At 55.6% G+C, this 56,353-nt stretch carries 55 protein-coding genes (1 of these 55 cut by a window edge); 22 read left to right on the top strand and 33 right to left on the bottom strand.

Annotated features, from left to right (window positions below; genetic code table 11):
* The 9 genes from waaA to WEB54_RS09325 form a co-directional block, all read right to left on the bottom strand.
* Nucleotides 1–168: the 5' portion of a lipid IV(A) 3-deoxy-D-manno-octulosonic acid transferase gene (gene waaA / locus WEB54_RS09365; protein WP_368054083.1), read on the bottom strand. It extends 1,155 nt beyond the left edge of the window; only the first 168 of its 1,323 coding nucleotides appear in the window; its start codon is at nt 166–168; the stop codon falls past the left edge of the window.
* Entirely contained in the window at nt 165–1,331 is a 1,167-nt protein-coding gene (hemW, locus tag WEB54_RS09360) for a radical SAM family heme chaperone HemW (RefSeq protein ID WP_368054081.1), read from the bottom strand. The genes waaA and hemW overlap by 4 nt, the downstream gene beginning before the upstream one ends.
* A complete protein-coding gene (gene rdgB, locus WEB54_RS09355; RefSeq protein ID WP_368054079.1) occupies nt 1,328–1,939 on the bottom strand; it encodes an RdgB/HAM1 family non-canonical purine NTP pyrophosphatase in 612 nt (203 codons plus the stop codon). Before rdgB ends, hemW begins: the two co-directional genes overlap by 4 nt.
* Nucleotides 1,936–2,385 carry a DUF4426 domain-containing protein gene (locus tag WEB54_RS09350; RefSeq protein ID WP_368054077.1) on the bottom strand — a complete coding sequence of 150 codons (450 nt, stop codon included), beginning with the start codon at nt 2,383–2,385 and terminating at the stop codon, nt 1,936–1,938. The genes rdgB and WEB54_RS09350 overlap by 4 nt, the downstream gene beginning before the upstream one ends.
* Nucleotides 2,386–2,389: 4 nt before the next feature.
* The gene (gene metW, locus WEB54_RS09345) at nt 2,390–2,980 is read right to left on the bottom strand and encodes a methionine biosynthesis protein MetW (RefSeq protein ID WP_368054075.1); all 591 of its coding nucleotides are present in this window, start codon (nt 2,978–2,980) and stop codon (nt 2,390–2,392) included.
* A complete protein-coding gene (locus WEB54_RS09340; RefSeq protein WP_368054073.1) occupies nt 2,980–4,128 on the bottom strand; it encodes a homoserine O-acetyltransferase in 1,149 nt (382 codons plus the stop codon). The genes metW and WEB54_RS09340 overlap by 1 nt, the downstream gene beginning before the upstream one ends.
* A 73-nt stretch (nt 4,129–4,201) precedes the next feature.
* A complete protein-coding gene (locus WEB54_RS09335; protein WP_368054071.1) occupies nt 4,202–4,804 on the bottom strand; it encodes a YggT family protein in 603 nt (200 codons plus the stop codon).
* A gap of 100 nt (nt 4,805–4,904) precedes the next feature.
* The gene (gene proC, locus WEB54_RS09330) at nt 4,905–5,729 is read right to left on the bottom strand and encodes a pyrroline-5-carboxylate reductase (protein ID WP_368054069.1); all 825 of its coding nucleotides are present in this window, start codon (nt 5,727–5,729) and stop codon (nt 4,905–4,907) included.
* Between the two features lie 47 nt (nt 5,730–5,776).
* The gene (locus WEB54_RS09325; protein ID WP_368054067.1) at nt 5,777–6,490 is read right to left on the bottom strand and encodes a YggS family pyridoxal phosphate-dependent enzyme; all 714 of its coding nucleotides are present in this window, start codon (nt 6,488–6,490) and stop codon (nt 5,777–5,779) included.
* 322 nt (nt 6,491–6,812) lie between these two features.
* Here WEB54_RS09325 and WEB54_RS09320 point away from each other — a divergent pair, with 322 nt between their 5' ends.
* Nucleotides 6,813–7,847 carry a type IV pilus twitching motility protein PilT gene (locus WEB54_RS09320; RefSeq protein WP_368054065.1) on the top strand — a complete coding sequence of 345 codons (1,035 nt, stop codon included), beginning with the start codon at nt 6,813–6,815 and terminating at the stop codon, nt 7,845–7,847.
* 32 nt (nt 7,848–7,879) lie between these two features.
* Nucleotides 7,880–9,007 (top strand): PilT/PilU family type 4a pilus ATPase, encoded by a 1,128-nt coding sequence (locus WEB54_RS09315; RefSeq protein ID WP_368054063.1) that lies wholly within the window; start codon nt 7,880–7,882, stop codon nt 9,005–9,007.
* 105 nt (nt 9,008–9,112) lie between these two features.
* Here WEB54_RS09315 and WEB54_RS09310 read toward each other — a convergent pair whose 3' ends face one another.
* The 9 genes from WEB54_RS09310 to WEB54_RS09270 form a co-directional block, all read right to left on the bottom strand.
* Nucleotides 9,113–9,616: a response regulator gene (locus WEB54_RS09310; protein WP_368055239.1), complete on the bottom strand. Its 504-nt coding sequence runs from the start codon at nt 9,614–9,616 to the stop codon at nt 9,113–9,115.
* 185 nt (nt 9,617–9,801) lie between these two features.
* Nucleotides 9,802–11,142, bottom strand: a complete 1,341-nt coding sequence (gene astB / locus WEB54_RS09305; protein ID WP_368054059.1) for an N-succinylarginine dihydrolase — start codon at nt 11,140–11,142, stop codon at nt 9,802–9,804.
* Nucleotides 11,139–12,608 (bottom strand): succinylglutamate-semialdehyde dehydrogenase, encoded by a 1,470-nt coding sequence (astD, locus tag WEB54_RS09300; RefSeq protein WP_368055237.1) that lies wholly within the window; start codon nt 12,606–12,608, stop codon nt 11,139–11,141. The genes astB and astD overlap by 4 nt, the downstream gene beginning before the upstream one ends.
* Nucleotides 12,601–13,653: an arginine N-succinyltransferase gene (astA, locus tag WEB54_RS09295; RefSeq protein WP_368055235.1), complete on the bottom strand. Its 1,053-nt coding sequence runs from the start codon at nt 13,651–13,653 to the stop codon at nt 12,601–12,603. The genes astD and astA overlap by 8 nt, the downstream gene beginning before the upstream one ends.
* A 15-nt stretch (nt 13,654–13,668) precedes the next feature.
* Nucleotides 13,669–14,682 carry an arginine N-succinyltransferase gene (locus tag WEB54_RS09290; protein ID WP_368054053.1) on the bottom strand — a complete coding sequence of 338 codons (1,014 nt, stop codon included), beginning with the start codon at nt 14,680–14,682 and terminating at the stop codon, nt 13,669–13,671.
* A 456-nt stretch (nt 14,683–15,138) separates the two neighbouring features.
* Nucleotides 15,139–16,344, bottom strand: coding sequence for an aspartate aminotransferase family protein (locus tag WEB54_RS09285; protein WP_368055233.1), 1,206 nt, complete (start codon nt 16,342–16,344; stop codon nt 15,139–15,141).
* Nucleotides 16,345–16,755: 411 nt separating this feature from the next.
* Nucleotides 16,756–17,715: a GlxA family transcriptional regulator gene (locus WEB54_RS09280; protein WP_368054675.1), complete on the bottom strand. Its 960-nt coding sequence runs from the start codon at nt 17,713–17,715 to the stop codon at nt 16,756–16,758.
* Between the two features lie 84 nt (nt 17,716–17,799).
* Nucleotides 17,800–18,972 (bottom strand): beta-aspartyl-peptidase, encoded by a 1,173-nt coding sequence (gene iadA / locus WEB54_RS09275; protein WP_368055231.1) that lies wholly within the window; start codon nt 18,970–18,972, stop codon nt 17,800–17,802.
* A 160-nt stretch (nt 18,973–19,132) separates the two neighbouring features.
* Nucleotides 19,133–19,882 carry a glycerophosphodiester phosphodiesterase family protein gene (locus WEB54_RS09270; protein WP_368055229.1) on the bottom strand — a complete coding sequence of 250 codons (750 nt, stop codon included), beginning with the start codon at nt 19,880–19,882 and terminating at the stop codon, nt 19,133–19,135.
* Between the two features lie 250 nt (nt 19,883–20,132).
* Here WEB54_RS09270 and WEB54_RS09265 point away from each other — a divergent pair, with 250 nt between their 5' ends.
* On the top strand, nt 20,133–20,768 hold the full coding sequence (locus WEB54_RS09265) for an N-acetyltransferase family protein (protein ID WP_368055227.1): 636 nt from the start codon (nt 20,133–20,135) through the stop codon (nt 20,766–20,768).
* A 303-nt stretch (nt 20,769–21,071) separates the two neighbouring features.
* Here WEB54_RS09265 and WEB54_RS09260 read toward each other — a convergent pair whose 3' ends face one another.
* From WEB54_RS09260 to WEB54_RS09250, 3 genes are all read right to left on the bottom strand, one after another.
* Nucleotides 21,072–21,350, bottom strand: coding sequence for a hypothetical protein (locus WEB54_RS09260; RefSeq protein WP_368055226.1), 279 nt, complete (start codon nt 21,348–21,350; stop codon nt 21,072–21,074).
* A gap of 5 nt (nt 21,351–21,355) precedes the next feature.
* On the bottom strand, nt 21,356–22,540 hold the full coding sequence (locus tag WEB54_RS09255) for a WD40/YVTN/BNR-like repeat-containing protein (protein ID WP_368055224.1): 1,185 nt from the start codon (nt 22,538–22,540) through the stop codon (nt 21,356–21,358).
* A 116-nt stretch (nt 22,541–22,656) separates the two neighbouring features.
* Entirely contained in the window at nt 22,657–24,618 is a 1,962-nt protein-coding gene (locus WEB54_RS09250; RefSeq protein WP_368055222.1) for a winged helix-turn-helix domain-containing protein, read from the bottom strand.
* A 184-nt stretch (nt 24,619–24,802) separates the two neighbouring features.
* On the opposite strand from WEB54_RS09250, the gene WEB54_RS09245 reads away from it, so the two are divergent.
* From WEB54_RS09245 to WEB54_RS09235, 3 genes are all read left to right on the top strand, one after another.
* Nucleotides 24,803–25,411 (top strand): DUF1326 domain-containing protein, encoded by a 609-nt coding sequence (locus WEB54_RS09245; RefSeq protein WP_368055220.1) that lies wholly within the window; start codon nt 24,803–24,805, stop codon nt 25,409–25,411.
* A gap of 86 nt (nt 25,412–25,497) precedes the next feature.
* Nucleotides 25,498–26,205 carry a DUF2182 domain-containing protein gene (locus WEB54_RS09240; protein ID WP_368055219.1) on the top strand — a complete coding sequence of 236 codons (708 nt, stop codon included), beginning with the start codon at nt 25,498–25,500 and terminating at the stop codon, nt 26,203–26,205.
* A 161-nt stretch (nt 26,206–26,366) separates the two neighbouring features.
* A complete protein-coding gene (locus WEB54_RS09235) occupies nt 26,367–26,717 on the top strand; it encodes a DUF1622 domain-containing protein (RefSeq protein WP_368055217.1) in 351 nt (116 codons plus the stop codon).
* A gap of 154 nt (nt 26,718–26,871) precedes the next feature.
* Here the strand turns inward: WEB54_RS09235 and WEB54_RS09230 are convergent, their stop codons facing one another.
* A complete protein-coding gene (locus WEB54_RS09230) occupies nt 26,872–27,411 on the bottom strand; it encodes a GNAT family N-acetyltransferase (protein WP_368055215.1) in 540 nt (179 codons plus the stop codon).
* Nucleotides 27,412–27,584: 173 nt separating this feature from the next.
* On the opposite strand from WEB54_RS09230, the gene rraA reads away from it, so the two are divergent.
* Together rraA and WEB54_RS09220 are read left to right on the top strand one after the other, a co-directional pair.
* Nucleotides 27,585–28,064, top strand: a complete 480-nt coding sequence (gene rraA / locus WEB54_RS09225) for a ribonuclease E activity regulator RraA (protein ID WP_368055213.1) — start codon at nt 27,585–27,587, stop codon at nt 28,062–28,064.
* Nucleotides 28,061–28,579 (top strand): GNAT family N-acetyltransferase, encoded by a 519-nt coding sequence (locus WEB54_RS09220; protein ID WP_368055211.1) that lies wholly within the window; start codon nt 28,061–28,063, stop codon nt 28,577–28,579. Before rraA ends, WEB54_RS09220 begins: the two co-directional genes overlap by 4 nt.
* On the opposite strand, the gene WEB54_RS09215 is transcribed toward WEB54_RS09220, so the two are convergent.
* Nucleotides 28,576–29,469, bottom strand: coding sequence for a DMT family transporter (locus WEB54_RS09215; protein WP_368054501.1), 894 nt, complete (start codon nt 29,467–29,469; stop codon nt 28,576–28,578). The two genes, WEB54_RS09220 and WEB54_RS09215, sit on opposite strands and share 4 nt — an antisense overlap.
* A gap of 252 nt (nt 29,470–29,721) precedes the next feature.
* Nucleotides 29,722–30,888, bottom strand: coding sequence for a hypothetical protein (locus WEB54_RS09210; protein ID WP_368055209.1), 1,167 nt, complete (start codon nt 30,886–30,888; stop codon nt 29,722–29,724).
* A 229-nt stretch (nt 30,889–31,117) separates the two neighbouring features.
* Between WEB54_RS09210 and WEB54_RS09205 the strand changes: the two genes are divergently transcribed.
* Nucleotides 31,118–31,276 carry a hypothetical protein gene (locus WEB54_RS09205; RefSeq protein ID WP_368055207.1) on the top strand — a complete coding sequence of 53 codons (159 nt, stop codon included), beginning with the start codon at nt 31,118–31,120 and terminating at the stop codon, nt 31,274–31,276.
* On the opposite strand, the gene WEB54_RS09200 is transcribed toward WEB54_RS09205, so the two are convergent.
* The 5 genes from WEB54_RS09200 to WEB54_RS09180 form a co-directional block, all read right to left on the bottom strand.
* A complete protein-coding gene (locus WEB54_RS09200) occupies nt 31,270–31,749 on the bottom strand; it encodes a methylated-DNA--[protein]-cysteine S-methyltransferase (RefSeq protein WP_368055205.1) in 480 nt (159 codons plus the stop codon). The two genes, WEB54_RS09205 and WEB54_RS09200, sit on opposite strands and share 7 nt — an antisense overlap.
* Nucleotides 31,746–33,131, bottom strand: coding sequence for an AlkA N-terminal domain-containing protein (locus WEB54_RS09195; RefSeq protein WP_368055203.1), 1,386 nt, complete (start codon nt 33,129–33,131; stop codon nt 31,746–31,748). Before WEB54_RS09195 ends, WEB54_RS09200 begins: the two co-directional genes overlap by 4 nt.
* Nucleotides 33,132–33,285: 154 nt before the next feature.
* Complete coding sequence (locus WEB54_RS09190; protein ID WP_368054721.1) at nt 33,286–33,582, bottom strand: 2Fe-2S iron-sulfur cluster-binding protein; 297 nt, start codon at nt 33,580–33,582, stop codon at nt 33,286–33,288.
* A gap of 141 nt (nt 33,583–33,723) precedes the next feature.
* On the bottom strand, nt 33,724–33,972 hold the full coding sequence (locus WEB54_RS09185) for a hypothetical protein (RefSeq protein ID WP_368054723.1): 249 nt from the start codon (nt 33,970–33,972) through the stop codon (nt 33,724–33,726).
* Between the two features lie 117 nt (nt 33,973–34,089).
* Nucleotides 34,090–34,950, bottom strand: coding sequence for a BadF/BadG/BcrA/BcrD ATPase family protein (locus tag WEB54_RS09180; RefSeq protein WP_368054725.1), 861 nt, complete (start codon nt 34,948–34,950; stop codon nt 34,090–34,092).
* Between the two features lie 573 nt (nt 34,951–35,523).
* On the opposite strand from WEB54_RS09180, the gene WEB54_RS09175 reads away from it, so the two are divergent.
* The 10 genes from WEB54_RS09175 (at nt 35,524) to WEB54_RS09130 (ending at nt 45,761) form a co-directional block, all read left to right on the top strand.
* Complete coding sequence (locus tag WEB54_RS09175) at nt 35,524–36,780, top strand: ABC transporter substrate-binding protein (protein WP_368055201.1); 1,257 nt, start codon at nt 35,524–35,526, stop codon at nt 36,778–36,780.
* Nucleotides 36,781–36,894: 114 nt separating this feature from the next.
* On the top strand, nt 36,895–37,863 hold the full coding sequence (locus WEB54_RS09170) for a carbohydrate ABC transporter permease (RefSeq protein WP_368054729.1): 969 nt from the start codon (nt 36,895–36,897) through the stop codon (nt 37,861–37,863).
* A gap of 11 nt (nt 37,864–37,874) precedes the next feature.
* Nucleotides 37,875–38,714: a carbohydrate ABC transporter permease gene (locus WEB54_RS09165; protein WP_368054731.1), complete on the top strand. Its 840-nt coding sequence runs from the start codon at nt 37,875–37,877 to the stop codon at nt 38,712–38,714.
* Nucleotides 38,711–39,730 carry a Gfo/Idh/MocA family protein gene (locus WEB54_RS09160; RefSeq protein WP_368054733.1) on the top strand — a complete coding sequence of 340 codons (1,020 nt, stop codon included), beginning with the start codon at nt 38,711–38,713 and terminating at the stop codon, nt 39,728–39,730. Before WEB54_RS09165 ends, WEB54_RS09160 begins: the two co-directional genes overlap by 4 nt.
* A gap of 13 nt (nt 39,731–39,743) precedes the next feature.
* Entirely contained in the window at nt 39,744–40,751 is a 1,008-nt protein-coding gene (locus WEB54_RS09155) for an ABC transporter ATP-binding protein (RefSeq protein WP_368054735.1), read from the top strand.
* A 21-nt stretch (nt 40,752–40,772) separates the two neighbouring features.
* Nucleotides 40,773–41,657: an N-acetylmuramic acid 6-phosphate etherase gene (locus WEB54_RS09150; protein ID WP_368054737.1), complete on the top strand. Its 885-nt coding sequence runs from the start codon at nt 40,773–40,775 to the stop codon at nt 41,655–41,657.
* Nucleotides 41,657–42,430 (top strand): GntR family transcriptional regulator, encoded by a 774-nt coding sequence (locus WEB54_RS09145; RefSeq protein WP_368054739.1) that lies wholly within the window; start codon nt 41,657–41,659, stop codon nt 42,428–42,430. Before WEB54_RS09150 ends, WEB54_RS09145 begins: the two co-directional genes overlap by 1 nt.
* Before the next feature lie 193 nt (nt 42,431–42,623).
* Nucleotides 42,624–43,766, top strand: coding sequence for an N-acetylglucosamine-6-phosphate deacetylase (nagA, locus tag WEB54_RS09140; protein ID WP_368054741.1), 1,143 nt, complete (start codon nt 42,624–42,626; stop codon nt 43,764–43,766).
* Between the two features lie 239 nt (nt 43,767–44,005).
* Entirely contained in the window at nt 44,006–44,788 is a 783-nt protein-coding gene (nagB, locus tag WEB54_RS09135; protein WP_368055198.1) for a glucosamine-6-phosphate deaminase, read from the top strand.
* 46 nt (nt 44,789–44,834) lie between these two features.
* On the top strand, nt 44,835–45,761 hold the full coding sequence (locus tag WEB54_RS09130; RefSeq protein WP_368054745.1) for an NAD(P)-dependent oxidoreductase: 927 nt from the start codon (nt 44,835–44,837) through the stop codon (nt 45,759–45,761).
* A gap of 114 nt (nt 45,762–45,875) precedes the next feature.
* Here WEB54_RS09130 and WEB54_RS09125 read toward each other — a convergent pair whose 3' ends face one another.
* Complete coding sequence (locus WEB54_RS09125) at nt 45,876–46,361, bottom strand: fasciclin domain-containing protein (RefSeq protein WP_368055196.1); 486 nt, start codon at nt 46,359–46,361, stop codon at nt 45,876–45,878.
* A gap of 550 nt (nt 46,362–46,911) precedes the next feature.
* Here WEB54_RS09125 and WEB54_RS09120 point away from each other — a divergent pair.
* Complete coding sequence (locus tag WEB54_RS09120; protein ID WP_368054749.1) at nt 46,912–48,693, top strand: acyl-CoA dehydrogenase C-terminal domain-containing protein; 1,782 nt, start codon at nt 46,912–46,914, stop codon at nt 48,691–48,693.
* 284 nt (nt 48,694–48,977) lie between these two features.
* Nucleotides 48,978–50,744, top strand: coding sequence for an acyl-CoA dehydrogenase C-terminal domain-containing protein (locus WEB54_RS09115; protein ID WP_368054751.1), 1,767 nt, complete (start codon nt 48,978–48,980; stop codon nt 50,742–50,744).
* A gap of 449 nt (nt 50,745–51,193) precedes the next feature.
* On the opposite strand, the gene WEB54_RS09110 is transcribed toward WEB54_RS09115, so the two are convergent.
* Nucleotides 51,194–51,979 (bottom strand): cyclic nucleotide-binding domain-containing protein, encoded by a 786-nt coding sequence (locus tag WEB54_RS09110; protein WP_368055194.1) that lies wholly within the window; start codon nt 51,977–51,979, stop codon nt 51,194–51,196.
* 43 nt (nt 51,980–52,022) lie between these two features.
* On the opposite strand from WEB54_RS09110, the gene WEB54_RS09105 reads away from it, so the two are divergent.
* A complete protein-coding gene (locus WEB54_RS09105) occupies nt 52,023–54,347 on the top strand; it encodes a DNA polymerase II (RefSeq protein ID WP_368054755.1) in 2,325 nt (774 codons plus the stop codon).
* Nucleotides 54,348–54,375: 28 nt separating this feature from the next.
* Here the strand turns inward: WEB54_RS09105 and WEB54_RS09100 are convergent, their stop codons facing one another.
* Nucleotides 54,376–54,969: a DUF4124 domain-containing protein gene (locus WEB54_RS09100; RefSeq protein WP_368054757.1), complete on the bottom strand. Its 594-nt coding sequence runs from the start codon at nt 54,967–54,969 to the stop codon at nt 54,376–54,378.
* 188 nt (nt 54,970–55,157) lie between these two features.
* Nucleotides 55,158–56,159, bottom strand: coding sequence for an adenosine kinase (locus WEB54_RS09095; RefSeq protein WP_368054759.1), 1,002 nt, complete (start codon nt 56,157–56,159; stop codon nt 55,158–55,160).
* Nucleotides 56,160–56,353: the final 194 nt, after the last annotated feature.

Raw genomic sequence — 56,353 nt, 5'->3', positions numbered from 1 at the left:
ACTGACGCTGTGCAGCCAGAGCGCGCCCTCCGGCATGGTCGGCCAATGCCCGAAACGCTCGCGCCAGCGCTGGCGGTAACCCGGCAGCTTTCGCCCGCGCAGCCACAGACGCAGCAGCAGGGCAGGCGTCAGGGTGTAGAGCAAGACGGTAAATAGCAGTCGAGTCATGTCAGCCAATGCGCCAGTAGGTCATTCAAGTATAGGAAACCCTGGTCGGTTGTGCGCAATGAGCCGTGCTCCCATTCCAGCATGCCCGTGTCACGCAATCGAACCAGGGTGGGCTCAATAGCGGACCAGGCGACACCGGTAGCCGGGCTGAATTCCTCGGCCGGGCGGCCTTCAACCAGGCGCAGGGTGTTGATGAAATAATCAAACGGCCGGTCTTCAACGGCCACTCTTTCTTCGTGGCGAATCAGTAACCGGTCGCGGTTCAAATAGTCTTTCGGTAATCGCGTTTTGCGGGTGCGAACAATGTCGAACGGGTCGGTGCGGGTGAGCTTGCCATGGGCACCGGGGCCGATGCCGAGGTAGTCGCCATAGCCCCAATAGTTCAGGTTGTGCTGGCAGCGTTTGCCGGGGCGGGCATAGGCCGAGACTTCGTATTGGGCGAAGCCGGCGGCGGCCAGCTTTGCCTGGCCAGCTTCCTGAATGGCCCAGAGGGTATCGTCTTCGGGCAGTACCGGCGGCTTTCGGTAGAACTCGGTGTTCGGTTCGATGGTCAGCTGATACCAGCTCAGGTGGCTTGGGTCCAGGGCGATGGCCTGGTCCAGATCGGCCAGGGCATCGGCTTCGGTCTGGTCGGGCAGGCCGTGCATCAGATCCAGGTTGAAATTGTCGAAGCCGGCTGCCCGGGCCCGGTCGCCCGCATGGAGGGCTTGATGGCGATCATGAATACGGCCAAGGCGTTGCAGATGGACATCGTTGAAGCTCTGGATGCCAATCGACAGGCGGTTAACCCCAGCATCCCGAAAACCGCGAAAATGCGATTCATCGACGGTGCCCGGGTTGGCCTCCAGGGTGATTTCACAGTCAGGGCCGAAGCCGATGCGGCGGTCCAGTGCAGTAAGAATCCGGCCAATGGCTGAAGGTGACAGCAGGCTGGGCGTTCCGCCACCGAAGAAAACACTGCGCAATGGCCGACCCTGGGCCAGCGGAGCATCCTGTTCCAGATCTTCAAATAAACGGGCCAGATAGTCTGCTTCGGGAATCTGGTTTGGATCCAGCGCGTGCGAGTTAAAATCGCAGTAGGGGCATTTGCGCACGCACCAGGGCACATGCACGTAGGCTGACAAGGGAGGCAGAGCGCTTAGCGGTACTTTGATTTCAGTCATTGCGCCAGCAAAGCTTGCAGCCGGGGCATAAAAGCGGCTATGGCCTGGCCGCGATGCGACAGGCGGTTTTTCAGCGTCGATTCCATTTGGGCGGCGGTGCAGTCTTGTTCTGGCAGGTAAAACACCGGGTCATAGCCGAAGCCACCGGTACCCACGCGTTCGGTAAGGATACGGCCGTCCCAGCGGCCCTCGGCAATCAGTGGTGTCGGGTCGTTGGCATGGCGAACGAAGGCCAGCAGGCAGTAATAGTGAGCACTGCGTTCAACGTCCGGCACACCCTCCAGCCGGGTTAATAAATAATCGATGTTGGCGCTGTCGCCGGATTCACCTCCGGCCCGGGCCGAGAAACGGGCACTGTAAATGCCGGGCTCACCGTTCAGGGCATCGACCACTACACCTGAATCATCGGCCAGAGCTGGCAGGCCGGTGGCCGCTGCTGCATGGCGCGCCTTGAGAATGGCATTTTCGATGAAGCTCAGACCGGTCTCATCGGCATCGCTGACGCCGAATTCTCCCTGGGGGCGAACGTTAATAGAAAGCGGTTCGAGCAGGCGGCTGAATTCAGCCAGTTTGCCGGCATTGCCGGATGCGAGGACCCACTGGCTCATGCGTCTTCCTCCCAGAGTTCCTGGCTGAAGCTGAATTCAAAATCGCGTTCGCCGGGAATGCTGACGACGATGTCGAACCAGAGCACTTCGCGGTCATCGAAGGACACCGAGCCAATAAAATACCGGGCGTTTTGTTCTTCGATCACACGCATTTCCAGCCGATTGCTTTGCCCCAGTAGGTTGCGCACCCGTACCCTAACCTCGGCATTCGGAACCGGTACTGCAACGTCGTTGCGCCGTTGTTCCAGTACCGACAGGTTCAGTAGCGCCCGCTGACCGGAGCGGACCAAGCCGTATTGCCCGGCAATTTCCGGCGTCAGCATGGTGCTGTTGAGCGCGATGTAATGCAGTTCGTAACCATTGAAGGTGACTTTCTGGTCGGCCTGGGCGGTGCTGAACAGCAGCATCAGGCCCAGTATAAAGGCGGTGCTGTATCTGACTATCATGGGGTCACCGTGTTATATGGTAGAGCGCGATTTCGCCCAGCAAGTTGGGCATGAGATTGATTTTCCAGTTGGCCTGATGGTTGCGGTCCACCACCGTGCGTTCCAGTATTTTAATGTTTCGCTCCCGACATAACACCTCGAAGTCGCGAAAGGTGAAGAAGTGAATGTTGGGTGTGTCATACCAGGTGTACGGCAGGTTTTCCGAGACCGGCATGCGCCCGCGCAACGCAAGGTAGGAGCGCACCGTCCAGTGGCCGAAGTTGGGGAAGGTGACAATGGCCTGCTTGCCGATGCGCAACATGTCTTCAACAATGCGGTCCGGCTTGTGCGTCTGCTGCAGCGACTGGGTCATGATTACGGTGTCGAAGCTCTGGTCGTCGATGTCATCCAGGCCTTCGTTCAGATCCTGATGGATCACGTCTACACCCTGGCGTACGCAGGCCAGAATGTTCTGGGTATCGATCTCCATGCCGTAACCGGTGACTTGTTTGCGCTGGCGTAGCAGGGCCAGCAGGCTGCCATCGCCGCAACCCAGGTCAAGCACGTGGCTGCCGTTGGTGACCCAGCGTTCTATGTAGTCCAGATCCGGGCGCATCAGGCGGTCCCTCCGTTGGCCAGTGAGCCGAGAAAGCCCTCAAGCAACGCTACGTATTCAGGAATCGGGAACAGGAAGGCGTCGTGGCCCTGAGGCGCGTCGATTTCCAGGTAGCTGACCTGGCGGCGGGCTCTAGTTAGGGCGCGTACCAGTTCCTCGCTGCGTTCCGGTGCGAAGCGCCAGTCGGTGCTGAACGAGGCCACTAGAAAACGGCAGTGAGCCTGGCTCAGACAGCGGGCCAGGTCACCTTCGTAGTCGCCGGCGGGGTCGAAGTAATCCAGCGACTTGGTCATCAGCAGGTAGGTGTTGGCATCGAACTGGTCCGAGAAGTTTTCGCCCTGGTGGCGCAGGTAAGACTCGACTTCGAAATCAGCATCAAAGTTGAAGTTCAGTTTGCCGGTGCGCAGGTCGCGCCCGAATTTCTCGCGCATACTGCTGTCGGATAAATAGGTGATATGCCCAAGCATCCGCGCCAGCATCAGGCCGCGTTTTGGCCGTGTATCGTGGTCGAAATAACGGCCCTGGTGGAAATCCGGGTCGCTGACAATGGCCTGGCGCGCCACTTCGTTGAAGGCGATGTTCTGGGCGCTCAGTTTCGGCGCCGCGGCAATGACGGCGCAACCTTTCAGCCGGTCCGGGTAGTCGATCGACCAGCGCAGTGCCTGCATGCCACCTAGGCTGCCGCCAATGACCGCATGCCAGCATTCTATGCCGAGGCGATTGGCCAGGCGGGCCTGGCTTTTGACCCAGTCGCGCACCGCCATGATTGGAAAGTCGGGGCCATAGGGGCGGCCGGTCTCCGGGTCCTGACTCATCGGGCCGGTGGAGCCGTGACAGCCGCCCAGGTTGTTCAGGCTGACCACAAAATAACGATTAGTATCGATCGCCTTGCCGGGCCCGATGCAGGCATCCCACCAGCCCGGCTTGCGGTCTTCAAGGCTGTGGTAACCGGCGGCATGGTGATGCCCGCTCAGCGCATGGCAGATCAGAATAGCGTTGGAGGCATCGGCGTTCAGGGTGCCGTAGGTCTCGTACACCAGGGTGTAATCCGACAGGCTGCGCCCGCTGCGCAGCGGGAGTGCTTCGTCAAAAAAGGCCGACTGCGGCTGAATCAGCCCGACGCTGTCGGCAGGTATGTCTGTTGGCATCTATGACTTCCCGGGAGACCGGCCAGAGCGGCCGGTCGGTAACTAGGCGCTTGAGTTGGTGTTGATACGTTGTTTAGAGCCCCAGAATCGGGCTAATGCCACCAATGGTGGAATAGCCGGTCTGGGGCATGATCATGCCCCCCAGAATAAAATCGCGCAGGATGATCAGCACCAGAAAGGCGATGATGTACGACAGGTCGAGCATGCCAATGTTCAGGTTCAGGCGCCGGAACGGGCCAACGAAAGGTTCTACAAGTTGGCTCAGAAAGCCGAGCAACGGGTTTTGCTGGCCCATGGAGATCCAGCTGCCGATGGCGACGATGATCATGCTCCATTGCAGCACGGTCAGCAGAATGCCGGCAACGCCGAGCAGCGACCAGACGACCAGTTGGCCACCCAGCGCCATCGGGTTCACGCCCATGGCGAGGATAATCAGTGCGCCCAGGATAAACTGGCCAATCCAGATGCACACCAGAGAGGCGATATCCAGCCCACCAATACCGGGAATGATACGACGCATGGGTTTCAGTACCGGGTCGGTGATCTGCAACACGGTCATGGCCAGCGGGTTACGGACATCGGCCCGGGCGATCTGCGCCAGAAAGCGGGCAACCAGGGCTATCAGTAAAATACCAAAGGCCGTTTTCAGAATAAGTACAATCAGCGGGCCGAGCATTCGGACACTCCTGTGATGAGTCTGTGTTAATCATACCCTGTGCGAGAGGGCGATGCCTGTTGTTCATTGCAAACTCTGAAACTTGAGTTTAGTGATTTAGCTATTTTGCCAGTTCTTTAGACAGCACCCGCGACCGGTCCATGCAGGCCTGCATGGCCCGGGCCACGATGGCGTCGATATCGTCGTGCTCGAAGCTGAAAATGGCCTGTTCGGTGGTGCCCTTGGGTGAACAGACTTTCTGGCGCAATTGTGCCGGTGTTTCACCGGTTTGCTCAACCATACGGGCGGCGCCCATGGCGGTTTGAACGATCAGTTGCTGCGCTGTAGTTGCATCCAGCCCGGCCTCTTCGGCGGCTTTTTGCATGGCTTCCATAAAGCGGAAGAAATAGGCCGGCGCGCTGCCGCTGGTGGCGGTTACGCTGTGCAGGTCGTCTTCTTCGGTGACCCAAACAGCCACCCCGATAGCGCTGAATATGGCTTCGATGGCACTGCGCTCGCTGGCTTCGACCGCCGCATTGGCAAACAGGCCGGTTGCCCCTGTCATCACCAGCGAGGGTGTGTTGGGCATGGTGCGAATGATGGCAAAGCCTCCGCCGAGCCAGCGGTCGATCGCTTCGGCGGTCACACTGGCCGCTACGCTGACCACCAGCGGTTTACTCGCCTGGAAGGCATCGCGCAGTGGTTCCAGAACCTGTTTTAGAGCCTGCGGTTTCACCGCCAGTACGACCGCTTCGCAGGTTTCGATCAGCGCATTGTTGTCATCGGTGGCCTGCAGGCCTTTGGCGGCGAAGGCATCGCGCTTGGGCGCGTTGCGATCGCATACCCAGATACGATCAGCCGGGTAACCGCTGGCCAGCATGCCGTCGATGATGGCGCCGGCCATGTTACCGGCACCAATGAATCCGATGATGGGCTGCTGTTGCATGGGTGTCTCCTTGTCGTATCCAGTTTACATATAGAAGCCGATCAACGTCAGCTTTGCGCAGAGTAGTGACGTTGCCCAAACAATGCACTGCCCACCCGCACATGCGTCGCCCCGTTTTCGATGGCCAATTCGAAATCACCGCTCATGCCCATCGACAGCGATTTGCAGTCCGGATAGGTAGTAATAAGGGTGTCGCGCAGTGTTTTCAATTCGCTGTATTGCTGGCGCAAGGTGATGTCGTCGAGATCCAGCGCCGGAATGGCCATTAAGCCGGTCACGGTCAGATTGTCGAGCCCGCTCATATCGGCCAGGAGATGCTCGACATCGGCCGGCGCCACGCCTGCCTTGGCCGGGTCGTTGCTGATATTGACCTGAATGCAGACTGACAGCGGCCCCTTTTCGGCCGGGCGCTGCTCGCTCAGGCGCCGCGCGATCTTCAGGCGGTCGACGCTGTGCACCCAGTCAAACAGCTCGGCGACCTGACGGGTCTTATTGCTTTGTAGCGGGCCGATAAAGTGCCAGATCGGTGCTGGTCCCTGCCATTGGGTAATTTTGTCGACCGCCTCCTGCACATAATTTTCACCCAGATCCCGCGCCCCGGCGGCTACCGCCGTTTCCAGGTCGGCCAGTGGCCAGGTTTTGCTGACCGCGACCAGGGTTATCTCTTTCGGGGAGCGGCCGCTCCGGTTGCAGGCGGCCGCAATGCGGGCGTTCACATCGGCAAGACGGTCACTGAAGGAGGTGGCGTTGGTGGCGGTCATGGTGTCCTCGGGCTGAATCGGGCTTTGGCGGGCACCTGCCTGCGTCCGGGCTCGCAAAAAACCGACGTTCGGTTACACTGATTACAGACCAGCCCGGCGGACGGATGTCGAGCTCGACAGCGTCATTTTGAAGGCTGAGTCTCAAAAGCCGACAGCATACCTATTTTGGCACCGTCTGAATAATGTATCTTATGGCCTGGCAAGCGCGCCCGGGCGGGTTAATGTGGCAGCATTGTCTGCCCCGATAACCGCTCGGCCTTGAATAAGTGTGCGCCCGGAGCGCCAATCCGGCCACTATGACAGACTGGCAGTGAGGAGTCTCATGGACATTACAGAATTGCTGGCGTTCAGCGCCAAGCAGAACGCATCCGATTTGCACCTGTCAGCGGGATTGCCACCGATGATCCGGGTCGATGGTGATATTCGTCGTATTAACCTGCCCTCCATGTCGCACAAAGAAGTCCATTCGCTGATTTACGATATTATGAACGACAAGCAGCGCAAGGACTATGAGGAGTTTCTGGAAACCGACTTCTCTTTCGAAATACCCGGTGTGGCTCGCTTCCGGGTTAATGCCTTTAACCAGAACCGGGGTGCCGGTGGGGTATTCCGGACCATTCCCTCCAAGGTGCTGACCATGGACGACCTGGGCATGGGCCAGGTGTTCAAGGATATTTCCATGGTCCCCCGGGGCATTTGCCTGGTGACCGGGCCGACCGGGTCGGGCAAGTCGACGACGCTGGCGGCGATGATCAATTACATCAACGAAACCAAGTACGAACACATTCTGACTATCGAAGACCCGATCGAATTCGTGCATGAATCCAAGAAATGCCTGGTCAACCAGCGCGAAGTGCACCGTGATACCCTTGGCTTTTCGGATGCCTTGCGTTCGGCGCTGCGAGAAGACCCGGATATTATTCTGGTCGGCGAGCTGCGTGACCTGGAAACCATTCGCCTGGCACTGACTGCCGCCGAAACCGGCCATCTGGTGTTCGGCACGCTGCACACCACCTCGGCCGCCAAGACCATTGACCGGGTTGTCGACGTTTTTCCGGCTGATGAGAAATCCATGGTGCGGTCGATGCTGTCTGAATCCTTGCAGGCGGTGGTATCCCAGACGCTGCTTAAAAGGAATGGCGGTGGCCGGGTGGCGGCTCATGAGATTATGATCGGTACACCCGCGATCCGGAACCTGATTCGTGAAGACAAGGTGGCGCAGATGTATTCTGCCATTCAGACCGGGGCGCAACTTGGCATGCAAACGCTGGATCAATGCCTGAAGAATTTGGTGGAGAAAGGAATGATAAGCCGTGAGATGGCGCGTGGAAAAGCCAAACAGCCGGAGAACTTTTAATTTGATGTCGCCGAACCACAACAGGATTGAGTATGGAATTTGATCGTTTATTGCGTCTGATGGTTGAAAAAGGGGCTTCTGACCTGTTCATTACCGCCGGTGTACCACCCAGCATGAAGGTGAATGGCCAGGTGGTGCATGTAACCAAGAATCCTCTCAGCCCGGAGAAAACGCGTGAACTGGTGGTGTCGGTCATGACCGATAAGCAGCGCATCGAATTTGCCGATACCCAGGAGTGCAACTTTGCCATTTCAGCACGGGGTATTGGCCGTTTCCGGGTCAGTGCCTTTCACCAGCGTAATCTGGCGGGCATGGTGCTGCGGCGCATTGAAACGCAGATTCCACGGGTCGACGATCTGGGTCTGCCGGATGTCATCAAGAAATTGGCGATGACCAAGCGGGGTCTGGTGATCTTTGTCGGTGCTACCGGTACCGGCAAGTCAACCAGCCTGGCTGCGATGATTGGCCATCGTAACCGCAACTCACGCGGGCATATCATTTCCATCGAAGACCCTATCGAATTTATTCACCATCATGAGGGTTGTATCGTGACCCAGCGCGAAGTGGGTATCGATACCGACAGTTTTGAAGTGGCCCTGAAAAATACCCTGCGCCAGGCGCCGGATGTGATCATGATCGGTGAGGTGCGTACCAGGGAAACCATGGATTACGCCCTGGCCTTTGCCGAAACCGGGCACCTCTGCCTGGCAACGTTGCACGCCAACAACGCCAACCAGGCGCTGGACCGGATCATGCACTTCTTCCCGACCGAGCGCCAACGACAGTTATGGATGGACATGTCGATGAACCTGAAAGGCATTGTTGCCCAGCAACTGATTCCAACGCCCGATGGCCATGGTCGCAAGGCGATCATCGAGGTACTGATCAACACGCCGCTGGTGTCCGATCACATTCGCAAGGGCGAGGTACATTTGCTTAAAGATCTTATGTCAAAATCGACCGAGCAGGGCATGCAAACCTTTGACCAGGCGTTGTTTAAAGCCTATTCACGCGGTGAAATCACCTATGAAGACGCCCTTGGCTACGCAGATTCAGCCAATGACCTGCGACTGATGATCAAACTGGATCAGGAATCTGATTCGGAACACCTGTCGGATCAGGCCAACAAGTTGTCAATTCAGGGCGCGGATGACTATTAGTGAGTGGGTTGGGTGTGCTTTTGTGTTAAGGGTCCGTACCCGCTGTGGTGTAGGCCTGTTATCCGGACAAGGCACAGGAAACGTTCAGTGCAACCGACGGGAAACCTAATGCGTTTTGTGTGAAGCGCTTTCCCTCATTAACTGCAAATCCCGGTAGTTGCGCAGGCCGCCGTACATCATGGTCTGGAATTTCTGGGCGGTGAGTTCGGTTTTTTCTTTGTAGTCGTTGATGTCGTAATCGCGGACCACATCGGTTTCCGGGGCGCTGCCTGGCTGGCCAGTGCGCAGCACGAGGCGGGTGAGATGGTTGCCGACTTCTTCGCGTATGGCTTTTACCAGGTCGAGACCGGCGCGGTCGGTTTCCATCACTACGTCTATGATGGCCATGGCGAGGTCTTCACCCAATTCGTGGACGATGGCGAGGGCTTCATGCGCGCTGGATGCCGTGTGGACGATGAGTGGGCGGTCTTCGAAGGTGAAGCGGCGCAATGCGAGGCGCGTGACTGCATGAACTTCGGGTTCGTCGTCTACTACAAGCACTTGCCAGCCAGCTTCCGGGGGGGTTTCACCATTCCTTGTCTTTTCATCTAGCCAATTCAGAGATGCCATTGAAGCCTCGTAGTATTACGCTCCCAAATGCTGTTTTTTAGATCGACAGTCAGTCAGGCAGGCGCAACCATCCTTAGTTATTTCTGTAAAGATAGTTCTTTTTTCAGCCAATGCAAAGGCAATTTGACGAGAATCCGGTTTATTTCCGGGAGAAATGCGGGCTCCGTAGAACCCGCATCAGGCGCTTAGCGCTGGAAGGGGTAAATGGACCCAACGCCGGTCAGGCGGGTCAGTTCGTCGAGTGCGGTACGGCTCTCGATCAGCAGTTGCGGGTCGGCCAGGTCGGCCTGGCTCAGGCGGTCGCGATAGTGCGCGTCGACCCAGTCGTTGAGCGAGTTGAACAGGGTGTCAGTAAGGATAATACCCTGATGCATGGCTTTGTACTCGATCTGCGTCAGCGCCACGCGCAGGCGCAGGCAAGCCGGGCCACCACCGTTCTGCATCGACTGTTTTAGGTCGAACACTTCCACCCGGTTGATTGGGTTGTCGGTGTCGGCCATCAGCCGGTCCAGGAAGTCAGCCACCGGGCCGGTTTCACGGCATTCGCCGGGTACCACCAGCATCATGCTATCGTCAGCCAGGCTCAGCAGCTGGCTGTTGAACAGGTAGGAACGCACGGCATCCTGAATGGACACGTCGACCGTCGGAACTTTGACGGCGATCAGTTTGACATCGCCCAGTTTGCGCTGAAGTTCGTTCAGTACCGCCTCGGTGTCAGCGAAGGCTTCCTCGTGATAGAACAGGACATTGCGGTTACCGACGGCGATGACGTCGTTGTGAAACACACCGGCATCAATGGTCTCGGGCTTTTGCAGGGCGAACACCGCTTGGTCTTCGCCCAAACCGTGCAGGCGGGCCACGGCCTGGCTGGCTTCAAGCGTTTGGCGCGCCGGAAAACGGTGCGGGCGCGGCGCGTTTTGGTTAAACGCCTCCTGGCCGTACACAAACAACTCAACACCGGCGCTGTCGTACTGGCCGCAGAACCGGGTGTGGTTGGCGGCGCCTTCGTCGCCGAAGAAGCTGACGGCGGGCAAGGCATCGTGATGCGCGAAGTAGCGTTCATCCCGGAAGATGGATTGCAGCATCCGCGTCGTGGTCGGGTGTTCGATCGAGCGGTGGAACTTGGCGTTCAGGTTGGCGGCGGTGAAATGCACCTTTCCGTCGGCCGTGTCGGCACTCGGGGAGACCGTACCGGCGTTCGCTGTCCACATGCAGGAGGCGGAACTGACCGCGCTCAAAATCGCCGGGTTTTGCTTGGCTACCTTTTCCAGTACCTGGGCGTCGGTGCCGCTAAAGCCGAGTTCACGCAAGGCCCAGATGGCGGGGCGCTCGTGTGGCAGCAAAATGCCCTGGCGCAAACCCAGATCGGCCAGCGCTTTCATCTTGCGCAGACCTTGCTTGGCGGCTTCTTGCGGGTTCGATGCCTCGCTTTCGTTACTCAGCGAGGCGATGTTGCCGTACGACAAACCGGCGTAGTTGTGCGTCGGCCCGACCAGGCCGTCGAGGTTCATTTCAAAGGCGGTCATAGGTTCATTCCCGGCGCGGTAGTTTCGGGTTTGGTCAGCGTCGGGCTTTCCATCGACGCCACCGGATAGGCGCAATAGTCCGCCGCGTAATAGGCAGAGGCGCGGTGGTTGCCGCTGGCACCCACACCGCCGAAAGGCGCACCGCTGCTGGCACCGGTGATGGGTTTGTTCCAGTTAACGATGCCCGCACGAATTTCGTCGATGAACTGGTCAAAACGGGCGCGGTTGTTCGACAGCAGGCCAGCTGACAGGCCGTAGCGAGTATTGTTGGCCCCGGCAATGGCGTCGTCGAAGCTGTCGTAGCGGTAGATGCTCAACAGCGGGCCGAAGTATTCTTCATCCGGTATGTCTTTGGCGTCGGTCAGGTCGACGATGCCCGGCGTCAGCAGGGCGGTGCCTTCCTCGAAACGAGTCATTTCCAGCAGGCTGCGGCCGCCTTTGCTGATTAGCATTTTCTGGGCTTCCAGCAAGGCATCGGCGGCGGGAAGTGACACGACGGAGCCCATGTAAGGCTGGTCGTCGGCATCCCAGTGGCCGACCTTGAGATTACGAGTCGCTTCAATCAGGCGGGTGAGAAAGGCATCGCCCTGTTCGCCTTTGGCGATGAATACACGCCGTGCACAGGTGCAGCGCTGCCCGGCGGAAATAAAGGCACTGGTAATAACATGGTGCAGGGCCGCTTCGGTGTCGATGTCGGTATCGACGATCAGCGGGTTGTTGCCGCCCATTTCCAGCGCCAGAATTTTGCCTGGTTGGCCGCCGTACTGCTTGTGCAGAATCTCGCCGACGGTTGAGGAACCGGTGAAAAACAGGCCATCGATACCCGGGTGACCTGCCAGGGCAATGCCAGTGGTTTTGGCGCCCTGAACCAGGTTCATGACACCTTTGGGCAAACCGGCTTCGTCCCAGATGCGTACGGTTTCCTCGCCCATTTTCGGCGTCATTTCGCTGGGTTTGAACACCACGGTGTTGCCGGCGAGAATGGCCGGAACGATGTGTCCGTTGGGCAGATGGCCGGGGAAATTGTAAGGGCCAAATACCGCAACAACGCCGTGTGGGCGATGGCGCAATACGGCTTCGCCGTCCGGTAGTTCGCTACGGGTGACGCCGGTGCGCTCGTTATAGGCTCTGATTGATATTTCGATCTTGCCAACCATGGCGCCTACTTCGGTGCGCGCTTCCCACAGGGGTTTTCCGGTTTCGCTGCCGATCACCCGCGCCAGTTTTTCCTGGTTTTCTTTCAGGCCTTCGGCAAACTTGCGGCAGATGGCGATACGCTCATCCAGGCTGCGGTGTTTCCAATCTGCAAAAGCAGTACGGGCTGCGTTAATGGCCTGGTCAACATCGTCGGCGTTGGCAGTATTGCCTGCCCAGACAACCGACTGGTCGATCGGGTTAATGGATTCGAGGTGGTCGCCGCGGCCAGTGTGCCACTGGCCATCAATAAAGAGTCTTGGTTCAGTCATCGGAGGGTCTCCGGGGTCTCAGCGCGACGGCGCGAACAGAATCGCCTGCAGTAACTTGCAGGTCGCTGGCCTGGGCCGTGCTTAGGTGAAGGGTGGTGCCATCGATGGCCGCGGTATTAATCAGGCTAACCCGGTAGTCTTCGAACCGGCGGTTCGATACCAGCGACAGGCCATCCTTTCGGGTCAGATCCGGTGTGGGCGTTTCGTCCTGCACGGCAACGATGTACACGTTGCTTTCTTTAACCGCACGAATATTGGCAATGCGGGCGGTCACGGTAGGGCCGCCGTCGAAAATATCGACATAGCCGTTAAAGTCGAAGCCTTCGGCTTTGAGCATCGACAACGCCGGCTCAGTATCCGGGTGTACTTTACCAATCGCTTCCTGGGCGTTTTTCGACAGCATGGGCACGTAGATTGGGAACTTGGGCATCAGTTCGGCAATAAAGGCTTTGTTGCCAAGACCCGTCAGGTAATCCGCATCGGAAAATTCCATCTGGAAGAAGTGGCGGCCCAGACTTTCCCAAACCGGTGAGTGACCCTGCTCATCACTGAAGCCACGCATCTCGGCGATGATGTCACGGTCGAATAATTCCTGAAATTCGGCCAGAAACATGTAACGGCTTTTGCTCAGTAATTGGCCGTTCTGGTTTTTGCGGAAGTCCGGCATCAGAAACAAAGTGCAGATTTCCGAGCTGCCGGTCAGGTCGTTGCTCAGGTATAACGTTTTGGTAATCTTGTGCACGCCAATGTCTTTGGAGGCATGCACGGTTTTGCCAACGTGGTAGTTGTACCAGATGTCGTCGTGCCCAATGCTGGCTTCGAGTGCGCAGATACCGGCAATTTCATCGCTGGCCGGGTCGATCATCGCGAACAAGTAGAGCCGGTCTTTTTCGGGCAGCTCTTTCTTAAACGAAGCCACGGCTTTATCGAGCTTGGCTTGCATTTTCTGGCGGTTATCCGGCAGGGTGGTCACACCCACTCCAGAGTTTTTGGCCATGGTGCACAGCGCATCGATGTCGGTTGGCGCTACTGGACGAATGTACATAGTCGTATTCCTTCCTTATAGCGGCGCGTAGGCGATGGGGTCGCCTTCTTTGACGTTGAGGGCCTCGGCGACGTTTTCGGGAATGCGAATGGTCTCGCCAATGCCGTCTACCAGGGTGCCGATGGTGCAGCGGAAGTCGCTCAGCGAACGATTGCTGATCAGGTATTTCAACCCGCCGACCACATCGCTCGGCCGCGCTTTTTTGTGACGCACCTGCTTCAGGGTGAAGAGGTTATTCAGTTCGCCAGTCAGCACCGGGCCGCCGTCGAACGGGTCGATAAACACGGTTTTGCTGAACCCTTCGCGGTAGAACAACTGGCAGGCCCGGTTGGCCGCTTCGTGGTTCTGGCCAATGTTGCCCTGGGCAACTTCCGGCAGCAGTGGTACGTAAATCGGGTGCTGTGGAATCAGTTCCGACATAAAGGTTTTGCTTTTCACACTGCAGTAATAATCGGCGGTGTTAAAGTCGATACCAAAGAAGTGTCGGCCAACCGCATCCCAGAACGGGCACTCACCCTTGTCGTCGAAAATGCCCTGAATTTCGATAATCACTTCGCGATGAAACCGCTCTGGCAAACAGGCCATAAACAACAGCCGCGCGCGTGACAACAAATCGAAGGCATCGGAATTTTTATGTTCCGGGTCGATCGAAAATGAGCGCAGCAATGTTTTACCGGTCAACTCGTGCGACAGAAACAACACAGGTACCTTGGAGCTCACATCCAGGTGGTGCGAGGCGTGTACCACGGCATCTATCCGGTAATTAAAAAACGGATAGCCGCCACCGGCTTCGGTATCGATCCCCGATGTGCCCATCAACGTTTGGTTGTCGGTGTCTTCCAGTACGAACAAAAACGACGCCGGACCCTCCTGATCAACCCCTGTTTTAAAGGCGTCGTCAGACTGGCCGATCTTTTCTGACAGCTTGTCCCTGTCTTTTGGCAGGGTTGTCACGCGGGCATCAGTGGCGTTCAGCAATCGTTCGATGCTGGTCAGGTCCACGAAGTTACTCGGGCGAACAACGAGCATGGTGAATCCTCTCTTTAAGGGCTTAAAGCTCAAATTTCGGAATTCAATTTGGCTGTTAGCTTGAACCCGCGATGGGTGACCGGGCTGCTCTTGCGGGGGCGCCGTGAATACGTCCGTGTAGGCTTAACTTCGGGATATGAATCCCATCCATGGGATTCACCCTCTGGGCTCTCTTCGATCATGCTAAAACGCTCCTGGCGTTTTAGTCCATGCCTCAGATACCCCCGCAAAAGCAACCCGGCCACCAATCGCTAGCCTATTGCGAACCCAAGTTTAGGAGTTCGCAACCAATTGAGTGTCAGGTGCCGGGTGTACCTATCCGGGGAAGTCTGCAGCAGGGATGCTGCAGTCTAGGCCCCATGGATGGGTTTGCGCCGGCCCCGGATAGGTACACCCGGTGCCTGACACGGACTCCTGGCACCAACGCATACCCGAACTCCGAACTTGAGGTTTTACTTAGCTAACCAGCTTGGCAACGGCTTTTTCGAAACACGCTAGGCCTGCGTCGATGTCGGCATCCGGAATAATCAGCGACGGTGTAAAGCGCAACACATTCGGGCCGGCTACCAGCATCATCAGACCTTCATCCAATGCCGCACCGAGGAAATCCTTGGCACGACCGGCCCAGTCTTCAGTCAGTTCTGCGCCGAGCAACAAGCCCATGCCGCGTACTTCCTTGAAGATACCGTACTGGTCATTGATCTTTTTCAGGCCATCACGGATGCGTTGTGCTTTGGTTTCAACCGCATCGAGTACGCCCGGCCTGGTGATTTCGTTGACGACCGCCAATGACACTGCACAAGCCAGAGGGTTGCCGCCGTAAGTAGAACCGTGAGTGCCGATGCCCAGGCTTTCAGCGCATTTGTCAGTGGTCAGCATGGCACCGATCGGGAAGCCACCGCCGAGTGCTTTGGCCGTTGAAAGAATGTCCGGTACGACACCGTATTTCTGATACGCGTAGAGTTCGCCGGTACGGCCAACGCCGCTTTGCACTTCATCGAAAATCAGCAGGGCATTGTGCTTATCGCACAGAGCACGTACGCCTTCGAGGTATTCTTTTTTGCCCGGCGTAACGCCGCCTTCACCCTGAATCGGCTCTATGATAACCGCGGCGGTGTTGTCGGAAATCTGGGCGGCCATGGCCTCCAGGTCATTGTAGGGCACGTGGCTGATGCCGCCCGGGGTTGGCTCGAAGCCTTCCTTGTACTTGGGCTGGCCACCAACCGATACGGTGAACAGGGTACGACCGTGGAAGGAGCCATGGGTGGAGATGATTTCGTTCTTCTCCGGGCCGTAATTCAGGAAGGCATGGCGACGGCCCAGTTTCAGTGCGGCTTCGTTGGCTTCGGCACCGCTGTTGCAGAAGAATACTTTGTCGGCAAAGGTCAGCTCGGTCAGGCGTTTAGCCAGGGCGATGGCCGGTTCGTTGGTCATCACGTTGGCCAGGTGCCAGAGGTTCTGGCCTTGGGTAGTCAGTGCTTCGACCAGAGCCGGGTGGGCGTGACCCAGGGCGTTGACGGCAATGCCACCAGCGAAGTCGATGAATTCGCGACCTTCCTGATCCCAAACGCGTGAGCCCTTGCCCTTTACAGGGATGATTTTGCCCGGAGCGTAGTTCGGGACCATGACGTCATCAAATTGTGCTCTGGTAATATCGCTCATCTCGATTTCCACTGGTTGGGGTTGGCGCCTGTGAGTTTGGCGATGCAACCCGGTTATCGGGGTCGTTCTGCCTGCCGACCGGTTTCAATCGGCGGGAACGCTATGGTGTCTATCATAGAGAAAGTCGGGGCTGAAGGGTTACGGGGGTGCGACACGCGGTTATATCGTCTGAACTGCCTATTGTGCCATGAGTCGGAAATTCCTCCGGACAATTTGATTGGCTGATTGCTATCGCGGTGTGCCAGTCGGACCACCGGGTACGCCTACTGAAGGCACGCCGTGAACCCTTCCCTGGGGGCTCGGAGATAACATCCCTGTTGTCTAACGGCCTTCAGCAGGCGCACCCGGTGGTCCTGGTTGATCTCGGGGTTGAACAGCTAGGAATTTCCTAGTGATGACTGCTTTATTAAATTACTTATCGATCGACATCTTCTGATGCAAGCTTCGGTCTTCAGACGGGGTTAGGCCGTACTGGTTGCGATAGGCGGTTGAGAAGTGAGCGCCGGAGGAGAAGCCGCAACTCAGGCCGATTTCCGCAATGCTCTCCGAGCAGGAAAGCAGCTTGTTGCGTGCTTTTTCGAGTCGGATTTGCAGGTAGTAACGGCTCGGTACGGCGTTCAGGTGTTTTTTGAACAGCCGTTCCAGCTGACGACGGCTGATTTTGACGTGAAAGGCGATGTCGTCAGTGGTCAGCGGTTCTTCGATGTTGGCATCCATCAGCTCCAGCGCTTCGGCGAGCTTGGGCTGTTCGGCGCGGGTGCGCTCGCTCAGTTGCTGCGGCACGGTATCGGAAGGGATGCCGAGGCGTTCGTTCACAAAATGGCGTGACACGGCTTCGGCGGTTTCGGCGCTGATGTTGCGGGCGATCCACATCAGCATCATATCCAGGCTGGAGCTGCCGCCCCGACAGGTTAGCCGGTCTCGGTCGATGCAGAACTGTTCTGAGGCCAGCAGTATGGATTTGTGTTCCTTCAGCAACTCGTCATAACTAAGCCAGTGCACTACGGCCCGATAGCCGTTCACCAGACCCAGCCGAGCCAGCACATAGGTGCCGGAGGCCAGCCCGCCCAACGAACTGCGGGTGGGCAGTGCCAGTAGAAAGGCATCGAGCCCCGGCGTGGCGGGGTGTCGGGCCGGTGAGGTGCCGGCGACCACCCAAACGTCCGCTTCGGGTGCGTCATTCAGGTTAAAATCGGTGTCCATGCGGTTGCCGAGGCTGGAGAAGGTCTTATTGCCGGAAAGCGCCACGGTAAAGGTGCTGAAGGCGTCTTCACCGGTCAGTTCATTGCACACCAGCAAAGGCTCCATGGCGGATACATAAGCCATGGAGGAGTATCCGGGCAGTAAGATAAAACCAATGCGTTGTGTCACCTGATACTCTCCGCGGTGGGACATTGTTGATATTTGGAAAACAGTGTTGTTATTTGGAACCAGATTCGCTGGACCAACCGTTACTTAACGATCGAAAGTGCCTTTCTTGAGGTATTTACCGTCGGCGAAGCACCAGTCGCCCTTGGCCATTACGCGTCGCAATGTCAGGCTGTCTTTATCGAGCAACAACAGGTCGGCATCGCAACCCTGGACCAGGCGGCCTTTTCTGGGCAGCTTCAATACCCTGGCCGGGTTGGCGGTGACGGCTTTGAGCGCGATGCTGTGGTTGATGCCTTCTTCCAGCACAGCATCGCGATATTCGCTCAGCATGGCATCCATGGCACCGACCTTCAGGCTCTCGAGTATACCTTCCTTATTGAACTGCGGCAGGCTGGCGTGGCCATCAGTACTAAAGGTCAGGCGGTTTTCGTCGGCACCCTGGTCCAGGGCGACTTTCAGTGCGTGGGCGCATTTGATCTCGCCAGCTTCCAGAATCTCTGGCGTGTGGCTGGCGGTAAAGTCGATGCTGCCGCCGCCTTTAATGAAGCGCAGACCATCCTGCAGCAGCTCGGGCGAGCGGTTCATGTGCGTCGGGTAGTATTGGCTGAGCGGTATGTTCGACTGGTTGGCGACTTCGAACAACAACGACAGGCCTTCACTGGCATCCCCAACATGAATACTGACGATTCCTGCTTTGCCGCTCAGCAAACCACCCACCCGGGCTTCGGCGCCAATGCGCGCCAGTTCCTGCCACGAAGGCTGGCTACCGCGATGATCCGCTATGGCCACTTCGCCGACACCGATAAACCGTTCGATCACCATGATATCCTGTTGCACGCTGCCGGTTAGGGTGCGCACCGGCACCTGGTAGGAGCCGGTATGACACACCACGCTCAGGCCCTCGGCTTCGAGCCCCGCTGCCCTGGCGAGCAGATCAGGCAGGGTTCTTGAGATCGCATCGGTTCCGAGTACACCGGTTACGGTGGTGACACCGCCACCAATGGCATCGCTGAATTCCATGGCCGGGGTGCGGGTGTGAAAGCCACCTTCGCCGCCGCCGCCAGTGATGTGCGTGAGGGTATCGACCAGACCCGGAGTCAAGTATTGGCCCCGGGCGTCGATAACCTCTACATCAACGGTGCCAGATAAGTTCAGATCAGTGCCGATGGCGATGATGGTGCCGGCGGCAATCAGCACATCCTGAATGCCCTGGTCCTCGGGTGCCAAAAGGTGCGCGCCACGGATCATTGTCAGCATATCGAGTCGGTGTCCTGTTCTGAATGGTTATTAGGGATCTACCGACCCATCATACGTGGCTGCCGTCTTCTCACCAAGGCAATGCTGAGCAAGGCCAGCGCATCGGCAACGGTGGTGAGTGTGTTGTTCATTGTGGCCGGCTTTATTCTATCCCGCTCGGTCAGCCAGCCTCTACTAAAGCCCGCATATCCGGCGCGTGGGCACGGTCTGAAAAGACCCCGTTCACGCCTTTATCCAGCAGGCGCTGAAAGGTAATAGGGTCATTCACCGTATAGCAATACAGCGGATACTTCGCCCGAATATCCGCCGCCAGCTCAGGCGTAAGCGTTTCGAAATCGGTATGAATGCTGTAAGGCGTAAAGCCAACCAGGCTCTCTGCCCACTGTTCGGTGACCCTCTCATACAAAGCCCCCAACGCCCAATCTGGCTTCTGCTGCGCAACGCGGGCCAGGGCGGTATGATCAAAGCTGGAAATCACCAACCGCTCACCCCGGTGCAGCGCATCCAACCCATCGGTGGCCATCACTGCATCAACCAGTTGCTCCACCGGTAGACCCGGGTTCACCTTGATCTCAAGATTCAACCCCAACCCCAGCGTCTTCACCAGATCCAGCGCCTGATCCAGAAACAACAAGGGCTCACCCGCGAATACCGGCGAAAACCAGGTGCCCGCGTCCACCTCCATTAGTGTTTCCCGGTCCATCCTACTGATAGGCTCCGGCAACCCGCCAAACCGCTCCAGGGTTTCATCGTGCATCATTACCAGGCTGCCGTCTCCAGCCTGGGTGACATCCAGCTCCACCCATTTAATGCCCAGCAACTTACTGCGCTTCAAACCAATGGCTGTATTCTCGGGTGCTTCACTGGCAACGCCCCGATGACCGATTAGGGCTGGCATAAGGTATGACATGGGATGGGGGCCTCGCGGCGGTGGGTTGGATGGGGCATATTTTCCTCTTCTGGGCCGATGGTGCAAGGGGCACGAAAGCAGAGGGGGCGCAAACGATACCACTGAGAGTTTTTTACTGGCCAAATTAATGATCGAGTGCCATGTTAATTGCACAATTTACTTTCTACCTTGGTGTGCTTTGTAACCGGCCGGGCGGTAGCTAACCTAAAGCGCGTTCATACCGAGTCCGTGAAAGTGGTGCAAGTTCAGAGTGCCGAAACGTATGGTAGCCGAGTCGTTAGGTAATACCTGTTCGGCGCACAGCGTTAGGCTTGGTCTCCAGTTCAAAGCCGCCCCTTTTCTTTGCTTTTATGGATATACTGGCGGTGTTGTAGCTATATGGAAAGTTCTCTTAATGATTAGAAAAGCGATAAAAAGTGATTGCCTCGACTTAGCCGCGTTGTCGCTTCAAGTCTGGCTACAGACCTACGCTACAGAAGGGATGAGAGCGCAGATTTCCCATTATGCACTTTCTACTTTTACCGAGAGTCATTTCCAGGAATTACTCAATAATTCTTTATGTGAGTTGTGGGTCTATATAATAAATGAGCATCTTGTTGGATTTATTTCAGTTGATCTTAAGTCAACCTTTAATGGTGAAGCATACGGTTATGAAGTAACAACCTTGTATGTATCAGAACATTTCCAAGGCCAAGGAATTGGAAAGAAATTGCTAAGTGAAATAGAAACTCAACTTGGTGCACCATATTGGCTATCCACTTGGGTAAATAATCACCAGGCGATCAATTTTTATCGCAATCTAGGCTTTGAAATTGTCGGTGAACTAAATTTTAATCTCGACGGTGAATTGCATAGAAATTACGTATTCTCGAACGCATCTGCATAACAAAGGCCGTCACTGTGACCTATATAAGCATCGTTCAGGGGAAAAAGCAGGGCAACGCCTATAATAACGTATCTACTGACGTCAGGCAGCGGAGCCGGTTAGCGACTTGACCGGCCCCTGCTAAAGCAAAGAGGATGAGCGCTATTCAGCCGCGACTCAAGGCCTGAAATATATAGACGGTACCATCATCCTGAACTCGGTCTGAGAGTGTCTTTCTATCGACCATCAGTGAATGATACTCGGCTTGCTTCGTCCGCGCTTTTTTGACCTGGGCGTCGGTTCATAATCTATTCCGGTCACCACTCAGCCACCGCTCAACGCCTGGAATATATAGACAGTCCCTCCATCCAGAGCATGATCTGAGAGTGTTTTTCTGTCGACCACCAGCGTGTTATTGATGGCCAGATGCACGTGCCGACGCAAACCACCCTGGTCATCGAGAACGTAGTCGGTGAAACCCGGGGCGATCTCGTTGACTGCCCGCAGGACTTCCGATACCGGACCAGCTGGTACCTTGACCGTTTGGTTCTCCAGTTGCGGAAAGTACCGGTAGAGATGCGACGTCATTTGAACGGTCGTCATAATGCTCAGCCAAATCGTACCGAATAGACTGGTGGTAGATTATTCCCCAGGCATTGCCAGGTTTCACCGCGGTCTTCCGACAGGTAAACATTGCCGGTCGTGCTGCCAAAACAGAGGCAGTCGCCCGATGCATCCAGCCCATGCCTTAAAACTATATCGTAGGCGCTTTCCTGAGGCAGGCCCTTGCGGAACGATTGCCAGGACTGGCCGCCATCGGTTGTTCGGGCGACAAACAGCCCACCGTCAATTGCCATTCGTTCTGAATCCGCTCGCGCTGGTACGACCCAGGCGGTCCGTCCATCGTTCGCATCCGCTGCTATGGGGAAGCCGAAGTGCACGCCCTTATCCGGCATGCTGACTTTGTGCCAGTTTTGGGCACCGTCGTCGCTGTAGAAAACGCCACAGTGATTCTGTTGCCAGAGGTGGTCCGGCTGCCCGGGACACTGCGTCACGAAATGCGGATCATGACCCCACTCCACGGCCGGGTCGGGCAAATAATCCATCAGCATACCGTGGCTACTCCCTGCCCAGGTCTGGCCTCCGTCGGTCGTCTCGATGACTCCCGCAGAGGACACCGCCACATACAGATGGTTGGGGTCGCGAGGGTCGACGATGATCGAATGGATTCCGGGCTCAAACACGCCATAATCGATGCTCGCCGGAGTGCCGCCCCACAGGTTTTCACTCGTGGCTTCGCCCGCGAACAGGTCACCACCCCGGGTCTCATGGTTCCACAGGGGGCGGTTGAGTTCCCAGCTGTCACCACCATCGTCACTGACGAACAAACCGCCCGGGATGGTACCAGCGTATATCCGACCAGGTTGGCTGTCATCGCCGAACGCAATATTCCAAATCTTGTACACGGAGGCATCGGCATATTTAGGCTGGCCGGTTGGCGCTTCCGGATCGAAATCGGGGGTGGGAAGGTATTGGACTATGTGGCGTGCGCCCTGGGGGTATTTAACCGAGGAGACTTCCTCCCAGGTATCGCCTTCATCGCGCGAACGAGACAGTTTCGGTCCCCAGTGACCATGGTCCAGCGAGGCCCATAGGGTGCCGTCACGCGGATCACGGGTTGCGTAACAAACAGGAATGCCCGAATGCGTGATTGGGCGGGGGCGCCAACCGGCATTGATGCGATCGAATATGACAGTTCCCTTGCGGGTGCCCAATAGAATCATGTTAGACATACTGTATCCTCCCAGCCCCAGTCTGTTGAAACCGAGGCTAATATAGACCGGCTTTTACCGGGTGGAAAGGTGTAGCTTGGGGAGCATCGAAAAGTGTCCGGCTGAGTATTGCTTAATCAGAGCCTTTTAGGTTTCAACCGATAGCCAACCCCTGTCACGGTTTCTAACTGCGCAGACTGCTTGCCAAGTTTACGTCTTAACGTGCGAACAACTGCATCCACGACGTTGCTGCCACCCTCGTACGTCGTGCCCCAAACGTCTCGTAACAAATCTCGCCGAGATACCGCCTTGCCTTGTTTCGCGTGCAGGTGATGAATCACTCCAAACTCCAGTGGCGTCAGGGACACTCGTCCACTGACCAATACCAGTTCGCGAGCGTCGACATCAATCAGGTCATCAGCGTGTTGCACCCCCAGTTCAGCGGCAGCCAGGTCACTCAGCCACCCGTCGACTGAACCAGGTCCAAAGTCCAGCATGGCAGTTGGGTAATGATGTCCATCAAGTTCGATCCCGTATTCTGGCAACAACGTGAAGCCCAGACGCTGTGCAACCGATAGGTAAGCAGCCAGATTGCACGCCGTCAGGTAGACTCGACGCAACCCGGGCCTAAGCTCCATGTACGTACGCTTTAAATCGAGCCATACAGCTGCTTGTACCTCGCTCGGTGAGTCTCCTCCGACAATGCTCAACCAGCGGCGGCAATATAAGGCAATTTCGCCCGCCGCCATGGGTTTTTGACTGAGATGGTCACACCAATTGGCAATCACGGGATCATCCTGTGCCCAGGTTGGCTCAATCGCATCCGATCGCAACTTACAGGACAGACCTACCACTGTTCTCTCTCTGTTTCGCACAACGGAAAAGGCCTGTGGCAGGCGATGCCACCACAATAGCAGGGCGGTGGCAGCTACCCGCCCATCGTGCCTGTGAATGATCTGCGTGATGGCTTCATCGTCGCTTGGTTTTGCCTGCTCTACGATGAGTGGCGGAGCGGTAGTGGGAAAGAATGCTTCCCGAACAACCGGATTCTCGATCAAATACAACATATCCGCGGTATACCGCCACAGATCGTCACTGCCGGCAGCCTCCGCTTCACTATTCAGTTGGCGCCAGGCGGCGCGCCGGTACTCAAGATAGCGACTGGGGTCATTGGCATGCAAAGAGCGAGTGATGGCTTCCCGCACGGCATCATGGATGATGAGTCCATCACTGGCGTTGTCCACGAACGGGAGTTGACTCAGCCGCTCGTAAGCATCGAGTGGCGCAAGATCCGGGAACAGTGCTCCCAGCAAAGAAACGGTTGCTCGTCGGGTAACCGAAGCACCTTCCAGAACACGTCGGGTACTCGCGTCACCCACGTCGGTCAGAAACAGGTGGGCTAGCTCTTCAAGCGCATATTGCACGGGAGTTGCGCGCAGCCAGCGACCAGACGGTTCATTCCTAAAGGCGGCAGCCACGAGCGTTAACGCAAGAGGATGTCCATGTGTGGACTGAGCAAAGAATAATGACTCTTCGTTGTTTACTCCCAGTTTAAGCAGTAATTGGTTTGCCTCTGGTTCGCTCAGGGGTTTTAAAGACAGTGATTGAAGCAGGCTCCCCCAGCCTGGTATTGCCTGCCAGGCACTGGAAGGTGGTTCCCGGCCCAGAAAGAGTACCCTGACGTTTTCTGGAAGCATCGGTACGAACACTTGCCGTAACCAGGTATCGAGCAGTCTGAATACCTCTACGGTGTCAAAGGTCAGTACAACAACGGCCCCCAACCCGCCCAGACGAACAGCAAGTGCGTCGGCATCTGGTGGCTCGCCCCCAATCGCCAACCCTAATTGCCTTAATAAGCCAGAGGCTGTTGGTTCAATCTGGCGACAGTCAAGCCGGACAACAACAGCGCCTGAGGCTCTGGCCTCGGTAGCGAACCTCGCCAGTAGCGATGTTTTACCGATTCCGGCAATGCCATGGATGTGCACCATTCGTGGCCCCTGTTGAGCCAAAAGGGACCGTAAAACCTCCAGCTCAGCATCGCGACCGACAAACGCCTGCTGTGCCTTTATCGCCAAGAGATCGGACATCCGCTGTGCCATAGGGTTCCCCTCGTGTTCCGAACAAGGATAGGCCTTTTAGGCCACACCTGCAGTTACTTTAGTTTGCAACCAGTCGATACCGAAATTCTCACAAAATTCTCATCTGTTCATCACCCCTCTTGTCCCGATTGGCGCTATACATGTATCGCTGTAAAAAATAATTCTTAAACATAAAAGGAGTGAAATGATGACCACACAATGGACCATGGCCGGAGACTACCTTGAAAGCTGCAGCTGCTCAGGCGCCTGCCCTTGCATCTATCTGGGTGCACCAACGGAGGGAGACTGTTCAGCACTGGTCGGCTGGCATATCAAGACTGGAAAATTTGGTGAGGTATCGCTCGATGACCTTAACGTCGCGGTGGCTCTGAATTCACCAGGCCCTATGGCCGAGGGCAACTGGAAAGTGGTGCTCTATCTCGATCAGCGTGCGGATGAACGCCAGTCTGAGGCACTGGGATCGATCTTTGGTGGTCAGGCAGGCGGTCACCCCGCCATGCTGGCCTCGTTGATTTCCGATGTGGCCGGCGTGGAGACACTGCCGATTCGTTTTGAGGTGGAACAAGGACGGCGGCATCTGTCAATCGGCGAGAATGCGGAAGCCGATATCGCCGCGATTGAAGGCCAGGGTGGTCAAGACGTTACCATCCAAAATCACCCTCTGGCTGTTGCACCGGGTCAAACGCTGGTCGTGGCGAATTCCCGCTCACTGCGTCACCAGGCCCACGGAATTAATGTCGAACTAAGCGAGCGCACGGCATTTTACTCGCCCTTCGCATATGCCGGGCCATAGGAACCAGAGGGAGGAGTGCCACGATGGACATGACAATGGTTCGAATGCGTTCAGTAGAGCAGGCCCTGATAGGCGCCGCCTTACTGTTGATCACCTTGCTTGCATGGATTTACCTCATGAACATGGGAGCTCACAGCACTATGAACATGGGTGCTCCGGATGATAGGGGCTTAACCCTGCTGGCGACCAGTCTCCTGATGTGGAGCGTCATGATGGTGGCGATGATGCTGCCGAGTGCCACTCCGATGATCCTGACCTATACTAAAATACGCCAACAGCAGGAATCCAAAGGCATGCTCACGGTTCCGACCGGATTCTTCATCGCCGGGTATCTGAGTATTTGGCTGGGCTTTGCAGTGGTAGCGGCCCTAATGCAGTGGGGTTTGCATCAGAGTGCTTTACTCAACGCCATGAAGGGTCAGGTCGTTCCATCGCTGGGGGGTATTTTTCTCATCATCGCGGGCCTGTTCCAGTTCAGTGGGCTGAAACAGATCTGCCTGAGCAAATGCCGTTCGCCCTTGAGTTTTCTGATGACCGAGTGGCGCGGTGGGGTGTCTGGTGCTTTCCTGATGGGCGTTCGACACGGTGCTTTCTGTACTGGGTGCTGCTGGGCATTGATGTTGCTGATGTTTGTTGGTGGTGTGATGCAACTGCTGTGGATGGCCGGATTAACCCTTTATTTTTTGAGTGAGAAGCTGTTTCCCTGGGCACAGCAGGTTAGTCGGGTGGTAGGTTCGTTTTTAGTGATAGCAGGTCTTTTTATATTGCTTCCCTTAGAACTACTGCACCTATAACCTATAACCTCAATATGATGTGACATCCACCTGAGGTAACCATTGCTATCTTGTAGTTAATATGGAGAAATCACGACAATTGAGGTGGGTGTCCAGTCTGCTTATGTCAAAGTTCACTGTTGTTAGTGTTGTTGGCATTCATAGGCACATGAGGTTTTGATATGAATGACTTTATTGCACCTGCAGCAGCTTGGTGCGCTGCAATTATTGAGGGAATTGGAATCGGCGCTATTACGCTGTATGCGATATATGCCTTGTTTAATGCAGCAATCAGGATTCTTAAGAAAGAAGAAAAAGATTCAATTTATCAGGAGGTCCGTCAATTATTGGGCCGTGGCATTTTGCTTGGACTTGAATTTCTTATCGCATCGGACATCATTTATACTGTGGCGGTTGAGCTGACCTTTGAAACAATAGGGGTTCTGGCTATCGTTGTACTTATTCGAACATTCCTGAGCCTGACCCTGGAAGTCGAAATGTCGGGTAAATGGCCATGGCAGATGAAACAGTAGAATTGTAAGTAGTGTGCTTTATGTGGAGCTCCACATAAGGTGAATACCGTTCGCGTTTTTTTACGAAACAACCGGATGCAAGCCCTCGCAATGGCCAACCGCAAGTTGATGCAGATGCTGGTGAGATTGGCATATCAGTCTCTTTGTTGATCTTTCATCGCGGCGAAAACTGGAACTCTGGGTTGGTTTTCGATGTTAAAATGTGATCCCGCCACTGGCCGTTGATATACAAATAGTCTTTGGCGAGCCCCTCCTGTTCAAACCCGAGTTTGTCCAGAATACGACCGCTGGCAGTGTTCCATGGCTGGTAGTTGGCCATTATCCGGTGCAGCCGCAGCCGGGTGAAGGCATGGTTAACCACGGTGTCGACGGCTTCAGTCATCAGGCCCTGGCCAGTGTGTGCTTCGGCGATCTTGTAACCCAGGTGGGCGCCCTGGAATACGCCGCGTACCAGGTTGCTCAGGCTCACATCCAGAATCAGCTTACCTTCAAGCAGGCCATAAAAGCGGTAGGAGCGGTCGTTATGCCACAGGGTGGTTTCCGCTTTGAGGCGTTGTCGGCAGATGCCGAGTGACTCTGGCAATGTGCCGCCTGCTTGGGCAAAATGGTCTGCGTTTTGTAGATGATAGTCGAGCAGAGCCGGGGCTTTGATGACCTCGGGGCTGACCAGAACAAGGCGCTCTGTGGTCAGCATGAGGCCGTTCTCCGGTTAGAGCCGGTCTGGCATTCGGGTATCACGGTGTCACGGAAAGTCACGATGGCACTCATTCTCCTGTTTACGTAAGCTGGGGCTGATTCACTCTTTTTGGTTAGCCTGGCTAGCACGTTTGCGATCATTCATTGCCATAGAAAGCGAGTCAATAGCCAATGTGGAACACACCCGATTTATGTGATGACAACCCCGATGATGTGCTGGTACTCGAACCGCTGTTTCAAAACTTTGGTGGCAAGCCAGCGTTTTTTGGTCAGGTGGTGACGGTTAAGTGCTTTGAAGACAATTCCCGCGTTAAAGAATTGGCCGGTACCGATGGCGATGGCAAAGTCATGGTGGTCGATGGCGGTGGGTCGCTGTCCAAGGCGCTGATTGGCGATCAGATCGCACTCGATGCGGTCAACCACGGCTGGCAGGGCGTTGTCATCAACGGCTGCGCGCGCGACATTCATGAACTGCAGCGCATGCCCATCGGTGTGCGGGCGTTGGCCAGCATTCCCGTCAGAACCGATAAAAAGGGATTGGGTGATGTTGACGTGTCGGTTACCTTCGCTGGCCAGACAATCGAGCCCGGCATGTACCTCTACGCTGATGAAACCGGTATCGTGGTTAGCAACAAGCAGCTGTTCGGATGATTGTCTGGCATCTGGAGATGCGTTCGCCCGAAGCGGTGACGGGAAAGCGGCTCGACCACCCCGATGCGGTGCTGGTCGAGGCTGAAATTCAGCAGGCGGTGTTTAACCGGTTTTTGTATCAGCTGGTCGGTGAAGACTGGGACTGGACCGAAAAGAACCGTTGGTCGCTGGAGCGCTGGCAAGCCCAGGTTGAGCGCCCCGAGGTTCGCACCTGGGTGCTGTACGTGCAAGGCAGTCCGGCAGGTTATGTCGAGGTGGTGCGCCAGCCGTTGATAGATGGTGAAGGCCATCAGATCGAGATCGAAAACTTCGGCCTGGCGCGGCCTTTTATTGGCCAGGGGCTTGGGTCTGGCTTTCTGACTGAAGCGCTGCATCTGGCTTGGGCATTTGCTGATGAACATGGCAATCTGCCAAAACGGGTTTGGTTACATACCTGCTCGGGCGATCACCCCAATGCACGTGCCAATTACGAAGCGCGGGGGTTTCAGCTATTCAAGACGGTTGAAGAAGGCTAGCGTCGCGCCTCCCGTCGAGCCATCTGCTGCTGCAACCAGAGCCCCGCGATAATCAGACCTAGCCCGCCAAAGGTCATCAGTTGCAGCGGTTCGCCGAGCACGAAGTGAATCAGGAACAGGCTGATGAAAGGCGACAGGAAGATCAGTGTGCCGATGCGGCTGGCGTTGTTGGTGTAGTGCATCGCCAATTGCCAGAACACAAAAGTAACGCCCATTTCGAACACGCCGACATAGGCCAGGGCTGCCCAGGGTTGCCAGCTGTTCAGTGCGGGCATGCCGTCGGTGACCAGCATCCAAATAAGTAGCAGCGGTAAGGCGTAGCTGAAATTCTGAAACAGGCCGATGATCGGCGGCCGCGGGTCGCGGGCGTTCAACAGCCAGTAGCCGGCCCAGAGCAGGGTTGAGAACAGAGCCAGAAATAGCCCAAAACCATCGAGTGTGCCGGAAATGTTTTTGCCTGCCAGTGAAATGAACACCACGCCGGAATAGCCAAGCAGCATGCCGATCAGATCCCAGCGGGTCAGCTTGTGGCCGAGAAAGGGTACTGAGAGTAGCGCCAGAGTGATTGCCCAGGTGTAATTAACCGGTTGGGCGACCTGGGCTGGCAGGCGGTCGTAGGCTTCGAACAAGACGGCATAGTAAAGAACCGGATTGACTAGCCCCAGCCGAAAGGCGGCGGCACGATCAGACCAGAAACGCTGCAACGCCTGGCGCAGTTCACCCCGAACGTGCAACGTAGCTGCCAGTGCGATCACGGAAAAAACCGAAGCCCCGAACATCAATTGACTGACGGTTACAAACCCCAGAGCAACTTTGAATGCTGTGGCCACGGTCGACCACAACAGTACAGCGGCAAGTGCATAGCACAGCGCCCGGGTTTCAGATGACATCACACACTCGTCAGCAAAAAAATGAGCGGGCTAGGCTAGCGATTGGTGGTGGGCGAGTAAAGCCTAAAACTCAAGTTTCGGAGTTCGAGTTGGCTGCAGTGCCATGAGCCCGCGACGGATAGCCGGGCTGCTCTTGCGGGGGCGCCGTGAATACCTCCATGTAGGCTTAACTTCGGCATCCATGCCTCAGATACCCCCGCAAGAGCAGCCCGGCCACCCGTCGCTAATCTGTAGCGAACTCCGAAACTTGAGTTAAAACTGCAGCTCGACGTACCAGCCGCCGGAGAGGCTGTCGAACTGGGTCAGGTCGTCGCGCAATTTCCAGGTCAGCATCCAGCCCAGGTTGAGGCCTTCGTTGTTGGTTTTTAGATTCACAGTGGCCTGAAAATAATCGTCTGCTTCATAGCTGCGCGGTGTACAGGCAGCGCAGTCCGGGTCCAGGTTAGTGGTTGAATAGGGTTGGGCATCAACGTAGTGCAGCATGTTTTCCAGGGTGATGGAGCGGTTGTCGAACACACGGTAGCCGACCCCCACACCGCGAATGTCGTAGCGGTCGCCGGCGTTTTGGACGTTGCCGCGCGAATCGGCAATGCCAGCTCGTTCATCGCCCCAGAAGGCTGATACACCAATGCGGTTGTCGACCCAGAGCCCGACGCCCCAGCGACGAGCGCTGAGGGCCAGGTCATCCTGGCTGGCGCTGTCGTTGCCGTCCCAGGTGTAGAATAGGGTGATGTCCAGGTTATCCATCGGGCCGGGCTCGGGCGGTGTGGTTCGGCTGAGTTCACCTCGGGTGCCTGCGGGTTCAAGGGTTTCGCTAGTACGCGTGCTCGGGGCGACCCGGATGAAATAGAAGGTACCATCCATAGTCAGTGTCAGGTCAGATTGGTCGTAATAGAACGTCTGGCTGCCTTCGAAACCGTCGGATTCCAGCGCCAGGTCGTTATTGGTCAGACCTTCGCGTTGCAACAGGCGGTTCAGTAGAGCATCTGCCGCCTCGGCTTCGATCTGTTCACGGCAGGCTTCACCGCGACGGCTGGCACGGCACTCTGCCTGATAGCGTCCGTCGATGGATTCGAGCGCACCCAGGCGCAGCGGGTCTTCGTTAATAGTCTCCAGCTCGGGTTGCTCTGCGGCCAGGGGCAGCCGTTCAATCCATAACGTTTCCACCTGGCATTCAAAGTGCCCGTCGTCAGTGGTGCCGAGCCGCTCATCGGTGCGGCTGACCAGTTCAAGGAGCACCGTGTCGTCGGTGCCCATTTGTGCCCGGGCGTCGTCTTCGGCTTGTCCAAAGGCAAGATTGCAAGCGCCGGTCTGACTGCCGGCAACGGCGGTAGTGGTCACACTGACCGGCTCGGGCTGGGTTTCACTCCAGGCCCAGGGGGCAATGGTTAGCATGAAAACAAAAGCGGTGGCGCGCATATCGGAGTCTCCTTGTCTCCCGGCTGGAACAGAAATGAAGGCCGGGTGCTGCGTCAATGCGAGCATTATCCGGCAGGCTCAGGCGCGGGGCGAGTGCAACTGGTCATCTTTTTGATTTTTCGGCCGTGGTGTTCATCTTGAGTTCATTCAATGCGCAATGGTTCGGGTTTCCAAACCGGGCTATAAGGCTGTTAAATTGACGAACTCTAACGGTAGCAGGACCCTGAACATGGCCGACCTGATTGTTGCACTGTCTGACTTACCCGCCATCCCCCCGATTGCCGAAGGGTACGAGCTGGCCCCGGCCAAAGCCTGGGACCGGGAAGTGATTGTCGACTGGGTTTTTATCAGCGTGCTGTTGGTGTGGTACCGCTGCCGGAGTCACTGACCAGCGGCTACAGCCCCCCGCTCCAAAGCCAGTAGCCAGGCTTTGCGCTGCATACCCCCGGCGTAACCAGTGAGGTGACCGCTCTTCCCGATTACCCGGTGACAGGGCACAACGATGGAGATCGGGTTGGCACCGTTGGCGGCCCCGACAGCGCGCACCGCGCTCGGGCGCTGAATGACCCGGGCCTGCTCGGCGTAGTAGCGGGTTTCGCCGTAGGGAATCTGCACCAGAGCCTGCCAGCAGGCCTGCTGGAACTCTGTGCCAGCAGGTGCCAGCGGCAAGTCGAAAGACTGACGCTTGCCATCGAAATAATCGCTCACCTGTTGTCGGGCCCTAAGGGTCACATCGTTTTCGGGAAACGCCGAAGGGTCACCCTCGTCGACGAAATCGATACGAGTAACAGCCTCGTCATTCGCCAAAATGCGCACGGTGCCAATGGGCGTGGGCAGTAAACTCTGGTAAAGGGGTTTCATAGCAGACTCCACATATAAAAGGTCAGGTAACTTTGCCAGGGGGAGGCGTCAGCCGGTTGCCATGCGCCATTCGCCTGACCCAGCGCTTTTTTCACGCCAAGATCAGACCCCAGCCAGATGTCGCTGTCGCCCAGCCCGCGCATGCGTGCGTAATTCACCGTCCAGGGGCCGATACCGCCGAGTGCCAGCCAGTGCTCCGGGTCTGCGGCCTGTTCGGGCTGAGTGTCGAAGAAACGGGCGAAATCGATCAGGCTCTGGCGTCGGCGGCCGGGTATTTTCAAGGTCATCAAATCGCTTTGGGCGAGTGTTGCCGGGGTTGGAAACAGGCGGTGCTCATGGCCTTGCCCGGGCAACAATTCGCCGTGCTCGGCTACCAATTGTCGAACCAGATTGCGCGCCGCTGCCACGCTGATTTGCTGCCCGAGAATCGCGCGAATACCCGCTTCGAAGGCATCCCAGGTGCCAGGCAAGCGCAATCCCGGCCGTTCCGGACCCAATTGGGCCTGAATCGGCGCCAGGTGCGCGTCGATGGTGCTGCTATCGGCATCGAGATCCAGCAATCGGCGCGTCGTACGCACCACTGGCAACAAGGCCACAGGCTGACTGAATTCGAGGCTGACCTCAAAGCCAAAGCGTTCGGGCCGGTGCCAGGCGGTAAAGCGACCGGAGGCGCCGTTGGTTAGACTAAAGGTGCGGCCATAGTAGTCATCGCCGCACCATTCCAGCGTTTCTATTAACCGGGTTTGCATAAAGTCGCGCAACGCCGCCCAGTCGTAAGGTGGGCGGTAGCTCAGGAACAGGCGGATACCAGGCTCTTGAGATCGGCTGCCAGCCGGGCGTCGCAACGAACGCGGCGTCATTCGAAGAACGCTGGCAAAGCAATCGTTGAAGCGACGCACGCTGTTGAATCCGGAAGCCAGGGCCACCTGGGTAATCGGCAGGTCCGTCTGCTGCAGTAAGCTTTTGGCGAACAGCACCTGTTGGTACAGGCTGTATTGTTTTGGGCTGGTGCCAACAGAGCGCTGAAACAACTGACCGAGGTACCGGCTGCTGATGCCGAGCCGGTCAGCGAGGCCGGTTACGCTGCCGTTTATCAAGGCTCCGTCATCAATCAACCGCATTGCCCGTTCCAGCGTGGTGTCGGTGCCTTTCCAGGCCCAGGAGGCCGGGGCACTGTCTGGCCTGCAGCGCAGACAAGGGCGAAAACCTGCATTGGCGGCGGCGATGGCGGTCTCGAAATAGCGGACGTTCTGTTCCTTCGGTGATGGGGCCGGACAGATCGGTCTGCAGTAGATACCCGTAGTTTTGACCGCGACAAAAAACCGGCCATCGAAGCGGTGGTCGCGTGCGAGTCGGGCTTGTTGGTAGTGGCGGTCAGTCACAATATTGTCCTCAGTTCACGAGGATCAGTGTAACCCGAAAAGAGATAAAAACTGGCCGAAAACGGAACTGAATGTAAGCTTGGTGAAGCCGTTAGTTGTTGAAACGGCGTGCACTGATTGAAATTGGACGACTGTCTGACGCGGTAACCCGGTCTCAGGCTTTATCCGAAAATCGCAAGTCCGCTAGTTTTACATGAGTTTTAGGGTAGGCGATGCAGGGAAGTATCCAGCCGTCGGCTTGCAGGCCCGGGTTTAAACCGTAGGGGTGACGGCCCCGGTAATCAATGGCGCCGGAGGTCAGGCGACAGCGGCAAATGCCACAAGCACCATTGTCGCACGCTTTGCGCAGAGTGATGCCCTGATTATCGAGGTTTTGACGGAGGGTGAGGTTGGGGTCACCCTGAATATAGCCGACGGGGGCCTGTTGCCATTGGATGGAGAGGGTCGTCATTGCTATCGCTCTGCTCCTTTTTTGGAATTAGTAACTCAAGACTCGCAGTTTGTACAATGTGAGCGGCATCACCGGTAGCTGTCGCGGGCCATGGCCACTCAACGAACCTCGAAACCTGAGTAGTCAATAATAGGAGCCGGTTTATGGCTTAGCGCCGGGCAGTACTCGCTTGAGCCCTTCAATTTGAATTTCCATAAAATGCTCCAGAATGTGAGCCTGGGATTCCGGGTTCTGGCAGGGTAATTCCTGGGGCCAGTTGCCGCAATAGATCACAGCATCGACTACGCCGGTTTTCAGCAGCAGGGTAATACCGTGAACCATCGACCAGACACTGAAGCAGGCCATTGATTTTTGATAATCGTTCAATTCGATACCGTCGACTTGAAGCATGTCGGCAACGATGTCCTGAAGCACTCTCTCGCCACAAGCGGCCGCACGGGCCAAAGCGTCGGTCAGGTATTTTTGTTCTGGGGTTCAGAAGAAAATCAGGTTGAAAATGCCTGAATGCTAAATCAGGTGGCGAGCCATCCATAAGGCTCCGTCGAGGGCCGATCCAATGGGTTTTTTTATCGGCCATCTGTCAGCAAGACGTTTCGCGAAGAACGGACCCAGCCCTCCCGTAAACGCAACTGGCATAGGAACGTCCTGTGTCTGCAGTGAATCAATAGATTGATGTACCCAGAGCGCTGCGTCAGAAATTATTGTTGTCGCTACAGTGTCGCCTGCTTCACCGGCCGCGATGATTCGAGGTGCAAAAGCTGCAAATTCTGCTGGAGCCGCCATTCGGGCAAAGGTTAACATGGTAGCCAGGTCGCCCATTTCCCGCCATATCTCTCTCGTTAAATCGGAGGACTCTATAAGTCCGTCTCGCACATGCAATGCACGCGACAGTAACGCTCGTCCCATCCAGGCACCACCACCTTCATCTCCCAATAGAAACCCGTACCCACCAACTCTTTTCATTGCGCCATTCAGCTTGGATGCATGTACCGTTCCGGTACCAATGGCTGACATGACTCCATTCTGTGATTGGAATGCGCCATTCAGGGCTGCTTCTACATCACCTACAACGTGAACAGCACCGAATCCCAGCATCTGTTTTATTCGCTCTCCTGCGTTCACTTCGACTGCTCCGGCGAGTCCTAGCACGGCGACAACTTGCGGTTTTAACGTTTCAATAGCAATGCTTGGCGCACTCGCTCTGACCGCCTGACAGGCTGTTTCGTAAATATTGCGCAGAGCCGCCTCGCCGCCTGAAAAGATGTTGGCTGGACCTCCAACCATTACGTCTGTGTAAGTGCCGTCTGGTCTCTGTGCTGCTGCGCGACAGCCGGTGCCACCGCCATCCAGTCCAAGATAGATTGTCATGTTGCTCTCCGGAGTCTTGTCACCACTATAATGCTTCTAATCCCGCCTCGGGGAGTCTGTCGGATTCAGTCAGAACTGGCTGCGCAAACGGGACGACGGACCACTTACTGGCTTCAATCACCCTAAGTTCGACAAATCTAACTATCAAGCACTGATCCTATGAATAAAACAATACCATAGTAATACCAAATAGAAAGTCGATGATCCGGGCTCGAAATCAGTTGGCGAAAGGCATTTTGCTGCTCTAATTTTCAACAAGCGCTCATTAATTAGTTCTGATTATTAACTTTATCGCCGCTATCTGCAGGTTTTTAGCAATATAAGAACATATATACACAAATATTAACCATTGATCATCGAGCGTATTGATGTTGTTGACGTGATTTCAGTGTTGGCAGCGTAGGTTCAAAAAAAGCATGGACAATTGGTATTAAATAGGCATTATACTTATACAAGGAAGTCTAGTTAGTTGCTAGATCGATTAGTGCCGATCGGATAGCTAGGGGACCTTTACGATGGATGCGATCGGGCCAATACACGAGTCCGGCACAACAAGAATAAGAGGTTGATATTATGATTAAAAAAAGCACAGCTGTTTTGTCAATGGCCGGGATGCTCATTACGGGCGGATCAGTACTGGCAGAGGATGTAACGCTGCAAATTGAAAGCTGGCGTAATGACGATATTTCAATTTGGCGTAATCAGATTATCCCCGCATTTGAATCGGAACACCCCGGAATCAAGCTGGATTTCCAGCCGATGGCGCCTACTCAGTACAATTCGGCGCTAAATTCCAAGCTGGATGCCGGCACGGCTGGCGACCTTGTGACTTGTCGTGCGTTTGACGCTTCCTTGCAATTATTTCAGAACGGCCAACTGACTGATCTGACTGACCTTGAGTCCATGTCAAATTATTCCGATGTAGCCCGTTCAGCCTGGTCAACTGATGACGGCTCCCAGACTTACTGTGTACCGATGGCTTCAGTGATTCATGGGTTTATTTACAATCAGGAAATATTTGACGAACTGGACCTGGACGAGCCGACTACAGAGGCTGAGTTCTACGCAGTTTTGGATGCCTTGCTTGAAGACGGTAGCTATATCCCGATGGCAATGGGCATTAACGACCAGTGGGAAGCCGCGACAATGGGTTATGCCAATATCGGGGTCAATTACTGGAAAGGTGAAGAGGGTCGAAAGGCACTTATAAATGGAGACGCCCGCTTAACGGATGAAGAGTGGGTGGAGCCTTTCCGGCAGCTCGAACGTTGGACAGACTATTTGGGGCGTGGTTTTGAAGCGCAAAGCTATCCGGATAGTCAGAATTTGTTCACCCTGGGTAGAGCCGCAATCTTCCCGGCCGGGTCCTGGGAGATTTCGGTGTTTCGTGATCAGGCCGATTTCGACATGGGCGCCTTTCCACCGCCAGTGCCTGCAGGTGCTGACGAATGCTACATCTCAGACCATACTGATATGGGCATGGGGTTGAACGCAAGTTCGCCGCACCAGGAGGAAGCAAAGATTTTCCTGAACTGGATGGGTTCCTCTGAATTTGCGACGCTGTTCGCCAACGCGGTCCCGGGTTTCTTCCCCTTGTCTGATGCGGATTTCAAGCTGGAAGATTCTCTGGCTCAGGAGTTTGTTAGCTGGCGCAATGAATGCAATAGCTCTATCAGGCCTTTCCACCAAATTCTGTCACGCGGCACGCCTAATCTTTCCAACGAGAGCTGGAATACGTCTGCCAACGTAATGCGTGGTACTTCCACTCCGGAGGAAGCTGCTGAAGTCATACAGACTGGTTTGTCATCCTGGTATGCACCACAGCAGTAGCTCTATCGCGCTTGTTGTTCTGGTCTATTTGGGGCTACAGCGGCAAGCGCAAGGTCAGTTAGTTCATTGATGTGCAGGCTCGGATTAGGGGCCTATCGAAGACGGAGCTTAGTAATGTCCATGTCCGAACACACCCCAGTGCTTGTATTAAGCACCAGTCGAAACTTGGAAAAGAAGAAATTTCGCTGGCATATCATCTGGTTCCTGGCGCCCGCTGTTCTTGTATACACGATCATCATGATTATTCCGCTGTTTGCTACATTGAACCTGTCTTTGTTTAATATCAACGAAGAAGGTCGGCGAGTATTTGTTGGGCTGGACAATTTTGCCCACCTGTTTGGCGATCCGTATCTTTCTACCAGTTTTTGGAATGCGGCTGCCAACAATTTCTGGTTCTTCTTTATCCATATGCTCGTTCAAAATCCAATCGGGATTGCCCTGGCCGCCGTGCTCTCGTCTCCAAGGTTACGGTTTGCTTCGTTCTACAGAACTGCCATTTTCATCCCGGCTATTTTGAGCTTTGTAATCGTTGGTTTTGTTTGGAAACTTATTTTATCGCCCCTCTGGGGTGTTGCTCCCTCAATGCTTGATTCAATAGGGTTGGGAGCCTGGTTCGAGCCCTGGCTTGGCCTGGAAAAAAGTGCACTGACGACCCTGGCCTTAATATCGGTGTGGCAATTTGTCGGCATCCCGATGATGCTGATATACGCTGCCCTCCTATCTATACCCGATGAAGTACTTGAAGCCGGAGAAATGGATGGCCTGACAGGCTTTTCTCAGTTCTGGAAGATCAAGCTTCCGCTGATACTTCCCTCGATTGGAATTATTTCCATCCTCACATTTGTCGGAAATTTTAATGCTTTCGACCTGATTTATGTGACACAGGGTGCATTGGCCGGGCCTAACTTCAGTACGGATATTCTGGGTTCGTTGCTATTTAGAACATTTTTCGGTTTCCAGCTTCAGCTTGGTGATCCGCATATGGGGGCTACTGTGGCTACCGTCATGTTCGCAATGATTCTGGCGGGTGTCTCGATCTATCTCTTTGGTATTCAGACACGGCTTCGTCGCTATCAGTTTTAAAGGCTGCAGATATGAGTAAGGCAAGTAAATCATTACCCAGAACAATCGTTGCACACAGTCTGTTGGTATCCTATGTACTGCTGGCTTTGTTTCCGGTGATTTTGATTGTCATTAATTCGTTCAAATCCCGAAGAGCTATATTCAACGATCCGATGGCGCTACCAACGCCCGATACATTCGATACCATCGGGTTCACTACCGTATTGGAGCAAGGGAACTTTCTGCTTTACTTTCAGAATAGCTTTATTGTTACCGTAGCCTCCCTGTTCTTTGTATTGTTATTTGGAGCAATGGCCGCCTTTGCACTGGCTGAATACAGGTTTAAGGGGAACCTGCTGATGGGTTTGTTTTTGGCGCTTGGTATCATGATCCCCATTCGATTGGGTACCGTTGCTATTCTCGAGATTATGGTAGCGACAGGGTTGGTGAATACGCTTACATCGTTGGTATTGGTGTATACAGCACAGGGGTTGCCACTAGCGGTATTCATCCTTACTGAATTCATGAGGCAAGTATCGGATGACCTGAAGAACGCCGGACGTATAGATGGACTGTCAGAATACCGTATATTCTTCACCCTGGCGTTGCCACTGGTTCGACCGTCGATGGCGACAGTTGGTGTCTTCACAATGATACCCATCTGGAACGATCTCTGGTTTCCACTTATTCTGGCTCCATCAGAGGCAACTAAAACCCTGACGCTGGGCAGTCAGATTTTCCTTGGACAATATGTAACTGACTGGAATGCGGTATTGGCAGCACTGACGCTGGCCATTTTACCAGTGATGGTCCTTTACCTGATATTCTCCAGGCAGTTGATCCGGGGTATTACTGCGGGGGCCGTGAAATGATCAGAACGCTCGTTGTCGGGATGGGACAGATGGGTCAAAGTCATGCAATTGCTTACCATGAACATGCAGATTTTGAGATAGCCGGCCTGGTGAATCGCAGCCAAGTTAGCCTTGAACAACCTCTTGATGGTTATGCCGTCGAAACGGATTTCAAAGCGGCACTGCAGCGGTTGCAGCCGGACCTGGTATCCATTGCCACCTACTCTGACAGTCATGCTGAACTTGCGATAGCAGCGATGAAATCCGGGGCAAATGTGTTCGTGGAAAAACCGATTGCTGCAACCACAGCTGATGCACACCGAGTGGCTGAAATCGCGGCTGAAACCGGTTGCAAACTGGTTGTGGGACACATTCTTCGCCACCACCCGACCTGGCAGGCCTTTATCGGGCGCTCACGGGCATTTGGTGGACCCTATGTATTCAGAATGAACTTGAACCAGCGATCAAAAGGGTCGGCATGGGAAGTCCATAAACGGCTGATGGATAAGACCTCGCCGATCGTCGATTGTGGTGTGCACTATGTTGATGTGATGTGTCAGATCACAGATGCCAAACCAGTGGAGGTACGTGCTATTGGTTTGCGGTTGACTGACGAGATAGCACTGGATATGTATAACTACGGACAGTTCCAGGTATTGTTCTCTGACGGATCCTGTGGTTGGTATGAGGCTGGCTGGGGTCCTATGATGTCGGAGACCGCTCATTTCGTGAAGGATGTGGTGACTCCGAATGGCTCGATCTCATTGCGCGAGCCTTTACGGCGTGCGTCTTCGGATCTTGAGGGCCACACAGCTGCGGACGTTCTCGTTGTAGCAGCAACGGGTGAAAATGAAGCGCTTTATGACTTTGATAGCCCTGACCATCAGGGTCTGTGCAACCTGCAAGCAGAGTTTGTCAGTCACGCCATTATCAATAACCTGGATTTAACCCGGCATATATCCGATGTTGTCCGGTCACTCGAGATATGCCTGGCTGCGGATGAGAGCGTGCGCACGGGAAAACCAATCAAGCTGTAATGGAGCTTCACCAATGGGGAAAATGACCCTTACGAATATCTGTAAGTCCTTCGGTTCAGATAATGTTATCCAGGATGTGAACCTGGAAGTGAACAATGGTGAGTTTTGCGTCTTTGTTGGTCCATCCGGTTGTGGTAAGTCAACGTTATTACGGATGATTGCCGGCCTTGAGGACATTACCAAAGGCGCAATCGATATTGACGGGGTTCAGGTCAACAATACACCACCGTCGAAGCGTGAGATTGCGATGGTCTTTCAATCCTATGCGCTTTATCCACACCTGACAGTGGCTTCCAATATGGGCTTGGGTCTAAAGCAGGCTAAAACACCGGCCGAGGAAGTTAAGAAAGCAGTGGCGCATGCATCCGGTATGCTGGGTCTGGATCCGCTGCTGACACGACGGCCAGCTGAATTGTCTGGCGGGCAGCGCCAGCGTGTAGCCATTGGTCGTGCGATAGTACGTACGCCAAAGCTGTTTCTGTTTGATGAGCCCCTGTCAAATCTTGATGCCGCACTTCGCGTACAAACACGCATAGAAATCGCTAAGCTGCACCGTGAGTTGGGGGCTACCATGATTTATGTGACCCATGATCAGGTGGAGGCAATGACTCTGGCGGACAGAATTGTCGTCTTGAATAGTGGACGTGTTGAGCAAGTGGGTGCACCTATGGAGCTGTATAATAATCCAACTAACCTCTTTGTTGCCGGTTTTATTGGCTCTCCGAAAATGAATTTCCTGAAAGCCAAACCTTTGGGTACGGCTGGCGATATTCTGGGCATCCGACCTGAACATCTTGAGATCAGCAAGACCTCTGGACTGGTGAAAGGGACCATCAGCCATGTCGAGCACTTGGGAGGTGAGACACTGGTTTATGTCAATACCGATGTCCATGGTCTGGTGACCGTGCGCTTGTTTGGTGAGCATGCTTATACAGTTGACGAGGTAGTGTTTGTCACACCGGATAACGCTCGAACATTCCATTTCGATACCAACGGTGAACGCATTCAATCGGGTGCATAACATTAACTGAGAGTGACGATTATGACTGAGTTCGTTGACCCACGTTACAAGCAGATTGACATATGGCCCACTAGAACCGCTCTCGCCGCATTGTGGGAGAGCCAACTGGCGGCTGTCGCTGCAATAGAACCGGCGCTTGAGTCATTGAGCAAAGCAGTAGATCTGGCCGTTGCCCGGTTGAGCAAGTCAGAAACTGGTCGCCTGGCCTACACCGGAGCAGGAACATCCATTCGCGTCGCAGTGCAGGATGGCACTGAACTCGGCCCTACCTTTGACTGGCCTGATGCTCGCACCGCTTATCTGGTAGCTGGCGGTCAACGGGCTTTAATGTACAGCATTGAAGGTGCTGAAGATGATTTTACAGATGCCATAGAACAAGTGGTGGAGAACTGCATTGGGCCCGATGACGTACTTGTAGGTGTTGCAGCCAGTGGATATACACCGTTTACGGTAGCAGCCCTGAAAAAAGCTCGGGTGGCTGGTGCGCTGACGATAGGAATAGCAAACAACCCGGGATCTCCACTTTTGGAGGAAGCCGAGGTGTCTATACTGGTTGATACCGGAGCAGAAGTAATTTCCGGTTCGACACGCATGAAAGCCGGGTCTGCACAGAAGATCGTTTTGAACATGATCTCAACTCAGGTAATGGTCGGCCTGGGTCGTGTATATGAAGGTCTGATGGTTGAAATGCGCCCGGCGAACATCAAACTACGTAAGCGCGCGGTCGCTATGGTACAGGCGATTGCTGGCGTTACAGCAGCGCAGGCAGACTCGGCATTGGAAATTGCTGACTGGAAAATTAAGAATGCCGTCCTGATTGCCAGCGGGGAAAAACCTGACGATGCATCTGAAATATTGAAACGCAGTAAGGGTAATTTGCGCACAGCATTGGACAGGATACGTTAATGCCATTTCGCGGGATCGACATGCAACGCGATGATGCAACGCCCATCTACATGCGATTGGCGAATGCAATTCGAACCCAGGTCAGGGATGGCAGCTTGCAGGTAGGAGAAGCATTACCACCTGAACGCGAGCTGGGCGAAGTGACGGGAGTGTCACGGGTCACGGTAAGAAAAGCTATTGAGCTGTTGATGCAAGAAGGGTTGCTTTCCAAAAGGCAAGGGTCAGGAACCTACATTGCGCCGCACATCGAACAACCAAGTTCTGTTTTGACTGGTTTCTCTTCAGACATGGCGAGTCGCGGCTGGCAGTCTAACTCTCAGTGGATCCAGCGCAAGACAGGCACACCCTCCCCGGAGGAGGCCCTTGCGCTGAGCCTCACCACTAATCAGCAGATACATCGGCTAGAGCGTCTTCGTACCGCCGATGGTGAGCCATTGGCAATTGAGCTGGCTGTTATTCCTGTTCTGTTCCTTCCAGACTTGTCGTTGGTCGATAAGTCACTTTACACAGCACTTGAACGCCTGGGGACAAAACCTGTCAGTGGCCTGCAACGAATTACCGCCTCGCTCGCCACGCAAAAAGAGGCCAAGCTACTTGATATGACCAAAGGGGCTGCAGTGTTACGAATTGAAAGGCGTGGTTATCTGTCTGATGGCCGGTGCGTGGAGTTTACCCGGTCAGCTTATCGGGGTGACAGGTACGACTTCCTGAGTGAGTTGAGAGTTAGTGGTTCGCCCGCCGCTGATGGCAAAGATGGGTTAAATGAGAATTAATGTTCGATTAGTACATTATCCGCATTTGTTAACGTTATCTTCAGCCGCAATAAATTTGGCCTAAAAGGTTAACAAGTGTCGCAAGCATTGATTCAACGGATGCATTTTTTGAGTCTGAATACCTTGGCTGGTTGAAAGGCGCCAAGGCTGGGCTGTTCACTAAACTGCTGATTGTCATGAGGAAGAACAACGTATGAAAACGGCCCTGATTGCCCCTGCGGTGTTTGATGGTCTTAATCTACAGGGCCCGGCCGCTCTTTTGATGGACTCGGAGACGCTGGTAGGAATTGTGGCGGTTGATGCGATTCCTTCACAGTATCAATGTGAAACACTAACCAGCGGGATGCTCGCACCGGGGTTGCTGGACCTTCAAGCCAATGGCGGCGGCGGCGCGCTGTTGAACAACGACCCGGGCCTTGTAACGCTGAAAACGATGGCTGAGGGCCATGCCCGAAAAGGGGTGGCACGCATTCTGGCGACGGTGATCTCCGATACCCGAACAGTGACCGAGCAGGCGGTCGAAGCCGCTATTGTGGCCAGTGCTGACCCTCATTCTGGCATTCTCGGCATACATGTTGAAGGCCCATTCTTCAGCAATGAACGCAACGGAGTGCACCATCAGGATCAGCTGCGCAAACTGGAAACGGCCGACTGGCAGTGGCTGGAGCGAGCAGCAACCATCCCGGGTATTGTGACGCTCGCGCCGGAACAAGTGGCGGTTGCCGATATTCAACGCATGGCATCGCTGGGCCTGCGCGTTAGTGCTGGCCACACCAATGCGGTGTTTGATGAAGTTAACGCGGCCATCAATGCTGGCTTGTCCGGCTTTACCCATCTGTTCAATGCGATGCGTCCGCAGACCGGTCGCGAACCCGGTGTCGTTGGCGCGGCCCTGGCCAGTGATGAGTCCTGGTGTGGTGTGATTGCCGATGGCATTCATGTGCACCCGGCGTCTTTGCGCCTGGCTTTAAAAGCAAAGCCCAAAGGCAAGGTGTATCTGGTCAGCGATGCGATGGCAACAATTGGTTCGGTGGATAAACAATTCAGGCTCTATGGCGAGTGGATTTCCGAAGTCGATGGCCGCCTGATCAATGCGGCGGGCCGCCTCGCTGGCAGTGCCATTTCCCTGGTCGATGCAGTGCGCTATTGCTGCGAGCACTTGCAGGTACCGGTCGATGAAGCCATTGCCATGGCCAGCCGATACCCGGCTGAATACCTGGGAATCGACGACCGCTACGGCAGCTTGCGGCCAGGCCGTATGGCTGATCTAACCTGGTTTGACGATACGCTGAACGTTAAGGGGCTTTGGCGGGCTGGTCGTCGGTTGGTGCTATGAGTATACAAGTGGATGCTTTTACTTTTGTGCTAGTCGGACTGTCGGGTGGGTTTATTGGAGGCGCGCCGTAAATACATCCATGTAGGCTCGGAGACCGCATCCCTGCGGTCTAACGGCCACCAATAGACACACCCAACACTCCTCTCTCACGGCCTGTGGTTGAATTGAACGAACTTCTAAAATGTCGCCTACCATGCAGTAAAAGTCTGGTAATTTAGACCATTAAACTGGGTTTTTTTATGCAAATCGTAATTCTGGATACACCCCAACAAGTCGCCAACTATGGTGCAGACCGGTTCGCGGATCAGTTAAAACACAAGCCGGACTCTGTACTGGGGCTCGCCACCGGTTCAACCCCAATTGCCCTATACAGCGCATTGACAGCACGGGTGCAACGCGGGGAATTGAGTTTTGCCAACGCCCGCACCTTTAACCTGGATGAATATCTGGGGTTGGCTGGCTCGCATCCGCAAAGTTATCGATACTTTATGAATGAGCATCTGTTTCAGCATTTGGATATTGCTCTGGCCAATACCGCCGTCCCTGACGGGGCTACTGACAATCCATTGGCAGCGTGCGATGCCTACGAGGCTGCGATTCAGGTCGCAGGCGGGATTGATTTGCAGTTGTTGGGTATCGGTCGCAATGGTCACATTGGTTTTAATGAACCCAGTTCCAGCCTGGCGTCACGCACCCGGGTTAAGACGCTGACGCCGGATACGGTAAAGGCCAACCAGCGTTTCTTTGCTGAAGGTGAGTTCCAGCCGCACCTGTCGATCACTATGGGCATCGGCACCATTATGGAGGCCCGGCAAATTCTGCTGCTGGCGACCGGGCAGAGCAAATCGGCGGCGGTGCGGGCGATGGTGGAGGGCCCGCTCGCGGCGCGTTGCCCGGCCTCGATTCTGCAGATGCATCCGAAAGCCACGCTGGTGCTGGATCGGGCGGCGGCCAGTCAGCTGGAAGACGTTGCCTTTTATCAGTACATCGAACAGGAGAATCAGCGCCTGCCCGGCGTTTGAACTCTGTGATAGGGTAGCGGGTTCACACCGACAACAGAGACGCAGTATGGCCATTCTGGTGGATATGACCGGCAGCGAGAGCCGGCTCGATGCTATTAAAACCGATTTCAAACGCCTGGGTGTTTCCGACCCGGTCTGGTTGCCCGGCGAAGACTACGACCCAGCCAGCATTGAGCTGGTGCTTGCCTGGAAGCCGCAACAGCGAGACTGGTCGGCCTATACCGGGGTAAGACTGGTGCAGAGCTGGGGCGCCGGTGTGGATCATCTGCTGGATGCTGGCTTTCCTGCTGATTGGACCGTGGCACGCTTTATGGGCCAGTCTCTGAAAGACCGTATGGTGCGTTATGTGTGCGCCCAGTTAAGCAACTGGCAACTGGATATGCCGCGTCTGGTTCAAGCCCAAAACGAAAAGCGCTGGGACTGGCACGATGGTCGCTGGGGTGAACAAGTTCTGATTCTTGGCCTGGGTGAGCTGGGTGAGTCGGTAGCGGAAACGCTGGTCGTGCAGGGCTATAAAGTCAGTGGCTGGAGTCAGTCGCCGAAGAAACTGAACGGGGTTGAGTCCCTGACCGGTAAAACTGGCCTGAATGCCGGTTTGGCCAAAGCCGATTATCTGATCAATTTACTACCGCTGACCTCGGCGACCCGTGGGTTGCTGGGCAGTGAACTGTGGGCGCGCTGTGAACGTCAGCCGGTGGTGATGAACGTGGGCCGGGGCGCTTCGCTGGCGGAGGATGATCTGATTCCGGCGCTGGAGGTGGGTCAGCTCAGCGGTGCCATTCTGGATGTGTTTGATACCGAGCCACTGGCTGCTGAAAGCCCGTTCTGGGCGCATCCGAACATTTGGATCACGCCGCACATTGCCTCGATCAGTGATCCATCTGATGTGATTCGACTGGCGATCGATAACTTGCGTCAGGTGAGGGCAGGCGAATCGCCCCGGTACCCGGTCGATCTGAGTCGGGAATACTGAGTCAAACCGTCGCTGGACTCGGATTGAATAGGCAGGGGGTGAATCGCAGACGAAAAAAACGGGCCGAAGCCCGTTAATGCATCACGCTGAAAGCGATGTCTGAGTAGCGTGTTTTTACTCGGTGATGACAGTGTCGATCACATGAATAACGCCATTTGACGTTTCAATGTCAGTGGCGATTACGGTGGCACCGTTGATCATGACATTGCCGCCCATAACGGAGATGTTCAGGGTTTCACCGGTGATGGTTTCGGCGCTGCTCATGCCGACGACATCTGCAGCCATCACTTTACCGGCTACGACGTGCAGGCCGAGTATGGCGCCCAGCGCCGCTGGATCTTCCAGCAGGCTGTTCAGGGTAGCGCTGGGGATTTTGTCGAAGGCGGCATCATTGGGAGCGAAGACGGTAAAAGGACCATCGCCCTGCAGCGTTTCGACCAAACCGGCTGCCTGCACGGCGGCGACCAAAGTATTGAAGTCGTCTGACTCGACGGCGGTTTCAACAATGTCCTTCTCGCTGGCCATGTGACCATCAGCGAAAGCGGTTGCCGCGAAAATTATTGAAGCCAGGGTGAGTGAGGCGCGTTTAATCAAAGTCATGATAGAACTCCTGTCGTGCGTTATCGATTCACTGGTAAAGCGGAATCCAGTGGTTTTAAAGTTGAGATCTGCACTCGACAGATCGAACTGCCCTAGTGGTCCATGCGTGAAGCTCTGGACTTGCTGGCAAAGTGAACAGTGACAGAACTTTCCGCATGGACCACTAAATACGCCCCTGTCTCACCAACCGGTTTGTTAACTGGCTATATCGCGCAAAAATATTCGCCAAACCGGTTCAAATGATCCCTCGTAAACGGCCTGACAGGCTGCTGGATGTCGTTAGAAAGTAAAGAAACAGTGCTACACAGAAGCCCAGGCTCCCTGGACAATCGCGACAGGAATGAGACGGTTTATGCCGGGAAGGAAGCAATACCCCAAGCCGGGCCCGAACCTGTGAGCACAGTGCGGATGGCGCTTGACTTGGCTTGAATGCGAACGTATGTTTCAAACGATCGTTTGAAAACAGAAGTCGGTTCTGTTCCACCCGCTTACGTTATGGTTGAACTGTGCTGACCGTTTACCGCCTTCGGGCCCTATTGAGGTGAAGACAATGCCAGCTTATAAAGCCCCCCTGCGCGATCTGCAGTTCGTTATGCACGAGATGCTCAACGCCGAAGACCACTACCAGGCGATTGGTGCCGAAGACGCCACCCGCGATATGGTCGATGCGATCATGGGCGAAGCCGCCAAGTTCTGTGAAGAGGTGCTGTCGCCCCTGAACCAGGTGGGCGATCAGGAAGGCTGCACCTGGAACGACGATGAAGTGATTACACCGACTGGCTTCAAAGCCGCCTATCGGCAGTGGGTCGATAACGGCTGGCCTTCACTGGCGCAACCGACCGAGTTTGGCGGTCAGGGCCTGCCGGATTCGATCGGCAGCGTGGTGTCTGAAATGGTGTCGACCGCTAACTGGGCCTGGGGCATGTATCCGGGGCTGTCGCACGGCGCGATGAACACCATTGAACTGCACGGCACCGATGAGCAGAAAGAGGTTTATCTGTCGAAACTGGTGTCGGGCGAGTGGACTGGCACCATGTGTCTGACTGAGCCGCATTGTGGTTCTGACCTGGGCACCTTGAAATCCAAGGCTGAAGAAAATGCCGACGGCTCTTACGCCATCAGCGGCACCAAAATCTTCATCTCGTCCGGCGAACACGACATGGCCGAGAACATCATCCACATCGTTCTGGCCCGTCTGCCCGGTGCGCCGGAAGGCACCAAGGGCATTTCGCTGTTCATCGTGCCGAAGATCCTGCCCGATGGCACGCGCAACGACGTAAAATGCGGCTCTATAGAGCACAAGATGGGCATTCACGGCAACGCCACTTGCGTGATGAACTTTGATGGTGCCAAAGGCTTTCTGATCGGCCCGCCGAACCAGGGCCTGAAGTGCATGTTCACCTTTATGAATTTTGCCCGTTTGGGTACGGCGATGCAGGGTGTCGCTTCAGCTGAACTCTCGTTTCAGGGTGCTCTGACTTATGCCCGTGATCGACTGGCCATGCGCAGCCTGACCGGCCCGAAAGCCCCGGATAAAATAGCCGATCCGATCATCGTGCATCCTGATGTTCGCCGCATGCTGCTGACCCAGAAAGCCTTCGCCGAAGGCGGCCGCATGATGATGATGCATGCGAGCCAGATGGTCGATCTGGTCAAATACAGCAAAGACGAAAATCAGAAAAAAGAAGCCGATGATCTGCTCAGCTTCCTGACCCCCATCGCCAAAGCTTTCCTTACCGAAGTGGGTACCGAGGCGGCCAACCACGGTGTGCAGGTCTACGGTGGCCATGGCTACATTCAAGAGTGGGGCATGGAGCAAATCGTTCGTGATAACCGTATTGCTCAGCTGTACGAAGGCACTACGGGCATTCAGGCACTTGATCTGCTCGGCCGCAAGGTGCTGATGACTCAGGGCGAAGCGCTGAAGAATTTCACCAGGATCGTGCACAAGTTCTGCAAGGCAAACACCGAGAACGAAGCCATTAAACCGATGGTGACTCAGCTGGCGACTCTGAACAAAGAGTGGGGCGACCTGACCATGCAGATCGGCATGAAAGCCATGCAAAACCGTGAGGAAGTCGGCGGCGCGGCGGTCGATTATCTGATGTACTCAGGCTACGCTGTGCTGGCGTACTATTGGGCGCTGATGGCTGAAAAGGCTCAGGCAACCCTGGCTGCCGGCACCGACGAAGTCGATTTCTACCAGGCCAAGCTGACCACGGCTCAGTTCTACTTCGACCGGATTTTGCCACGCACCGCCGGTCACAAAGGCTGCATTCTGGCCGGTGTCGACAGCACCATGGCACTGGATGAAGCGCACTTCGCGTTTTAATTGTCTACCTTTAAAACGGGCTCTGATGAGCCCGCTTTGTTAAGTGACACTAGCTCGGAGTCTGGGCCTACTGTGTGCCGGGAATCCGTATCAGTCACCGGGCATGGCTCTCCGGGGTCGGCGTGGACCCATCCATGGGGCCTAGATCGCAGCATCCATGCTGCGAACTTCCCCGGATAGCCATGCCCGGCACCTGATACTTGGCTTGTAGCCAACTTTGAAAATTAATGTAAGACAGAGGTTCGTTTTACTTGCTGTCCGTCTCAGAAACCAGGTAACCGATCATGGCAAATTACAAAGCACCGATTCAGGACATGCAGTTCGTACTGCACGACGTGTTCAAAGCCGACGACCTCTGGGCCAGTATGCCCACCACGTCAGAAGTGACGGCGGATCTGGTGTCGGCGATTCTTGAAGAGGGCGCGCGCGTTTGTGAAAACGAGTTGTTCCCCATTAACCGTCAGGGCGATGAGGAAGGCTGTACCTGGCAGGATGGCGACGTAACAACGCCGACCGGTTTCAAAGAGGCCTACGCGACCTACGCGGAGAGCGGCTGGCTGAGTCTGGGTGGTGATCCGGAGTTTGGCGGTCAGGGCATGCCGAAAATGCTGACCGTTATGTTCGAGGAAATGGTGTACGCCGCCAATACTTCGTTCGCGCTGTACCCGGCGCTGACCGCGGGTGCCTGTTTGTGTTTGCTGCACCATGCCAGTGATGAGCTGAAGCAAACCTATTTGCCACCGATGTACGAAGGCCGGTGGTCGGGTTCTATGTGTCTGACCGAGCCGCATTGCGGTACGGACCTGGGCATTATGAAGACCAAGGCGGTGCCCGGTGACAACGGTACCTACCAGATCTCGGGCACCAAGATTTTTATTACCGGTGGCGAGCACGATCTAACTGAAAACATCATTCATCTGGTGTTGGCCAAATTGCCGGATGCCCCGGCCGGACCGAAGGGTATTTCGCTCTTTGTGGTGCCCAAATTCAAGGTTAACGCCGATGGCTCGCTGGGCGAGCGTAATTTGCTGGCCTGTGGCTCGATTGAACACAAGATGGGCATTAAGGGCTCGGCGACCTGTGTGATGAATTTCGACGGCGCCGAAGGCTACCTGGTCGGTGAAGAACACCGCGGCCTGGCGGCCATGTTCACCATGATGAACTATGAACGTCTGTCGATTGGCTTGCAGGGTGTGGGTCTGGGCGATGTCTCTTATCAGTTGGCGCGGGACTACGCCCGTGAGCGCATTCAAAGCCGTTCACCGGCGGGCAAGGTGCAGCCGGATCAGGTTGCAGACCCGATTATTGTGCACCCGGATGTGCGCCGCATGTTGCTGACCCAGCGTGCCTATATCGAGGGTGGCCGGGCTTTTGCGGCCTATGTCGGCATGTGGTTGGATATGGCCAAGGGCCACCCGGATGAGGCCACACGCACCAGGGCTGAAGGCCTGGTGGCCTTGCTGACGCCGGTCGCCAAGGCCTATTTTACCGATCGTGGGCTCGATGCCACTGTGCTTGGCCAGCAGGTGCTGGGCGGCCATGGCTACATTCGCGAGTGGGGCCTGGAGCAGTTCGTTCGGGATGCTCGAATCGCCCAGATCTACGAGGGTACCAATGGCATTCAAGCGCTGGATTTAATGGGCCGGAAAGTAGCGGCCAACCAGGGTGCGTTTTTCCAGAGCTTCCGTCAGGAGGTGCAGGCTTTTATAGATGACAGTTTGAATCTTGCCGAGTTTACCGGGCCGCTTGCTGACGCTCTGGCCCGATTGGACGACGCTACCGAGGCTGTTCTGAATCAGGTTAAAAACGATCCGAACGCCGTAGGCGCGGCCAGTTGCGACTACCTGAATCTCTTCGGTCTGACGGCATACGCCTACATGTGGTCGATGATGGCGAAAGCTGCCCAAACTCGGGATTCCGAGTTCCATCGCACCAAGCTGGAGACTGCCCGGTTTTTCATGCAGCGCTTGTTGCCAGAGTCACTGGGTTACCATGCCAAGGTGCTGGCGGGAAGCGATACTCTGATGGCCACGCCTGCCGAGGCTTTTTAACGGCTATCTCTCCGAGAGCCTGTTCCCGGCAGGCTCTGAATGACCAGCTGCAGTTTGGCGGAATGTCGAACGAAGATTGGGTCGCGGGCAACAGGCCGGTATCCAGCTGTCGCGATAATTCGCGGCTTCGCCAGCCTGGTGGCAGAGCCGTTCCTGTCGCGGATGAAGGGTAACCGGTTAGGGAAACAGCCTACCTTGGCCGACTCAGCTGCCCACTGAGGGGTCCTTTGGGTACTACAGTTCAGGTTCATAAAACCAGGTTTCATATTCATAAAACCAGGCACAGTTCTGAAAACCAGTATGTGGTCTTGCATCCTGCACCGGGTACATCCGATGTACCCCAGCTCGTCCTGAGCAATGAAGCCATTATGCAGTGACCCGGGTGTCGGCAAAAGGCGTCATCGGTGACACCCTGTGTAGGAAATTGACTACAAAGGTCACTTTGCTCGTCACCACTGTGACTCGGTTAACTGGGTATTCAGCGATTGAATGCTGCGCGCCATGTTTTCGATGAGCGTCAGCACGGTATCGGGGTGGGATTTGATCAGGGAGATGAACTGGTCTTTAGGTACGGCGAGCACAGTGCAAGGTTCGGCGGCGATGACCGTAGCTGAACGAGGTTTGCCGGTGAACACGGCCATGGCGCCGAATATTTCGTCTTTCAGTACCTCGCCGACCGGGGCACCAGAGACGGTAACATTAGCTTTACCGGTCAGGATGGTGAAGACTTCATGGGCGGGGTCGCCCTCGGCGATGATGGTTTCACCGGCGGCAAAGTTCAGGAAACCGGTTAGCGGTTGCTGTTCATTCTCGGTCAGATACCGGCCAAAAGCATGCATGAACAGGGCGGATAGCGAAATATGATAACTGGTCCAGATCGACTGGCGCTGACGGCTTTCCAGGCAGTGTTGCAGGAGTGTATCGGCAGGGTAAGCCTCAAGCTCGACCGGTCCGTCGCTGCTGATGCGAAACGACGGCAACTGGTAGCAGTCCGAAAGGCCAATCACATCACCCGGTTCATAATAAATGCAATGCCGTTCCTGCTGGTGCCCATGTAGGGTACCACTGCGCAGAATGAACAGGGTTTCGCGAGTGTGGCTGGCGTACAGATCGGTGATCGAATCCAGAGAGAGTAACTGGCCTTCCGGTCGGTCTTCAAACAGCTTGTCGGCCAGAATTCTCAGGCGTTCCTGCAATTGATCGGTAACTGGCGACCGCTCACCCAGTAAAAGCATATACAATTCCTTTGAAGTCTTTGCCGTCAGTATAGCAATAGCCATGCCTCAGAACAGCCAGTTATCGCCATCGGCCTTCGTACTTAGTCGACACTGGTCGGAAAACGACCAGGGTATTCAGCTGCGTTACTGGTTGAAAACCGGTGATCAGGTACAGTGCTGGCAGATGGCCAACCAGCGTTCAGTTTGTTTTATCCCGGTGGTCGAACGGGCTGCCTGGGGCCGGGTCTGGTCGTCACTGGATCAAAACCCTGAGATTGGCGATTCCGAACTGAAATTGCTTAGCGGCGAGCCGGTTGTGCCGGTGTATAGCCTGCAGTTCAGTGCCCAGCGAAAATGGGTTCGGCGAGGTCGGGATCAGCAATTGCGAGTCTGGGAAGACGATATTCTGCCCTCCGACCGTTTTCTGATGGAACGGTTGATAACCGCCGGCGTGCAATTGGATGGCCAGCGCCCTCGCCCGGCCCGGGTTCGCCCCACCCTGAAGGTCCTGTCGCTGGACATCGAGACCGCCTGGTTCGTTCCGGGCAAGGTACCTGATCTGTACAGCATTGCCGCCGTCACCGACACCGACAGCGCGGTCTGGGTGGTTGACCGGGGGCAGCACAAGGCAGAGCAGACCGCGGATGATTTTTACTGGGTCTCTACACCGCGTGCCGCCCTCGACGCTTTTATCGACTTTGTACAGCTAACGGAACCGGATGTGCTGGTAGGCTGGGCCGTCGTCGATTTCGACTTGTGGGTTTTGCAACAGCACTGCGATCAGTTGGGCATACCCCTGGCAATCGGCCGTGACCGGCAACCGGCGCGCTGGCAGGGCCGGGAGTCGGGTAGACAGCGCATTGAACTGGAAGGGCGCCAGGTCGTCGATGGGCCCGGCACCCTGCGTTCGGCCGCCTGGTACCTTGAAAGCTATTCGCTGGAAGCGGTATCGCGTTCGCTGCTGGGCCGGGGCAAGGCCATTGCCGACAGTGATGATCGCGTTGGCGAAATCGAGCGGCTGTACCGCGAAGATCCGTTAGCGCTCTACACCTATAACCGCGAAGATGCCCAGCTGGTGCTCGACATCTTCAACACCGCCGATCTCTGGGGTTTTCTGGTCGAACGGGCGCACCTGACGGGTCTGACACTGGGCCGAATCGGAGCCTCAGCCGCCGCCTTCAGCTATGTGTACCTGCCGCGCTTGCATCGGGCCGGGCGGGTCGCGCCCTCGGTGGGCGACCAGAGCCTGACCGAGTTGAGCCCGGGCGGCTTTGTCATGGACAGCAAACCGGGGCTTTATGACAACGTTCTGGTGCTCGATTTCAAAAGTCTGTACCCAAGCATTATCCGCACCTTTCTAATCGACCCACTCGGGTTGCACCTCGGTCTTGAAGGCCCCGAGACAGAGTCGGTGCCGGGCTTTCTGGGCGCGCGATTTCATCGCACCGGGCATCTGTTGCCGGGCGTTATCGACCAGCTCTGGACTGCCCGGGATGAGGCCAAACAGGCCCGCAATGCGCCGCTTTCTCAGGCGATCAAGATTCTGATGAACTCTTTCTATGGAGTATTGGGCAGCAATCTCTGTCGTTTTTTTGATCCGCGCCTGGCCAGCTCTATCACCCTGCGTGGTCACCAGATACTGAACGAGAGCCGTGACTTCATTGAACAACAGGGTCATCAGGTAATTTATGGCGATACCGACTCGGTGTTCGTCTGGGTCGACCAGCATCCGGATCCGGCCGCCCTGGGCCAACAACTGGCCACCCAATTGACGGCTTGGTGGCAACAGCGATTGGGTGCAGAATTCAACCTGGAATCTCATCTGGAAATGGAATACGAGACGCATTACCACCGCTTCCTGATGCCCACGATTCGCGGCCAGGAAACAGGTTCGAAAAAGCGCTACGCGGGCATGGTGATGCAGGACGGCGAGCCTGAGCTGGTGTTCAAGGGGTTGGAGGTAGTGCGATCTGACTGGACGCCGCTGGCCAAGACCTTTCAGCGGGAACTCTACCGGCGGGTCTTTATGCATGAGGATGTCACCGGTTATGTAAAATTCGAGGTGGCGGCGTTGCTGGCTGGTCAGCGAGATGACGACCTTACCTACCGCCGAAGACTGCGCCGGTCACTGGCGTCCTACGAAAAACAGAAACCACCCCACGTTCAGGCAGCGCTGAAACGCAAGGAGCGGCAACCGCAATGGAGTGGACGCGAAATCCGCTATCGAGTGACGCTCAACGGCGTGGAACCGGAACCCTTCGTCGAGTCACCACTGGATTACGACCACTACCTCGACAAACAACTGGCACCTATAGCCGATGGCATTCTGCATTTTCTGGGGACGGATTTCGCGGCGCTGGTGGATGAGCAAATGACGTTGTTTTAGTGGCAACGGACCGCCGCTGAAAGTTGCATCAGTTGACCAAGCTGACGTTGATGTCTTCGCCCTGGCTGCGCAGGGTGAAGCTTTCCGGGCTGAATGAGGTAAAGGTGTAGCTGAGCTGCACGGGTTCTACCGAGCGTTGCAGGCCAGCCCCTCCGCTGCCTTCTTCAATGAACTCGGTTATAACGCTGAGGGTACGGTTTTCCAGTCGCCAGATGCCCTGATAGGCATAGATCGACTGATCTGAGCGGGTCTGGGTGAAGCGGATGGCGCCGTTTTCCTGAATGCGAATGCGGGTTTCGCCACCGTTGGCGCCGCGACCGAACCAGGTGCCGTTCAACTGGGCGGCATTGACTTCAATCGCCTCCTGGCGTTGACCGCGAATGCTTACTTCCTCGGCCTGGGCATCGCGTGGGGGGCGGTCACCATAGTGAACGATGCCTTCGGCATCGGTCCAGGTGTAAATCTTGCCTTCGGCCAGGGCGGAACCAGCGGTGACGGCCAGCAAAGCGGCCAGTGTTACCGACACTGCTGAGCGTGTCAGTCGAGCAGCCAGCTTTCTATATGCCAACTTTTTATAGGCCAGCTCACTATATAATACCAAGTACAGGAAACCTTGTTTCATGGGAAATCCTTAAACTTTAATCATTGGCTGCACGGTCGCCTATGCAATAACGCCTTAACGGCGTGCAACGCTTGTGAAAGCCAGTGTAACCCTGTGGCTGTCAGAAAGTGAATGTTTTGCTGTGACCCGTTCGACACTTCTCCCAACGGGCGGGTGGAAACCGGTCATCAGCCCCGTTTGGCCATGACTTAGTGGCCCAGAATGCGTTTTCGGCAGTCGAGCAGCTGCGCCTGATCGAGCCGGGCACCCGAATGCTGAACCTTCACCGCCGAGGCCAGGCTCGCCAGCGCGCCTGCCGTCTGGTAGCTGTGCCCTTGCGACAGACCATACATAAAGGCACCGGCAAAGGTATCGCCTGCACCGGTGGTATTGATCGCCTTAACCTTGTGCGCCGGGATCTCAAAGCGGGTGTGGCCGTCGAAGGCAATAGCGCCCTGATCGCCGCGGGTCATCACCCAGGTGTCGGCCAGGTCATCGAGGCTGGACAGGGCGTCTTCCAGATCCGGCTTATGGCTCCAGATTCGTGCTTCTTCTTCGTTGCAGAACAACAAATCGCATCGGTCGCTGAGCAGTTCGGTCATTTCCTCACGGCACAGGCGAACGACGGCCGGGTCGCAAAAGTTGACGGCAATTTTCTTGCCCAGTTTGCGTGCCCGGTTGCGGCAGGCGAGGGCGGCCTGGTGGCCCAGGCTGGAAATGGACAGATGCCCTTCCAGAAACAGCCAGTCGGCCGCGGCCAGGGCCTCGAAATTGACATTGTCTATGCCAATGTCGTCGGTAATGCCGATATAGGTGTTCATGGTGCGCTCGGCATCCGGAGTCACCATGATCAGGCAGACGCCGGTATGGCCATCTTTGACGCGGTCGTGCGGGTCGGTGACCACGCCAGATTCGGTCAATTGCTGAATGTAGAAATCACCGTCGGCGTCATCGCCCAAACGGCAGGAAAAATGGCATTTTGCGCCCAGTTGAGCACTGGCGGTCAGGCTGTTGGCGCCACTACCGCCGTTCATGCGCTTGAGCAGGGTGCCCTCGCGCGAAGCGGCCGCGCGTAACGTGCGGCTGCGTTCGAAATCGATAAGGGTCCGGTGAGCTTTGGCCACGCCAAGCGTGCCCAGAAAAGCTTCATCGACGCTGTATTCTTCATCTACCAGCGCCTGGCCGACGGCGTAAATATCGAGATGACTCATTCGCATAACTACCTGTTAGTCCGGTGGGCACCGGAGAAATGACGAACGGCCAGCGTCTGTCAAACAACGTCGGCGACCGGGTGGGGCGGGGCAGTGTACTGATCCTGATCATTCAGTCAAATCCCATGCAACGTTTCCCAAATAGGTTTTCTGTCAAGTTTCTGAGTTTGCCAGAATGACTAGCGCCGGGTACC

Origin of the sequence: Saccharospirillum sp. (assembly GCF_040881935.1) — a bacterium.
Taxonomy (GTDB): Bacteria; Pseudomonadota; Gammaproteobacteria; order Pseudomonadales; family Natronospirillaceae; genus Saccharospirillum.
This window is presented reverse-complemented; position numbering and strand designations above follow the sequence as displayed.

Excerpts from the sequence above, each read along its gene's own strand:
- WEB54_RS09235 (WP_368055217.1), top strand. The coding sequence starts at position 26,367 with ATGAATGACTTTATTGCACCTGCAGCAGCTTGGTGCGCTGCAATTATT.
- WEB54_RS09270 (WP_368055229.1), bottom strand. The coding sequence starts at position 19,882 with ATGTCATACCTTATGCCAGCCCTAATCGGTCATCGGGGCGTTGCCAGT.
- WEB54_RS09350 (WP_368054077.1), bottom strand. The coding sequence starts at position 2,385 with ATGATAGTCAGATACAGCACCGCCTTTATACTGGGCCTGATGCTGCTG.
- WEB54_RS09340 (WP_368054073.1), bottom strand. The coding sequence starts at position 4,128 with ATGCCAACAGACATACCTGCCGACAGCGTCGGGCTGATTCAGCCGCAG.
- WEB54_RS09175 (WP_368055201.1), top strand. The coding sequence starts at position 35,524 with ATGATTAAAAAAAGCACAGCTGTTTTGTCAATGGCCGGGATGCTCATT.
- astA (WP_368055235.1), bottom strand. The coding sequence starts at position 13,653 with ATGTACATTCGTCCAGTAGCGCCAACCGACATCGATGCGCTGTGCACC.
- nagB (WP_368055198.1), top strand. The coding sequence starts at position 44,006 with ATGCAAATCGTAATTCTGGATACACCCCAACAAGTCGCCAACTATGGT.
- WEB54_RS09230 (WP_368055215.1), bottom strand. The coding sequence starts at position 27,411 with ATGCTGACCACAGAGCGCCTTGTTCTGGTCAGCCCCGAGGTCATCAAA.
- WEB54_RS09205 (WP_368055207.1), top strand. The coding sequence starts at position 31,118 with ATGGCCGACCTGATTGTTGCACTGTCTGACTTACCCGCCATCCCCCCG.
- WEB54_RS09120 (WP_368054749.1), top strand. The coding sequence starts at position 46,912 with ATGCCAGCTTATAAAGCCCCCCTGCGCGATCTGCAGTTCGTTATGCAC.
- WEB54_RS09255 (WP_368055224.1), bottom strand. The coding sequence starts at position 22,540 with ATGTCTAACATGATTCTATTGGGCACCCGCAAGGGAACTGTCATATTC.
- WEB54_RS09155 (WP_368054735.1), top strand. The coding sequence starts at position 39,744 with ATGGGGAAAATGACCCTTACGAATATCTGTAAGTCCTTCGGTTCAGAT.
- WEB54_RS09250 (WP_368055222.1), bottom strand. The coding sequence starts at position 24,618 with ATGGCACAGCGGATGTCCGATCTCTTGGCGATAAAGGCACAGCAGGCG.
- WEB54_RS09130 (WP_368054745.1), top strand. The coding sequence starts at position 44,835 with ATGGCCATTCTGGTGGATATGACCGGCAGCGAGAGCCGGCTCGATGCT.
- astB (WP_368054059.1), bottom strand. The coding sequence starts at position 11,142 with ATGACCGCCTTTGAAATGAACCTCGACGGCCTGGTCGGGCCGACGCAC.
- hemW (WP_368054081.1), bottom strand. The coding sequence starts at position 1,331 with ATGACTGAAATCAAAGTACCGCTAAGCGCTCTGCCTCCCTTGTCAGCC.
- WEB54_RS09145 (WP_368054739.1), top strand. The coding sequence starts at position 41,657 with ATGCCATTTCGCGGGATCGACATGCAACGCGATGATGCAACGCCCATC.
- WEB54_RS09285 (WP_368055233.1), bottom strand. The coding sequence starts at position 16,344 with ATGAGCGATATTACCAGAGCACAATTTGATGACGTCATGGTCCCGAAC.
- rraA (WP_368055213.1), top strand. The coding sequence starts at position 27,585 with ATGTGGAACACACCCGATTTATGTGATGACAACCCCGATGATGTGCTG.
- WEB54_RS09200 (WP_368055205.1), bottom strand. The coding sequence starts at position 31,749 with ATGAAACCCCTTTACCAGAGTTTACTGCCCACGCCCATTGGCACCGTG.
- WEB54_RS09335 (WP_368054071.1), bottom strand. The coding sequence starts at position 4,804 with ATGCTCGGCCCGCTGATTGTACTTATTCTGAAAACGGCCTTTGGTATT.
- WEB54_RS09100 (WP_368054757.1), bottom strand. The coding sequence starts at position 54,969 with ATGAAACAAGGTTTCCTGTACTTGGTATTATATAGTGAGCTGGCCTAT.
- proC (WP_368054069.1), bottom strand. The coding sequence starts at position 5,729 with ATGCAACAGCAGCCCATCATCGGATTCATTGGTGCCGGTAACATGGCC.
- astD (WP_368055237.1), bottom strand. The coding sequence starts at position 12,608 with ATGACTGAACCAAGACTCTTTATTGATGGCCAGTGGCACACTGGCCGC.
- WEB54_RS09210 (WP_368055209.1), bottom strand. The coding sequence starts at position 30,888 with ATGCGCGCCACCGCTTTTGTTTTCATGCTAACCATTGCCCCCTGGGCC.
- WEB54_RS09170 (WP_368054729.1), top strand. The coding sequence starts at position 36,895 with ATGTCCATGTCCGAACACACCCCAGTGCTTGTATTAAGCACCAGTCGA.
- WEB54_RS09115 (WP_368054751.1), top strand. The coding sequence starts at position 48,978 with ATGGCAAATTACAAAGCACCGATTCAGGACATGCAGTTCGTACTGCAC.
- nagA (WP_368054741.1), top strand. The coding sequence starts at position 42,624 with ATGAAAACGGCCCTGATTGCCCCTGCGGTGTTTGATGGTCTTAATCTA.
- WEB54_RS09310 (WP_368055239.1), bottom strand. The coding sequence starts at position 9,616 with ATGGCATCTCTGAATTGGCTAGATGAAAAGACAAGGAATGGTGAAACC.
- WEB54_RS09125 (WP_368055196.1), bottom strand. The coding sequence starts at position 46,361 with ATGACTTTGATTAAACGCGCCTCACTCACCCTGGCTTCAATAATTTTC.
- WEB54_RS09165 (WP_368054731.1), top strand. The coding sequence starts at position 37,875 with ATGAGTAAGGCAAGTAAATCATTACCCAGAACAATCGTTGCACACAGT.
- WEB54_RS09185 (WP_368054723.1), bottom strand. The coding sequence starts at position 33,972 with ATGCTTCAAGTCGACGGTATCGAATTGAACGATTATCAAAAATCAATG.
- WEB54_RS09190 (WP_368054721.1), bottom strand. The coding sequence starts at position 33,582 with ATGACGACCCTCTCCATCCAATGGCAACAGGCCCCCGTCGGCTATATT.
- WEB54_RS09215 (WP_368054501.1), bottom strand. The coding sequence starts at position 29,469 with ATGTCATCTGAAACCCGGGCGCTGTGCTATGCACTTGCCGCTGTACTG.
- WEB54_RS09110 (WP_368055194.1), bottom strand. The coding sequence starts at position 51,979 with ATGCTTTTACTGGGTGAGCGGTCGCCAGTTACCGATCAATTGCAGGAA.
- WEB54_RS09320 (WP_368054065.1), top strand. The coding sequence starts at position 6,813 with ATGGACATTACAGAATTGCTGGCGTTCAGCGCCAAGCAGAACGCATCC.
- WEB54_RS09245 (WP_368055220.1), top strand. The coding sequence starts at position 24,803 with ATGATGACCACACAATGGACCATGGCCGGAGACTACCTTGAAAGCTGC.
- WEB54_RS09150 (WP_368054737.1), top strand. The coding sequence starts at position 40,773 with ATGACTGAGTTCGTTGACCCACGTTACAAGCAGATTGACATATGGCCC.
- WEB54_RS09325 (WP_368054067.1), bottom strand. The coding sequence starts at position 6,490 with ATGACCGCCACCAACGCCACCTCCTTCAGTGACCGTCTTGCCGATGTG.
- iadA (WP_368055231.1), bottom strand. The coding sequence starts at position 18,972 with ATGCTGACAATGATCCGTGGCGCGCACCTTTTGGCACCCGAGGACCAG.
- WEB54_RS09095 (WP_368054759.1), bottom strand. The coding sequence starts at position 56,159 with ATGAGTCATCTCGATATTTACGCCGTCGGCCAGGCGCTGGTAGATGAA.
- WEB54_RS09290 (WP_368054053.1), bottom strand. The coding sequence starts at position 14,682 with ATGCTCGTTGTTCGCCCGAGTAACTTCGTGGACCTGACCAGCATCGAA.
- WEB54_RS09260 (WP_368055226.1), bottom strand. The coding sequence starts at position 21,350 with ATGACGACCGTTCAAATGACGTCGCATCTCTACCGGTACTTTCCGCAA.
- WEB54_RS09315 (WP_368054063.1), top strand. The coding sequence starts at position 7,880 with ATGGAATTTGATCGTTTATTGCGTCTGATGGTTGAAAAAGGGGCTTCT.
- WEB54_RS09180 (WP_368054725.1), bottom strand. The coding sequence starts at position 34,950 with ATGACAATCTATCTTGGACTGGATGGCGGTGGCACCGGCTGTCGCGCA.
- rdgB (WP_368054079.1), bottom strand. The coding sequence starts at position 1,939 with ATGAGCCAGTGGGTCCTCGCATCCGGCAATGCCGGCAAACTGGCTGAA.
- WEB54_RS09220 (WP_368055211.1), top strand. The coding sequence starts at position 28,061 with ATGATTGTCTGGCATCTGGAGATGCGTTCGCCCGAAGCGGTGACGGGA.
- WEB54_RS09105 (WP_368054755.1), top strand. The coding sequence starts at position 52,023 with ATGCCTCAGAACAGCCAGTTATCGCCATCGGCCTTCGTACTTAGTCGA.
- metW (WP_368054075.1), bottom strand. The coding sequence starts at position 2,980 with ATGCGCCCGGATCTGGACTACATAGAACGCTGGGTCACCAACGGCAGC.
- WEB54_RS09160 (WP_368054733.1), top strand. The coding sequence starts at position 38,711 with ATGATCAGAACGCTCGTTGTCGGGATGGGACAGATGGGTCAAAGTCAT.